This window comes from Terrabacter sp. 2RAF25 (assembly GCF_052115265.1).
Lineage (GTDB): Bacteria > Actinomycetota > Actinomycetes > Actinomycetales > Dermatophilaceae > Terrabacter.
Window position 1 is genome coordinate 342,396 of the sequence record NZ_JBFRGJ010000003.1, and the last position, 56,953, is coordinate 399,348.

The following is a 56,953-nucleotide window of genomic DNA, read 5'->3' on the forward strand; positions in this document are numbered from 1 at the left end:
CCGGTCGTGTACCTCGCGATGCGCACGCACCCACCCTAGCCACAGGGCCGACGCCGCCCGACGCCGCCCGACGCACGCCCGACGCATGCCCGACGCCCGCCCGGCGTCGTGCGCGTCCCGCCGGAACTGGTGTCAGAACGTGCGCCGCAACCGCAGTCCGAGCGGCCGGCCGTCCGGGTCGTAGACGAGCCGGTAGAGGGGGTCGGCCCACAGGCGGGTGAGCCGGCTCTGGTCCGGGTCGTCGAGCGGACGCAGCCGGCCGGGTGGCCGGGCCTCGAGGTCGCCGCCGGCAGCACGTCCCTGCCGCCAGCGCTCCAGGGCACGGGCACTCGCGGCGTACGCGTCGAAGTGGTCCTCGAGGGCCAGCTCTCCGTGGGCGCCGAGGTGCTCGCGGGCGAGTGCCTGGCGCAGGCTGCGGGCCAGGCCCCGGTGCGCGACGGCTGCGGACAGCTCGGAGTCGTGCGTCCACGAGCGTCGGTTGAAGTTGTCCGAGCCGACCGTGACCCACTCGTCGTCGACGACGCAGACCTTGGCGTGCACGTAGACCGGTGTGCCGGAAGGGTTCTCGATCCCGTAGACGGCGACGCGGCCGGGCGCGGCCGCCTTCAGGTCGTCGAGCAGGCGGGCGCGGCTCACGAGGTTGGGGGCGCGGGTCACGGCCCCGTCCTGGTCGGGCTGGTGCGGGAGCACGGCGACCAGGCGCAGGTTCGGCGCGCGGCGCAGGTTGTGGACGAGCAACGCGCACACCTCGCTCGACCACAGGTACTGGTCCTCGAGGTAGATGAGGTGCCGGGCGCGGGCAAACGCCTTGGTGTAGGCGCGGGCGACGCTCCGCTCGCCGCGGGGGGCGAACGGGTAGCCGCCCAGGCGACGGCCGTAGGTGCGCAGCAGCTGGACCGGGTGCTCGCCCGTCGGAGCGGGGTCGGCTGCCTGCTGTGGCAGGGGACGGCGGCGCGGACGGTCACCGCGCGAGGCGTCCAGCGCCAGTCGGACCGGTGAGCGGGTCAGCGCCTGCGGGTCGTCCCACCGCTCGCGGAAGACCGTCTCGACGTCGCCCACCACCGGCCCGGTCAGGGCCAGCTGGACGTCGTGCCACGGTGGCCTGGCCCCGTAGACCCGCGCCATCGACTGCGGCTGGGGGTCGCCGGCGTGGTCGGCGTCGTCGCGGCGACTGTGGCACAGGTCGATCCCGCCGAGGAACGCGACGTCGAGCTCGGGTCGGTCGGGGTGCCTCAGCACGACGAACTTCTGGTGGTGCGAGCCGCCGAGCCGCACGCGCATGTCGAGGTGGCACTCGCCGCCGGCCGCGTTGACGTCCTCCTCCAGGTGGCGGTTCTCGTCCGCGGAGAACGCCAGCCGGTCCCAGTGGGAGCGCCAGACGAGGCCGCGCACGTCGACCCCCCGCCGTGCGGCGTCGGCGAAGAGTCGGGCGACCTCGCTGCCTGGCTCACCCGTCAGCCGCTCGTCCGGGTCACCGCGCCAGTCGACGAAGAGCAGCAGGTCGCCCGCGCGCATCTCCGCCACCCGTCGGGTGAGCTCCGCGAAGTACGCCTTGCCGTGGATGAGCGGGGTGACCGTGTTGCCCTCGCTCCACGCACGCCCGTCAGGGTGTCGCGTGTCGAGGCGCGTCCACGGGTTGCCCCGTTCGGAGGCGTCGAGATACCAGTCGGCGGCGACCACGGACCGAGCGTATGCCGCCGCGTCCCCGGAGCAGGTCAGCGCGGCCAGACGATCGTGACGTCGGCCGGCGAGCCGGGCGTGCCGCTGCGGCGCGTGCGGTACTCCGGCACCCCGACGCACGTCCACAGCAGCCCCGCGACGTCCTCGCCGAGGAGGCTCTCGAGGTCGGAGTCACGGAAGGTCATCCCGGAGGCGGCCGCGCCCAACGCGTACGCCATCAGGTGCAGTCGGCCCTCCACGAGTCCGGCGAGCAGCTGGACGTCGCGGTAGTCGTGGTCGTCGAGGTCGGTCAACCGCGTGCCGCTCATCGCGACGAAGGAGGCGTCGCGTGCGAGCCCCTGCTCGAGAGCGGCGCCGAACAGCTCGTCGCGCACCACCTGCTGTTCGAGCGGTCGGACCGGGGCGTCGACGTCGGGCCAGCGCGCCACACCGGTCGGCACGCCCTCGACACCGCTCACGCCGACCCAGTGCGGGACGGTGATGCCGCGCAAGGCGGCATTCATCGCGTCGTGCAGCACGTCACGCGAGAGGGTGCGGTCGGCATGGAGTCGACGGATCGAACCCTTGCTGGCGACGACGGCGTCGATGGCCGCTCCCGCACCGGTTGCCGCGACGGCGACGGGGGCCCCACGCGCGATCTCGGCACCGAGGCCGGTGCGCTCCCCCGCCCGCTGGGCGGCCGTCACGAGCGGGAACTCGAGGCCGTCGGCATCGTGGTGGCCGCCGAGCGCGTCCCCTGTCGGCTGCACGGCCGGTGCGCCGGGGCCGAGGGCGACGAGCGCGACCGGGAACTCCCGGACGCCATCGGCCCCCACGAGGGCCGCGACCTCCCGGTCGGCGAACGTCGTGAAGAGGTGGGCCGGCACGCCGGCGCCGTCGGCGAGCGCGAGCAGCTGGGCCAGCATCGTGCCGGCGTCCCAGTAGATGTGGCGGAAGCCCCTCTCGCGGTAGCGCCAACCGGTGCGCCAGGGGATGCCCGTGACGACGACCGTCGGCGCGTGGCCGGACGGAGGCGCACCCACCGTCACGAGCGCGTGCGCCTCGGGGTCGTACCAGTAGACACCCGGCGCCACGTCGGCGGAGAGGACGTCGGGGTCGACGCCGCGCGGCACCGCGACGTAGAGCTCCAGCGGGAAGCGCGCACCGGCCGATCCCGCCGCCCGGAAGAGCATGACGCCGCCGTCGGGTCGCTGCGTGCGACGGGTGACACCCGACGACAGGTAGAGCAGGCGCGCCAGGCCGGCCAGGTCGAGCCCGCTGGTGGGAACGTCGGCGGTGCCGGCGAGCACGGCGGTGGCCGGAGCGGTGGCGGCGGGAAGCTCCTGCGGAAGGAGCGTGCGCCTCAGGTCGTCGCCGTAGCCCTTGTACCAGGCGGGGCGGCGGGTGAGGTCGTTCGGCACCAGCTCCTGGACGAGGCGATCGTCGTCGGGCACCTCGGTCCACTCCCGTTCGTGGGAGTAGCTCGTGAGGCGGTGGAGCAGGTGGGTGGGCCGTTCGGCGTCCGCTGCCATGGCCCCATCCTGCTCCGGACGGCTCGCGGATGGCGGGATGTCGGGCGCGATCGCCTACCCTCGTGGGGTGCAGGTGCTGGGCGAGCGGGAATGGCGGGAGCGCACCGCGGCCCACGAGACGCGGGTCACGGCGGCCACCGCGGCGCACCTCGAGCGCCGACGCGACCACCGGACGCACCCTGTCGAGGACTTCCTCTTCGCCTACTACTCCTACAAGCCCGCCCAGCTGCGGCGCTGGCACCCGGGCGCCGGGGTGGCCCTCGCCGGGGCCGTGAGGGCGCCGCACCGCGACTGGCGGTTCTACGTCGTCGACGGGCACCAGGCGCGTGTGGACGACGGCGCGTTCGTGGCAGCGCGCGGCGACACCCTGCGCTTCGTGCGCGAGCTGCTCGTGCGGACCGCGGACCGGCCGGCCCGTTTCGGCTGCTTCGGCCTGCACGAGTGGGCCATGGTCTACCGGCAGGGTTCCTCCGACGTGCGACACACGGGTTGGCCGCTGCGGCTCGGCGGGCAGGGCACCGACGCCGTCGTCGAGAGCCACCAGATCTCGTGCTCGCACTTTGACGCCTACCGCTTCTTCACCCCGGACGCCCTGCCGCGCAACGCTCTTCGCCCGACCCGTGACAGCCAGGTCGACCTCGAGCAGCCGGGGTGCCTGCACGCCGGCATGGACCTCTACAAGTGGGCCCACAAGCTGGTGCCGGTCGTGTCGAGCGAGCTCGTCATGGACTGCTTCGAGCTGGCCCGTGACATCCGGTCGCTCGACATGCGCGCCGCACCGTACGACCTCCGCGAGCTCGGTTACGAGCCGGTGCCGATCGAGACGAACGAGGGCAAGGCGCAGTACGCCGCCGAGCAGCGCGCCTTCTCGGTGCGGGGCCAGGCCCTGCGCGAGCGCCTCGTCGAGGCCGTCGACCGCGTCACGGCGGGTCAGCCGGCAGCATCGACGTAGAGGCAGAAGGGATGGCCGGCGGGGTCGAGCATCACCCTGACGTCGTCCTGCGGCTGGAAGGTCGCGACCTCGGCACCCGCACCCACAGCGAACGCGACGGCCTCCTCGAGGTCGTCGACCTCGATGTCGAGGTGCACCATCATGAGGGGCTCCCCCGGCCGACTCGGCCACACGGGCCGCACGAAGTTCGGCTCAGTCTGGAACCCCAGGTTGTAGCCCCTGGACTCCGAGGGCGCGAGCGTGGCCCAGTCAGGCTCGTCGGTGTAGAGCGTCCAGCCCAGCAGTCGCTGGTAGAAGTGCGCGAGGTCCGACGCCCGGGGCGCGTCGAGCACGACCCCGAACCAGGTCTTGGTCGTCCGTAGTGGCATGCGGCCAGTCTGCCGCCCGCTTCCCGCTGCAGGCGCCTCACAAGTTTTTCGATTCCGCGCGTATCACCGCCGGGATGCGCCACTCTGATGAGTGTCGGCGAAGGTCCACGGCACGCGCGCCGGCGATATCCACCCCTCGGGGGTGGTGCTGGGCGGGGCCTGGGCCGCCCAGCACTTTCGCGTCTCCGCTCAGTGAGCGGAGCCGAGCCCTCGCACGATGACGGCGAGACCGACCTCGAAGGCCTTGGCCTCGGAGGTGGCGTCAGGCGCCGGGAGGTCAGGCTCCACCTGTGATGCGAGCGCGCGGTTCTGCTGCGCCGCAACCGAACCCAAGATGTGGTGGACCACGAGGGCGGCGACGTCGTCGCGCTCGGAGGCTGTCGCCCCGGCCTCGTGCACGAGCCGCGCCAGGTCGCGCAGGGCGCGGGCGCCCGGCTCGACGGCATACGCGAGGCCGACGACGTCGGCAGCGTCGGGCACCTGCACCAGGGCGTCCCGCACGGCGACGGCGAGACCGGTCAGGGCCTCGGCCGCGGGCCGGTCGGTCGACGGCGGCGCGATCTCGGCCAGCAGCACGTCGGCCACCTCGACGAGCAGCTCCTGCTTGTTGGCGACGTGCCAGTACAGGGCGCCGGGTGCCACCCCGAGCTCGCGCGCCAGGCGTCGCATCGACAGGTCTCCGAGGCCATAGCGGCGCAGCAGGGCGACGGCCGTGCCGACGACCTGCTCCCGGCTCAGTGCCACGTGATCCCCCGTCCTCGGCGCGCGGGCCGGACCCGGCCCCGCGTTGACAGCCGAGCCTAGCGACTCGGCATACTGAACACCGTTCAAGTTGAACACCGTTCAACGACGCGCGCAAGGAGCCTGCATGACCCGCCGTTTCGACGACCTCGCCGACGCCGTCCTCGCCGGCACCCCCGCCGACACCGACGACGCGCTCGACGTGCTGCGCGCGAGCGACGACGAGCTCCTCGCCCTCGTCTCGGCGGCGGCACGGCTGCGGCGCAAGCACTTCGGCAACACGGTGAAGGTCAACTACCTCGTCAACCTCAAGTCGGGCCTCTGCCCCGAGGACTGCCACTACTGCTCTCAGCGCCTCGGCTCTCAGGCCGACATCCTCAAGTACACGTGGCTGAAGCCCGACGAGGCCGTCGAGCAGGCGGCCGCCGGCCTGCGCGGCGGGGCGACGCGCATCTGCATGGTCTCGAGCGGGCGCGGCCCGACCGACCGTGACGTCGACCGGGTGGCCGGCATGGTCGGCGCCCTCAAGCAGGAGCACCCCGACGTCGAAGTCTGCGCGTGCCTCGGGCTGCTCAAGGACGGCCAGGCCGAGCGCCTTCGGGCGGCCGGGGTCGACGCCTACAACCACAACATCAACACGGCCGAGTCGCACCACGACGACATCGTCACGAGCCACACGTACGCCGACCGCGTCGACACGGTGACCAAGGCCAAGGAGGCCGGCCTGTCGCCCTGCTCGGGCCTGATCGCCGGCCTGGGCGAGAGTGACGAACAGCTCGTCGAGGCGCTCTTCGCCCTGCGCGCCCTCGGCTCCGACTCCATCCCCGTCAACTTCCTCATGCCCTTCGACGGCACACCGCTCGAGGGCACGTGGGAGCTGACTCCCGGACGCTGCCTGCGCATCCTCACGATGGCCCGCTTCGTCTGCCCCGACAAGGAGATCCGCATCGCCGGCGGACGGGAGATGCACCTCCGGTCGCTCCAGGGCCTCGCCCTCCAGGTCGCCAACTCGATCTTCCTCGGCGACTACCTCACCTCCGAAGGGCAGTCGGCCGAGGCCGACCTCGAGATGATCCGGGACCACGGCTTCGTCGTCCTCGGGGCGGAGGCCGGGCGCGTCCCCACGGACACCGGAGGCACCCACGACCCCGCCAAGCGCCGCCGCGGTGCCGGCACCGACGTCCCGGCCAATGCCTGAGAGCGTCGGCACCTCCCTCGCGGCCCGCGACCGCGGGCTGGTCTGGCACCCGTACGCCCCGCTCGACGGACCCGAGCCGTATGCCGTCGAGCGGGCCTCGGGCGTGCGTCTGGGTCTGACCGCCGCCGACGGCGAGACCTTCGACGCGATCGACGCCATGGCCTCGTGGTGGTGCGCCGTGCACGGGTACCGCCACCCCACGCTCGACGCCGCAGCCCACGAGCAGCTCGACCGTTTCAGCCATGTCATGTTCGGCGGCCTCACCCACGAGCCGGCCGTCACCCTCGCCGAGCGGTTGACCGCCGTCGCGCCGGGGCCCATGGCCCACGTGTTCTACGCCGACTCCGGTTCGGTGTCGGTCGAGGTCGCCCTCAAGCTCGCGCTGCAGTTCCAGGCCGCGCAGGGCCGACCCGGCCGGCAGCGGTTCCTCACCGTGCGAGGCGGCTACCACGGGGACACGTTCGCCGCCATGAGCGTGTGCGACCCCGTGGACGGCATGCACTCGGCGTTCCCGGGCGCACTGGCCCGGCAGCTCTTCGCCCCCAGGCCACCAGCAGGCCGCCTCGTCGTGACCGCGGACGGTGAGGAACGTTGGGAGACGGACGAGTCCGCACTCGAGGCATGGGTCGCCGAGGTCAGGGAGCTGGCACGCGCCCACACCGACGAGCTGGCAGCGGTCATCGTCGAGCCGGTGCTGCAGGGGGCCGGCGGCATGCACGTCTACCACCCGGACTGCCTGCGCGCGCTACGCCGTGTGGCCGACGAGCACGGGCTGCTCCTCGTCGTCGACGAGATCGCGACGGGGTTCGGTCGCACCGGCCGGCTCTTCGCCTCCGAGTGGGCCGACGTCTCCCCGGACGTCATCTGCGTCGGCAAAGCCATGACGGGCGGATACCTCACTCTCGCAGCGGTGCTCACCACACGTCACGTCGGCGAGGCGATCACCCGCTCCGAGTTCAGGGCCCTGCTGCACGGCCCCACCTTCATGGCCAACCCGCTGGCGTGCGCGGTCGCCAACGCGTCGCTGTCCCTCGTGGAGCAGGGCTGGAAGGACGACGTGCCGCGGGTCGGGCGCCTGCTCCAGGAGCACCTCCTACCTGCCGCGGACCTTCCCGCCGTGGCGGACGTGCGCACCCTGGGCGCCGTCGGGGTCGTCCAGCTCGGCTCCCCTGTCGACGTCGCGGCCGTGACCCGTGCCGCGCTGAGACGCGGAGTGTGGGTGCGCCCCTTCCGCGACCTCGTCTACACGATGCCGCCGTACGTCTGCACCGACGACGACGTGCGCACCATCGCCGACGCGATCGTCGGCGCCGTCTGGGAGGTCCACGGGTGAGCGACGTCTGGGACACGTGGCTGCGGGAGCGCGCGACGCTGCGGGCCGAGCGCGGTGTCGAGCGGTTCGACCCCGTGCTGCGGCTCGGCGGCCGCCTGCCGGGCGGGCACGACGCCCTCGATCTCGCGTCCAACGACTACCTCGGGCTGTCGCAGGACGAGAGGGTCGTCGCCGCGGCCCACGACGCCCTACGGCGCTACGGCGCCTCGGCCACGGCGAGCCGCCTCGTGACCGGCACGTTGCCTGTTCACCGCGGCCTGGAGGCGGCGCTGTGCCGTCTCACCGGGCAGCCGAGCGCCCTCGCCTTCTCGACCGGGTATGCCGCCAACCTCGGCGTCCTCACGGCGATGAGCGGGCGGGGGGCCGAGATCCTGCTCGACGCCCACGCGCACGCCTCCCTGCACGACGCGGCGCGGATGTCACGCGTGCCCTACGCGACGTTCGCCCACAACGACCCGGCGGACCTCGACCGCGAGCTGGCTGCCCGCTCGGACCGGAGGCTGGTCGTCGCCGTGGAGTCGGTCTACTCGGTTCTCGGCGACGCCGCCCCGCTGGCCGCCATCGTCGAGGTGTGCCGCCGCCACGACGCGCTGCTCATCGTGGACGAGGCCCATGGCATCGGCGTTCGGGGCGGAGGCCACGGGCTCGTGCACGAGCTCGGCCTCCTCGGGGCGGGCGACGTCGTCGTCACGGTGACCCTGTCGAAAGCTCTCGGCTCGCAGGGCGGCGCCGCGCTGGGCTCCACCGCGGTGCGCAACCACCTGGTCAACGCCGCACGCCCGTTCATCTACGACACCGGCCTCGCGCCGGCGGCGGCCGGGGCGGCCACGGCGGCCGCCGACATCGTCGCGAACGAGCCGTCCCTCGCGGACGCCGTGCGCGACAACGCCCGGGTCATCGCGACCGTGTGCGGCATCGACCAGGCCGCCGGCGCGGTGCAGTCGCTGTCGATGCCCTCGCCAGACGCGGCCGTGGCGGCCTGCCTCGACCTGCGGGCCCAAGGCGTCCTCGTCGGCTGCTTCCGACCGCCGAGCGTCCCGGACGGCATCTCGCGGCTGCGTGTGACCGCGCGGGCCGACCTCACGGGTGAGGACCTGCTGCAGGCTGCACGGCTCGTCGCGCGCGCCGCGCGCGACCACGGACTGTCACCGGGCGGCGCGGCGGCCGTCGAGGGGCCACGGGCGGCGGACGCTCCCTCCACCGTCCGTGGCCTCCCGTCGGTCGCTGCGGTCGAGGGCGCGCAGGACCCCGCCTCGACGTCGCCGCTCTCCCAGATCCCGCCCCACGACACCCATGGGTGAGCCGAGCCTGCCGTCGGTCGTCGTCGTGACGGGCACCGACACCGATGTGGGCAAGACCGTCGTGACGGCCGCCGCCGTCGCCCTGCTCGTCGGGGCGGGGCTGCGCGTCACGGCGTACAAGCCGACCCAGACCGGTGTGGCCCCCGGCGAGCCCGGCGACATGGGGGAGGTCGAGCGGCTCACCGGTGCTGCGACCCGGGAGGGCGCCCGGCTGCGAGCGCCCATGGCACCGCGCCCGGCGGCTGCACTCGAGGGAGGCTCGCTGCCGACGCTCGCGCACCACCTCGACGTCATCGCGCACCTGTCCGCCCGCCACGACGTCGTGGTCGTCGAGGGAGCGGGCGGCCTGCTCGTCGAGCTGACCGACGGCGGTGAGACGCTCGCCGACCTCGCCGCGGCCCTGCCCGACAGCGGGACGGTGCTCGTGGCTCGCAGTGCGCTCGGCACCCTCAACCACACGATGTTGACGCGAGAGGCTCTCTCGCACAGGGCGATCCGCCTGCTCGGGGTCGTCATCGGCGCGTGGCCCCGCGAGCCGGATGTCATCGAGACGACGAACCGCGACTACCTCTCGGCGCTGCCCGAGGGCCTGCTCGGGGCGGTGCCGCAGGGCGCCCCCGCCCTCCCTCCGGACGTGTTCCGGGAAGAGGCGCGGGCGTGGTTGCCCGGGCTGGCAGCGCTGGCCGGACTGGCAGGGCCGGCCGCGCCGACGCGGCCCGCCTGACGCTCGCACCGGCCGGGACTCGACGCTCGTGCTCAGCGGCGCGGCACGCCCTGACGCAGCAGACCGTGGACGATGCCGTCGGTGAGGGCCCGCCACGACGCGGCGAGGATCGAGCCCGCGACGCCGATGGTGTCCCAGGACGTCTCTCCGTCGGAGGTCTCGATGAGCACACGGGTGACCGCGTCGGTGCCGTGCGACGCGTCGAGGATGCGCACCTTGAAGTCGATGAGCTCGATCTTCTCGATCTCGGGGTAGGCGCGGCTCAGGGCCTCGCGCAGCGCGTGGTCGAGGGCGTTGACCGGGCCGTTGCCCTCGCCGGTGGCGATCAGCCGTGAGCCGTCGGCGCGCAGCTTGACCGTCGCCTCGGACGTCGCGTCACCCTCGCCCGACGAGTCGGTGATGACGCGCCACGACTCGACCTCGAAGTAGTCGGTGCAGCCGGGCTCGAGCGCCTCGCGGAGCATCAGCTCGACGGTGGCGTCCGCGGCGTCGAAGGTCCACCCGCGCAGCTCGAGGTCCTTGACCTCAGCGAGCACCCTGGCCACGACGTCGGGCCGCTCGGACAGGTCGAGCCCGGCCTCGCGCGCCTTGAGCTCGATGCTCGCCCGTCCGGCCATGTCGGAGACGAGGGTGCGCATGCCGTTGCCGACGAGCGCCGGGTCCATGTGCTGGTAGAGGTCGGGGTCGACCTTGAGCGCACTCGCGTGGAGGCCCGCCTTGTGCGCGAACGCACTGGCACCGACGTACGGCTGGCGGCTGTAGGCGGGGACGTTCGTGACCTCGCTGATGGCGTGGGCGATGTGCATGGCCCGACGGAACGAGTCGACCTCCATCGCCTCGAGCCCGAGCTTGAACTGCAGGTTGGCGGCGACGGTCACCAGGTCGGCGTTGCCCGTGCGCTCGCCGTAGCCGTTGACGGTGCCCTGCACGTGGGTCGCGCCGGCCCGAACCGCGGCGACCGAGTTGGCGGCGGCGCAGCCGGTGTCGTTGTGGCAGTGGGCGCCGATGCGGGCGCCCGTGGCGCCGATGACGTCGGCCACGACCTGCTCCACCTGGTGGGGCAGCATGCCGCCGTTGGTGTCGCAGAGCACGACGACCTCGGCGCCGGCCTCGTGGGCGGTGCGCACGACGGACAACGCGTAGTCGCGGTCGAGGTGCCACCCGTCGAAGAAGTGCTCGCAGTCGAGGAAGACCCGACGGCCCTGTCCGACGAGGTACGACACGGTGTCGCGCACCATCTCGAGGTTCTCCTCGAGGGTCGTCTTCAGCGCGCGCTCGACGTGGCCGGTGTGCGACTTGGCGACCAGACACACGACCGTCGCACCCGAGTCGACGAGGGCCTGGACGAGCGGGTCCTGCGCGGCGGCCCCGCCGGCCTTGCGGGTGGCCCCGAAGGCGGCGAGGGTCGCGCGGCGGAGGTGGAGCTCCTGGCGGGCCCGCTCGAAGAACTCGGTGTCCTTCGGGTTCGCGCCCGGCCAGCCCCCCTCGATGAAGTCCACCCCGAGGTCGTCGAGCAGTCCGGCGATGGCCAGCTTGTCCGACACCGAGAGGTTGAGACCTTCCTGCTGGGCGCCGTCGCGCAGGGTGGTGTCGTAAACGTGCAGGGCATCCATGACCTTCATTGTCCTCGATCCAGGGGGCGGGTCCATGTGGCCGCTCGGTCCTCGGTCCCATTCATCTGTGCCGCTCGGCCCGGTGTGGCTCTGCAGCGGTCTCCGTGGCTCGTGGCCGGGAAACAAAAAGACCCCCCGGGAACGGGAGGTCTGCGCGACGAGAGGTGTTCTCGTCGCGCTAGCTGATAATGAGCGTGCTCGTGGCGAGCCGGGAAGCGGTCACGGGTTCAGGGTGGCAGGACTGCTCGCCCAGCGAAACCGCGGGTCCGCCATGTGGGACCACGTGGGCCGTCACGCTCAGGAGCAGCGACCGTCAGCCGCGCGCGTCCCCACGCCCGGCGGCATACGCCCTCGCGGCCGCGACGAGCGCGTGGAAGAGGCGTGGGTCGTCGCCGACCTCCGGGTGCCACTGGACGGCGACACGGAAGAAGGCCCCCGGGTCCTCCATCGCCTCCAGGGTGCCGTCGTCGGCCCATGCCGAGGGCGCGTACCCGGGGTGGGTCAGCACCGACTGGTGGTGGTAGCTCGGCACGTCGGCGCCGTCGCCGATGATGCCGGCCAGCCTGGTGCCCGGGACGGTGCGCACGTGGTGGCTCCCGTAGGTCGCGGGTGCGGGCGAGTGCAGGTCGTGCCCCACGCGGTCGGGCAGGTGCTGCTCGAGCACTCCCCCGGCTGCGACCGCCATCACCTGCATGCCCCGGCAGATGCCGAGCAGTGGCACGTCGAGCGCGGCGGTGGCCTCGGCGAGGGCGAGCTCGGTCGTGTCGCGGTCGGGCCGCGACGCCTGCACCGATGCATGACGCTCGTCGGCGTAGAGCTCGGGTGCCACGTCGACGCCGCCCGCCAGGATCACTCCGTCGAGCCGCGAGAGCAGCTCGTGGGCCACGCCGTCGTCCGCGTCGGGTCGCGGCGGGACGACGACCGCGATGCCGCCGGCGTCCTCGACGTGGCCGACGTAGCGGTAGGGAACCAGCGCTCCCGGCACGTCGACCCACCGGCCCCACGAGGCCCGTTCGACGTATGCCGTGATGCCGATGACCGGCCGCGCGTTCACCTCAGCCCCCTCAGAGCGGCGTGACGTACGCGCCGGAGATGCCGCCGTCGACGAGGAAGGTCGAGGCCGTGATGAAGCTCGACTCGTCGGACGCGAGGAAGAGGACGGCGTTGGCCATCTCCTCGGGCTCGCCGAACCGGCCCATGGGCACGTGAACGAGCCGACGCGCGGCGCGCTCCTCGTCCTTGGCGAAGAGCTCCTGGAGCAGCGGGGTGTTGACCGGGCCCGGGCAGAGCGCGTTGACACGCACCCCCTCCCGGGCGAACTGGACCCCGAGCTCGCGGCTCATCGACAGCACGCCACCCTTGCTCGCGCTGTAGGAGATCTGCGACGTGGCCGCGCCCATGACGGCGACGAAGGAGGCCGTGTTGATGATCGACCCTGATTGCTGCTCGAGCATGTAGGGCAGCGCCGCCTTGCAGCACAGGTAGACAGAGGTGAGGTTGACCTCCTGGACCTTGCGCCAGGCGTCGAGGTCGGTGTCGAGGATCGAGTCGTCCTCGGGTGGGCTGATGCCGGCGTTGTTGAAGGCGATGTCGACAGAGCCGTAGGTCTCCTTGGCCGTGCGGAAGAGGGAGTCGACGTCCTCCTTGCTCACGACGTCGACGCGCACGAACGTGCCCCCGACCTCGTCGGCGACGCGGGGCCCGTTGACCTCGTCGAGGTCACCGATGACGACCTTGGCACCCTCCTCGGCGAACCGTCGCGCCGTGGCGAGACCGATGCCGGAGCAGCCACCCGTGATGACCGCGACCTTGCCGTCGAGCCTGCCTGCCATGAGTCCTCTTTCCTTGCCGTTCAGACGATTTCGGTGGTTCGTGATCGTTTTGGACGGGCTTCAGTCGGTCGAGATGAAGACGTTCTTCACCTCGGTGAAGGCCTCGAGCGCATCAGGTCCGAGCTCGCGGCCGATGCCGCTCTGCTTGAAGCCGCCGAACGGCGTCGAGTAGCGCACGCTGCTGTGCGAGTTGACCGAGAGGTTGCCGGCCTCGACGCCGCGAGCGACCCGCAGGCCGCGCCCGAGGTCGCGGGTCCAGATGGACCCCGAGAGGCCGTATGCCGTGTCGTTGGCCTTGGCGACCGCGTCGGCCTCGTCGTCGAAGGGGAGGACGGCGACGACCGGCCCGAAGACCTCCTCCTGCCAGACGGCGTCCGTCGTCGAGCGCGGCAGGACGACGGTGGGGGCGTACCAGTGGCCGGCCCCCTCGGGAGCGGTGCCGCGGAACGCCACGTCGACGTCGTCAGCCGCTCCCTCCACGTAGGCGCTGACCCGGTCGTGCTGCTCGGCGCTGATGAGCGGGCCCATCTCGGCGGCCTCGTCGTGGGGGTCGGTGACGACGACGCCGCGCACCGCGGTCTCGAAGTGCTCCATGAAGGTGTCGAACGCGCTGCGCTCGACGAGGATGCGGCTGCGCGCGCAGCAGTCCTGGCCCGCGTTGTCGAAGACGGCATACGGCGCCCGGGCGGCGGCGAGCTCGAGGTCGGAGTCAGCGAAGACGATGTTGGCGCTCTTGCCACCCAGCTCGAGGGTGACCCGCTTGACCTGGTCGGCGGCACCTCGCATGATCCGCTGGCCGACCGCGGTCGACCCCGTGAAGCAGATCTTGCGGACGTCGGGGTGGGTGACGAAACGCTCCCCCACGACCGATCCCTTGCCGGGCACGACCGTGAAGACACCCTCGGGGATGCCTGCCTCGAGGGCCAGCTCACCCAGGCGCATGGCCGTGAGCGGCGTGAGCTCGGCCGGCTTGAGCACCACGGTGTTGCCCGCGGCGAGCGCCGGGGCGAAGCCCCAGCCCGCGATCGGCATCGGGAAGTTCCACGGCACGATGATCCCGACGACCCCGAGGGGCTCACGGAAGGTGATGTCGATGCCGCCGGCCACCGGGATCTGCCGGCCGAAGTTCCGCTCGGGCGCCCCGGAGTAGTAGGCCAGCACGTCGCGCACATTGCCCGCCTCCCACCGGGCGTTGCCGATCGTGTGCCCGGCGTTCTCGACCTCGAGCAGCGCGAGCTCCTCCTGGTGGTCGCCCACGAGGTCGGAGAAGCGGCGCAGCAGCAGGGCCCGGTCGGCGGGGGCGACGGCACGCCAGGCGGGGCCGGCCGTCGACGCCCGGGCGATCGCGGCGTCCGCCTCCTCCACGGTGGCGAGCTCGACGCTGCGGACGAGCTGCTCGGTGGCGGGGTTGATGACGTCGTGCGTGGTGGTCATCTCTCTCGTCTCCTCGTTCGATGTGGTGGCCGGTCACGGGTGACCGTCGAACACATCGATCCGGGTTGGTGGTGGGGAAGGCGGGGGGTCACAGTCGCTCGAATCCTCTCCTGCGCTCCCAGTCGGTGACCGCGGCGTTGAACGCTGTGATCTCGACGTCGGCCGCGTTGACGTAGTGGTCGACGACCGCGTCACCGAAGGCGGCTCGGGCGACGACCGAGCCGGCGAGCAGGTCGCGCGCCTCCTGCAGGGTCGAGGGCACGTGCGGCTTGTCCGAGGTGTAGGCGTTGCCCTCGAGGGCGGGCTCGAGCTCGAGCTGCTGCTCGATGCCGTGCAGGCCGCCGGCCAGCATGGCGGCCACCGCGAGGTAGGGGTTCAGGTCGCCGCCGCCCACCCTGTTCTCGACGCGCAGCCCCGGACCGTGGCCCACGACGCGTAGCGCACAGGTGCGGTTGTCACGCCCCCAGGCGACGGCGGTCGGCGCAAAGCTCGCCGATGCAAAACGCTTGTAGGAGTTGATGTTCGGTGCGTAGAAGTAGGTCAGCTCACGCTGGGTCGCCAGGATGCCCGCGAGGAAGTGCTCGAACATCTCGCTGTGGCCGTGCTCGCGGTCGTCGTCGACGAAAACCGTCTCACCGCCCTGCCCGCGCAACGAGAGGTGGATGTGGCACGAGCTGCCCTCACGCTGGTCGAACTTGGCCATGAACGTCAGGGACTGCCCGTGGTGCGCCGCGATCTCCTTGGCCGCGTTGCGGTAGATCACGTGGTTGTCGCAGGTGCGCACGGCGGTGTCGAAGAGGAAGCCGATCTCGTGCTGGCCGTAGTTGCACTCGCCCTTGGCGCTCTCGACGACCGCGCCGGCGGCGTACATCTCGTTGCGGATCTCGCGCAGCAGCGGCTCGACGCGGTCACCGCCGAGGATCGAGTAGTCGACGTTGTAGCGGTTGGCGGGGGTGAGGCCCGTGTAGCCGGCGTCCCAGGCCTGCTCGTAGGACTCCTGGAAGACGATGAACTCGAGCTCGGTGCCGCAGTGGGCCGCCATGCCGAGAGCCGCGGCCCGGTCGACCTGCGCCTTGAGCACCGACCGGGGCGACTGCACCACCGGACCGCTGCCGTCGAGCCAGGTGAGGTCGCACTGGACCGTCGCCGAGTGCGGCGTGCCCGGGGTGCGGCGGAGGGTGTCGAGGTCGAGGTCGAAGAACATGTCGCCGTAGCCGCGCTCCCACGAGGAGATCGCGTAGCCGTCGACGGTGTTCATGTCGACGTCGACGGCGAGCAGGTAGTTGCAGCCCTCCGTGCCGTCCTCGAGCACGTGGTCGAGGAAGTAGTGCCCGTGCAGGCGTTTGCCCTGCAGCCGGCCCTGCATGTCGGTGAAGGCCACGACGACCGTGTCGATCGTGCCTTTCTCGATCTCGGTCCGCAGCTGGTCGAGGGTCAGGGTGGGCGCGGGCGCCATGTCGTGCCTTCCTGTCGCTATCCGATGAGGCCGCGCAGCAGCGCGGAGGTGGCGTCGCAGTGCTCCTCCATGACCGCTCGGGCTCGTTCCGCCTTGCCGCCGAGGACGGCCCCGACGATCTGGTGGTGCTGGGCGTTGGAGTGCTCGATGTTGCGCCGCAGCACGGGGATCGCCATGAGCATGTCGTGCAGGGCCGACTGCGAGCGGGTGACGGCGTCGATGAGCATGGGCGACCCGGACAGGGTCGCGATGGCCAGGTGCAGCCGCGAGTCGGCCACGCGGTGGGCGGCCGAGTCTGCCGCCTCGTCGACCTCGACGAGGCAGTCCATGAGCCAGGCCCGCTGGTCGCCGGCCAGCGCCTGGGTGGCCGCGAGCCAGGCCGCGCCCGGTTCGACGACACGGCGGAAGGTCAGGGCGTCGAGCATCGCGGCACCGCTTCGCACGAACGCCCCGGGGGCCGGTGGCGGCAGCTCCACCGAGTCGGTGACCCACGTGCCGCCGCCGCGGCCGCGGCGGGTCGTCACCAGCCCCGAGTCCCGCAGGGCGGCGATGGCCTCACGGAGGGTGTTGCGGCTGACGCCGAGACGCTCGGCGAGCTCGCGCTCGGGCGGCAGCTGCTCGCCGCGCGCGAAGACGCCGAGACGGATGGCGGTCGCGAGCTGCTCGACGGTGCCCTCGAAGACGTTGCCCGTCGCGGGGCGCAGCACGACGTCCGGAAGGGACGGCTGTCGTACCGTGGCGCTCACGTGTCGATCCAATACCGTCACCTCCTCCGCGTCAATGGTCTGAGAAAGAACCATTATGGTGTGTCGTTACCGTCGCGCCGCAGTCGGCGCCCGTCGGGGTCCAGCGGCGGCCGCACCCCGACCGTCAGCGGGTGGCGACGTCCCGCGACGTCGATCTCCCACTCCCCCGACTGGATCCACGCCGACGTGGCCGCGCCTGACTCGCGCTCCCCGACCAGTGCGAGGCCGACGCCGGTGCCGAGCGTCGCGCCCCACGCCGCGCTCGTCACCTGGCCGACCGGGCGGCCGTCGCGCAGCACGAGCTCGCCGCCCCACGCGTATGCCGTCGGGTCACCGACGACGAACGACACGATCCGGCGCGGCGAGACGGCGGCCCGCGCCGCCTCGACGGCGGCCCGGCCGAGGAAGTCGTGGTCGGAACCGAGCTTGCACGCGAAGGCCAGCCCCGCGGTCACCGGTCCCGTCTCGGTCGTCAGCTCGCGGCCGAACGCCCGGTAGCCCTTCTCGAGCCGCATCGCCTCGATGGCGTAGTAGCCGGCCGGGCGCACGCCCAGGTCGGCGCCGCTGCGGAACAGGTCGTCGTACACCCCGGCTGCCAGGTCCGTCGGGACGTAGAGCTCCCACCCGAGCTCACCCACGTACGTGATGCGCGTGGCGCGGACGCGGGCGGAGCCGACCCTGACCTCGCGGCTGGTGCCGAAGGGGAAGGCGGCGTCGCCGAAGTCGTCGTCGGAGAGCGCGGCCAGCAGCTCGGCCGAGCGTGGCCCCATGACACCGAGGACGGCATACGCACTCGTCACGTCGACCACGCTCGCGTCCGCGCCCTCGGGCACGTTCCGGGCGATCCAGTCGAGGTCACGCACGGTCGTGGCCGCGCTGCTCACCACGAGGAACGTGCGCTCCCCCGTGCGGGTGACCGTCACGTCGGACTCGTAGGTGCCGCCCGCGTTGAGCAGTCCCGTGTAGACCGTGCGCCCGACCGGGACGGCGACGTCGGCGGTGCAGATCCACTGGAGCGCGCGCTCGGCGTCCCGACCGACGACGAGGTACTTGGAGAACGACGTCTGGTCGAAGACGGCCACGGCTTCGCGCGCGGCCCGCTGCTCGTCGACGCACCAGTCTACCCAGGCAGGACGATCCCAGGAGTAGTCGAGCACCGGCGAGCGGCCCCGTGGTGCAAAGACGTTCGGGCGCTCCCAGTGGTTGCGGCTGCCGAGGACCGCGCCCTGGCGCACGATGCGGTCGTGGACGGGCGAGAGCCGCTGCGGTCGACCTGTCTCGAGCTCCCGGTTGGGCCACGGCACCGCGTAGTGCAGACCCAGCACCTCGACGACGCGGTCGCGCAGCCAGACGTTGTCGTCCGAGAGCGGTGAGAAGCGCCGGATGTCGGCGCTGATCAGGTCGATGGTGGGCCGCCCCTCGACGACCCACTCGGCCAGCGCGCGCCCCGCCCCACCGGCACTCGCGATGCCGACGGAGTTGAAGCCGGCAGCGACGAAGAAGCCCGGCAGCTCGGGAGCCTCACCGACGACGAACTGGTTGTCGGGCGTGAAGCTCTCGGGGCCGTTGTAGAACTTGCGGATGCCCGTCTCGGCCAGCACCGGCAGCCGGTGGACCGCGCTGTCCATCAGGATCTCGAAGTGCTCCCAGTCCTCGTCGAGCAGCGCGAACTCGAAGGGATGGGGGATGCGGTCGGGTGACACCCACGGCTTGGCCTCGGGCTCGAAGCCGCCGACGAGCAGGCCGCCGACCTCCTCCTTGACGTAGGTGAAGCCGTCCGGGTCACGGAGCACGGGCAGGTCGCGGTGGACGCCGTCGATCGGCTCGGTGACCACGTAGAAGTGCTCCGCCGAGTGCAGCGGCACGTTGACGCCGGCCATCGCCCCCACGGCCCGGGCCCACTGGCCGGCGCAGTTGACGACGACGTCCGCCTCGACGTCGCCGTGCTCGGTGCGCACCCCCGCGGCGCGGCCTGCCCGCGTGATCACGCCGGTGACGCGCACCCGCTCCGCGACCCGGGCCCCGAGCTGGCGGGCGCCCTTCGCGAGCGCCTGGGTCAGGTCGGTCGGGTTCGCCTTGCCGTCGCCCGGAAGCCAGATCGCCCCGAGGAGGTCGTCGGACCGGATGAGCGGGTAGCGCTCCTGGGCCTGCTCGGCCGTGAGCAGCTCGCACTCGAGGTCGTAGGCGGCGGCGCTGGCCGTGGTCCGACGCAGCGCGACCATCCGCTCCGGTGTGCGGGCGACCGTCAGGCCCCCGCACACGCGGTAGCCCGTGCCGAGGCCGGTCTCGGCCTCCAGGCGCGAGTAGAGGTCGGTGGAGTACTGCACGAGACGGGTGCCGGCCTCGGTCGCGCGCAGCTGCCCGACGAGCCCGGCCGCGTGCCACGTCGTGCCGCACGACAGGCTGCCCTGCTCCAGCAGGAGCACGTCGGTGCGCCCGAGGTGGGCCAGGTGGTAGGCGACACTCGCGCCGACGACTCCCCCACCGATGACGACGATCTCTGCGCGAGAGGGGATCTCGACCATCAACTCGCCCTCGGATCTGCAGGGTCCTCACCGACGGCGGCGTCGATCAGGGTGTCGAGGCGTGCACCCGTCAGAAGCCGGGCGGCGGGCTCGAAACGCTCCATCGCGAAGGACCAGAAGTCTGCCTCGAGATCGGAGACGCCGTGCTGGATCGCGCCCCACAGGGTCCAGGCGTGCTGCCCCGCAAGACCCCACAGCTCGGCGCGCGCCAGGAGCCGGTCGCTGAGCCGCCCGTGGTACGCCTCCACGACCTCGGCCAGCCCGTCGGGCCCCAGCTGCGACTCGTTGACGAGGTTGCCGAGCTCGAATGCCGCCTCGTTCGTTCCGGAGTACTCGTAGTCGATGACCCGTACGTCGCCGCCGTCGTCGAGGAAGTTCGCCGCGAGCAGGTCGTTGTGGCAGGGCACCAGCGGGTCGGGATGCACTCGCAGCGCCAGCTCCACGCGGGCGATCGCGTCGTCGAGTGCCCAGTAGCCGTCGGGCACGGCGAGTCCCCTCTCGAGGACGAGGGCGGCATACGTCCTCTGGATCGCGAACATGTCGAAGCGCGAAGCGAACTCGGGTCCGGCGTGCAGCCGGCGCAGCGAGGCGGCAATGCGGCCGAGGTTCGCGCCGACGTCTGCCGCGGCATACGTGCGACCCGGGAGGAACTCGACGACGAGGATGCCCTCGCCGGGCACGTAGTCGACGACGGGGGCCCCGACACCCGCGGCGGCGGCGGCGCGCGAGTTGTGCCACTCGTGCTCACGGTCGACGGCGAGCATCGCACTGGAGGCTGACGAGATGCGGACGACCACGTCGATCCCGTCGGCCCGCACCCGGTAGTTGTGGTTGGTCAGGCCGCCCGGCAGCGCCGTCACCTCGCTCGGCCGTCCCGAGAGGGAGAGCCGAGCGAGGGCGGTGGCGAGCTGGTCGGTCGTGCCGGGAGCGTGGGCCGGCCGGGCCCGCGGTTCGTGGGTCACTCGCCGTAGACGGCCGCGACCTCGGGGTCGACGTTCTGCTTGGGACCGGCGAACCAGTGCCGCGCCGAGGCCTGCCACCAGATCGTCAGGGCCACCAGGGCGCCGATCGTGACGAGCGGCGCGTAGTTGACGAACTTCCACGCGAACGCGTCGTTGAACGGCACCGCACCGGGGACGAACGGCATCATCAGGTAGAGCGAGACGATGACGATCTCGGCCACGGCGATGGGGTTCATCCAGCGGTACTTCGCGCCGTTGTTCCACGAGCCCACCTGGAAGCTGTCACCCGCGCGCCAGCGCAGCCAGATCGGGATCGCAAACGACAGGTAGAGGCCGATCACGGCGATCGAGGTGACGGCGTAGAAGGCGACGGGAACCACGAGCGGCGCCTGCTCGGTGCCGAGGTTGACCCGGATCAGCGCAGGCAGCGTGACGACCGCGCTGACGACCGCCACGACCAGCACGGCGTTGGCCGGGACACGCTTGGGCGAGAGGGTCGACCACAGCCGCGAGAACGGCACGGCCCCGTCCCGGCTGAACGCGAAGAGCATCCGCGACGCCGACGTCATGCACGAGGTGGCGCAGAACACCTGCGCCGCCGCCGAGATGAAGAGGACGAGGCCGCCCCAGCTCGTGCCCAGCGCTGTCGTGAAGATGTAGCCGACACCGCCGGCGCCCACGCCCGCGTCATCGGGTGCGCCACCCTTGTTCGGAACCGCGAAGACGACGCAGAGCAGCAGGAGGTAGCCGCCGAGGGCGGAGTAGGCGATCGAGCGCCACATCCCTTGTGCGGCAGCCTTCGACGCCGACTGCGTCTCCTCGGAGAGGTGCGCGGACGCGTCGAAGCCGGTGATCGTGTACTGCGTGAGCAGGAAGCCGAACGGCACGATCGCGAACCAGTAGCCGAGGCCGCCGGTGTCGGCGTCGAAGAAGCCGGAGTTGTTGAAGCGGTGCGTGAAGACGTAGCTGAAGGACTGGTGCTGGTCGGGGATGACGAGCAGGATCACGATGATCGCCGCCGCCCCGAAGACGTGCCACCAGACCGAGACGTTGTTGAGGACCGCCATGAGGTGGCCGCTGAAGATGTTGAGCACGACCACCAGCGCCAGCACCGCGACGAAGACGAGGAAGACGCGCGTCAGCGAGTAGCTCGCGGCGTAGCCGGAGGACCAGGTGGAGATGGTCAGGTCGATGAAGGTCGCACAGCCGTAGGCGACACCGGCCGTGACGGCGATGAGACCGATGAGGTTGAGCCATCCGGTGTAGAAGCCGGCGCGAGGGCCGCCGAGCTTCGAGGCCCACCAGTAGATCCCGCCCGAGGTCGGGAAGGCCGACACGAGCTCGGACATCGTGAAGCCGATGATGAGGATGAAGACGGACAGGATCGGCCAGGACCAGGAGATCGAGATGGGCCCGCCGTTGTTCCAGCCCGCCCCGAAGTTCGTGAAGCAGCCGGCGAGGATGGAGATGATCGAGAACGAGATGGCGAAGTTCGAGAAGCCCGACCACGACCGGTGGAGCTCCTGCTTGTAGCCGAGTTCCGCGAGCCGGCGTTCGTCGTCGGAGAGTTCGGTCACGTCGGACATGAGTGCACTCCTTGCTTCGGTATGAAGTTGCGCCGATGCTACTGCTGCGAGAGTGCGGCGAACAGACCTCTTTTCCCTTCGGTTTCCGTAGGTGGAGGGGGCGTTTCAACGCCGTGGGCGTCATCGAGCTGCCCGTCAATGGCCCAGAAGGAGACCATTTGTGCCGGGTCAGCTCGAGAGCACCGATTCGATCGCCCGGGCGACGCCGTCCTCGTCGTTGGCCGCGCACCTGCGATCGGCCATGGCTGCGACGTCGGGATGGGCGTTGGCGACGGCCCACCCGACGCCCGCCCACTCGATCATCGGGAGGTCGTTGGGCATGTCGCCGAACGCCCAGACGTCGGCGGCGTCGATGCCGAGCCGGCCCGCCCACCGTTCGAGTGCAGACGCCTTGGTCACGCCGGGGGCGTTGATCTCGGCGAGTCCGAACGCTCCAGAGAAGTGCAGGTGTCCCCTGTCGCCGACCACCTCCTCCACCGTCGCGAGGAACTCCTCGAGCGGCACGCCGTCGGTGACGGCCAGCAGCTTGCCCACCGGCTCGGCCGCGATCCGGTCAACGGGACCGTGCGCGGCCCCCTCGGCGACCGAGTCCTTGTGCGGGTCGGGATAGCCGGGGCCGACGTAGGGTCCGCTCGCACGCTCGGCGAGAAAGGCGATCTGAGGGAGCGCCGAGGTGAGGTCGGAGACGATCGACTCGACGGCGCCCGGCTCGAAGCAGTGCGTCTCGAGCAGCCGCCGCCCGGCCACCTCGTAGACGAACGCTCCGTTGCCGCAGATCGCGACGCCGCGCGGGCCGACGACGTGCTCGAGGTCGTGGAGCCAACGCGGCGGGCGTGCGGTGACGAGAACCGTCTCGATGCCGGCCTCGTCGGCGGCCGCCCACACCGCGCGCGTTCGCTCCGACACCGAGCCGTCGGAGCGCAGCAGGGTGCCGTCGAGGTCGGTCGCGACGAGACGCGGCCGCCGCAGCGTCGGCTCCCCCGGTGCGGCCACCGGGTCAGACGAGACGGGTCAGCCAGCCGTGGGCGTCCTCGGTGCGGCCGTACTGGATGTCGAGCAGCTTGTTGCGAATCGCCTCGGCGTAGTGGTCCTCATGGCCCTCGCGGCGGTGGTCTACCGACCCCCCGTCCCAGCGCAGCTCACCCACAGGAGTCACGACCGCGGCGGTGCCGCAGGCGAAGATCTCGACGATGTCGCCACTGGCCGCACCCTCCTTCCACTCCTCGATGGGGATGCGGCGCTCCTCGGGCTCGAGGTCGAGCTCCTTGGCGATCTGCAGGATGGAGCTGCGCGTGACTCCCTCGAGGATCGTGCCCGTGAGCTCGGGGGTGATGATGCGCCCGTCCTTGGTCACGAGGAACAGGTTCATGCCGCCGAGCTCCTCGATGTACGTGTGCGTCGAGGAGTCGAGGAAGACGGCCTGGTCGCAGCCGTGGTCGATGCCCTCGAGCTGGCCTGCGAGAGAGCTGGCGTAGTTGCCGCCACACTTCGCCGAACCCGTTCCGCCCTCGCCCGCACGGGCGTAGTCGGTGGAGATCCAGAGGGTGACCGGCTTGAGGCCGCCCGAGAAGTAGGCACCCGCCGGGGAGGCGATCACGGAGTAGGTGACCTGCTGGGCCGGGCGCACGCCGAGGAAGGCCTCGGACGCGAACATGAACGGCCGCAGGTAGAGACTCTTCTCCCCCGCGTCACCGGCGGGCACCCACTCCTGGTCGACGGAGACGAGCTGGCGGAGCGACTCGATGAAGTCGGCCTCGGGCAGCACCGGCAGCGCCAGGCGCCGGGCCGAGCGCGCGAACCGAGCGGCGTTGGCCTCGGGACGGAACGTCCAGATGGAGCCGTCGGCGTGGCGGTAGGCCTTCATCCCCTCGAAGATCTCCTGGGCGTAGTGGAGCACCGCCGCCGCGGGGTCGAGCTGGAACGGGCCGTAGGGCTTGACCTGTGCGTCGGCCCACCCGCCGGCGGCGGTCCACGTCGCGACGACCATGTGGTCGGTGAAGGTCTTGCCGAAACCGGGGTTCTCGAGGATCTCGGCGATGCGCTCTGGCGGGGTGACGTCGTCGCGGCGCGTCACCTCGAAGGACAGCTGGGTCATGACAAAACCTCCATGGAGCGAAATCTGCGGTGATCCGATGTCAGGTTATCGCCCACATCGTGAGATGAGACAGCCGCCCCGGGCGCCGCAGCGGGGTCGCGTCCGCGGGCGTCCTGCCCCGGCATCCTCCGCGGGTTTCGGTCGCGTACGCCGCGTATGCCGCACGTGCGGCCCAGCCACCCGCGTACGGGGCAGTCGCGCGCGTACGCAACATGGACCCGCGTGCGAGCGGCGGGTCAGCCGGGCGTATGCCGTGTCGTGCGCGTCAGAGACGACCGACCACGGCGTCGCCGACGGCGGAGGTGCTGCGTACGGCGTCTCCGCGGTCGGCGAGGTCGGCAGCCACGGCGGTGTCGACGCGCTCGGCCTCGGCATCGAGCCCGAGGTGGGCGAGGAGCATCCCGACCGACAGGATCGCAGCCGTCGGGTCGGCCTTGGACTGGCCCGCGATGTCGGGGGCCGAGCCGTGTACGGGCTCGAACATGCTCGGGGTCGTGCGCGCCGGGTTGATGTTGCCCGAGGCGGCGAGCCCGATCCCGCCGGCGATGGCAGCGGCGATGTCGGTGAGGATGTCACCGAAGAGGTTGTCGGTGACGATGACGTCGAAGCGACCCGGGTCGGTCACCATGAAGATCGTGGCGGCGTCGACGTGCTGGTAGGCGGTCTCGACCTCGGGGAACTCGGCCCCGACCTCCTCGACCGTGCGTCGCCACAGATGGCCGGCGTGGGTCAGGACGTTGTGCTTGTGCACGAGCGTCAGGTGCTTGCGCGGGCGGCCCTGGGCGCGGGCGAACGCGTCGCGCACGACGCGCTCGACGCCGTAGCGGGTGTTGACGCTGACCTCGGTCGCGATCTCGGCCGGCGTGCCGACGCGAAGGGCGCCGCCGTTGCCGACGTACGGGCCCTCGGTTCCCTCACGCACGACGACGAAGTCGATCCCGTCGGGGGCGACGCGGGCCACGTCGAGGGGGCTGGCCACGCCGGGGAACAGCTTGGCCGGGCGCAGGTTGACGTAGTGGTCGAGCGCGAAGCGCAGCGGGAGGAGCACACCCCGCTCGAGCACGCCGCTGGGCACCGTCGGGTCGCCGATGGCACCGAGGAGGATCGCGTCGTGGCCGCGAAGCTCCTCGAGCACCGAGTCCGGCAGCGTCTCGCCGGTGGCGTGCCAGCGACGCGCGCCGAGGTCGTAGTCCGTGGTCGCGAACTTCGGACCGGCTGATCCGGTGACGGCGTCGAGCACCTTGAGGCCCTCGGCGACGACCTCGGGACCGATGCCGTCACCGCCGATCACGGCGATCGAGTAGGCGTCCTTGACCTGCGTCTCTCCCATGCGGCAAGCCTAGAACGCGTCTTGTGATGTGGAACGTGCGTCTCATTTGGTGAACGACGACGAAGGCCCCCGCCCAGCTGGGAGGGGGCCTTCGTCAGGCGTTCGGTGCGCCTGCGTCAGTCCTCGGTGTGGCCCTGGTCTCGCAGGTCCATCGACTCCTGCAGGGCCTGACGGGCGGCCTTGGCGTCTTCGCTCATGGTGATCACGTCTTTCGAGTTGCCGTGCTGTCGGTGGTCTCAGGTGGCTCAAGCCCGGGTGGGCGAACCTGTCAGCAGGAGGGTGCGCGGGATCTCCGCGGCGAGGTGCTGACTACCTGGACTCGCCGCGGCGGGGAATAAGTACGACCTGCCGCGTCATGCATTTCACGGTACGCGGGGCTACCCATGGGTAAAGGGGGTTTCCACAGGATGAGACGCGGCGTCCACCATTCGTTCGGTGCCGAGGACGTACGCGTGTCGCGGGTCACCGGTGGACTCGCGGGGTCCTCCACCCCCGTCGTAGGGCTCACCTGCCGCGCCGTCAGGCGCCTCTCGTCCGTGCGCGGCCTCCCGCACCGGGCGCACCCGGGACCGTAGGCTCGCCGCGTGAGCGCTCACCACCCCGACTCGCACGCCGACTCGCACGCCGACTCGCACGCCCACCGTGCCGATCCGCACACCGATCGGCCCGACCGGCACGACCGGCACATCCACCATGCCGTCCCCGGGGTGCCGTTCGACGACGAGGCCCGATGGATCGCCGTGACACCGGGCAACGCGCGACGCATCACGATCATCGTGCTGACGGGCGTCGTGCTGCTCTCGATCGCGACCTGGGCCTTCCACGCGCTCGCCAGCTTCCTCTTCCTGCTGCTGCTCGCCTGGCTCGTGTCCATCGCGATGGAGCCGGTGGTGCTCTTGCTCGCCTCGCGGGGCATGAAGCGGGGGCTCGCGACCGGCCTGACGATGCTCGGGCTCCTCCTGCTCTTCGCGGGTCTCGCCGAGCTCTTCGGGCAGGTCTTCATCTCGCAGGTGTCCGAGCTCGGTACGCAGCTGCCGGGCGCCGTCACCTCGGCGATCAACTGGGTCAACTCGACCTTCGGCACGACCTTCGACCTCGAGCAGGTGCGCTCGGCGCTGAGCCTCACCCCCGACAAGCTGGGCGAGCTCGCCGGTCGCTACGGCGGCGGCATCGTGGGCATCTTCGGCTCGCTGTTCACCTTCCTCTTCGACAGCCTGACGATCCTCGTCTTCGCCTACTACCTGTCCGCCGACAGCCCGCGCCTGCGCCAGACCATCGGCTCCTGGCTGCCGCAGCGCTACCAGCGGGTCTTCATCACGGTCTGGACGATCTCCGTCGAGAAGACCGGCGGATACGTCGTCTCCAAGCTGGTCCTCGCAGCACTGTCGGCCGTCTTCCACGCATCGTTCTTCTGGGTCATCGACGTCCCGTTCTGGCTCCCCCTCGGCGTCTTCGCGGGCATCGTCGGCCAGTTCATCCCCACGATCGGCACCTACATCGGCGTGGCCCTGCCGGCGCTCTTCGCGGTGCTCGACAAGCCGATCAACGCCGTGTGGATCGCGGTGTTCGCGACCATCTACCAGCAGCTCGAGAACTACGTCTTCACGCCGCGCATCAGCCGGCGCACCATGGACGTCCACCCGGCCGTGGCGCTCGGCTCGGTCATCGCCGGCGCGGCCCTCTTCGGGGCGATCGGTGCCCTCATCGGCATCCCGATCGCCGCGGTGGCTCTCGCGATCCTCGACACCTTCAGCAAGCGCCACGAGCTGGTGCCCGAGCTCGCCGAGCTGGACACGTCCGACGACGACGATGACGAGGACGACGAGGACGACGAGGACGACGAGGCGGCGAAGGACGCCACGGCCCGCTCCTGAGCGGACCTGTGCCCCGGATCAGTCCTGCAGGTCGACGACCGAGAAGTTCTCGGCCTCCACCACGTCGGACAGCTCGGCCGCCAGTGCGGGCGGGACGGCGCTGTCGACGTTGAGCACCCCGATCGCGCGGTCCTGCTGGCGCGAGACCTGCATGCCACCGATGTTGATGTCGGCGTCACCGAGGATGCGGCCGATGTTGCCGATCACGCCGGGCCGGTCTGAGTACTCGAAGACGAGCATGTGCTCGGTGAGCGGCACCTCGAGGTCGTAGCCGTTGACGCCGACGAGCTTCTCGACGAGCTTCGGGCCGGTCAGGGTGCCCGAGACCGAGACGACGGTGCCGTCGGCGAGCGTGCCGCGCAGCGTCGTGACGTTGCGGAAGTCACCCGAGTCGGGGTCGGTGACGAGGCGCACGACGCAGCCACGCTGCTCGGCGAACACCGGGGCGTTGACGTAGGTCACGGGGTCCTCGACCACGTCGGTGAACAGGCCCTTGAGCGCGACGAGCTTCCAGACGTTGACGTCGTGCTCGATGATCTCGCCCCGCACGTCGACGTCGAGCTGGGTCGGCACGCTGCCCGCGACGGCCGTGAACATCCGCCCGAGCTTCTCGACGAGCGGGATGCCGGGCCGGACCTCCTCGGCGATGAAGCCGCTGGAGACGTTGACGGCGTCGGGCACGAGCTCGCCGCCGAGGGCGAGGCGTACCGACTTCGCGACGGCGATGCCGGCCTTCTCCTGGGCCTCGTCGGTCGAGGCGCCGAGGTGCGGCGTCACGACGACCGACTCGTGGTCGAAGAGCGGGGACTCCGTCGTCGGCTCGGTCGCGAACACGTCGATGCCGGCGCCGGCGACGCGGCCCTCGGCGATGGCGCGCGCCAGGGCGGCCTCGTCGACGATGCCCCCGCGTGCGGCGTTGACGATACGCACCGAGGGCTTGACCTTCGCCAGCGCCTCGTCGCCGATGAGACCGAGCGTCTCGGGCGTCTTCGGCAGGTGGATGGTGATGAAGTCGGACTGGGCGAGCAGCTCGTCGAGGCCGACGAGCTGGGCGCCGAGCTGACCGGCCTTGGCGGGCGACGCGTACGGGTCGTAGGCGACGATCTTCATGCCGAAGCCCTTGAGCCGCTCGGCGACGAGGGCGCCGATGCGCCCGAGGCCGACCACGCCGACGGTCTTGTCGAGCAGCTCGACCCCGGTGTACTTGCTCCGCTTCCACGCGCCGGCCTTGAGGGCCTGGTTGGCGGGGGCGATGTTGCGCGCGGTCGCGAGGAGCAGCCCGACGGCCAGCTCGGCGGCCGAGGTGATGTTGGACGTCGGCGCGTTGACGACCATCACACCGGCCTGCGTCGCTGCCTGGACGTCGACGTTGTCGAGCCCGACGCCCGCGCGGGCGATGACCTTGAGGCGCTTCGCTGCGGCGATCGCCTCGGCGTCCATCTTCGTGGCCGAGCGGATGAGGACGGCGTCGACGTCGGCAAGAGCCGGGAGCAGCACGTCACGGTCGGCCCCGTCGACCGAGCGGACCTCGAAGTCCGGTCCCAGAGCCTCGATCGTTGCGGGCGACAGCTCTTCGGCGATCAGGACAACGGGCTTGCTCACAAGGGTTCCCTTTCCGAGACGGAGCGGCGGGGAGGCCGTGGAGGGCAAGGGCCAGGTCCATCGCGGACGCGGGCCGTCGGCGGCACCGCGGCGTGCCGTCGGCGAGTCTAGGGGCTGCGGTGCCGAGAATCACGGACCGTGACCAATCCGTGAACCGCCCCCACATCCCACCCGTGTCTTGGTCGCTGGACGCCCGGTCCCGTATGCCGGGACGGCGGAACCGCGGTCGGGCTACGGTGGGTGACGTGCGAGTGGTCGTGACGGGTGGCGCGGGAGACCTGGGCTCCCGAGTGGTGGCGCAGCTCCGCGAGCGAGGCCACGAGGCCGTGCCCGCGAGCCGCCGCACCGGGGTCGACCTCAGCACCGGGTCCGGGCTCGATGCGGCCCTCCGGGGAGCCGACGCCGTCGTGCACTGCGCAGACGACACGTCCGCCGGCGACGCCGTGACGGTCTACGGCACACGGCGGCTCGCCGACGTCGCGGCCGCCCAGGACGTGCACCTCGTGCACATCTCGATCGTCGGCATCGACGGCCATCCCCTGCCCTACTACAAGCGCAAGCTCCGGGCAGAGCAGGGCATCGCTGCCGCCGGCGGCGCGGCAACCGTCTTGCGCGCGACCCAGTTCCACTCTCTCGCAGCGTACTTCGCGCGGGTGCTGACGAAGGGTCCGGTTGCCTTCGCCATCGGCGACATGGTGATCCAGCCCGTCGACACCGACCACGTGGCCGCCCGCCTCGCCGACCTGGCGCTGGGTGCCCGCCCGGCGGCATACGCCAGGGCGACGGACCTTGCCGGCCCTGACGTGCTCGCGCTCGTCGACATCGCGACTCTCGTCCGCTCCCACCGTGGCGCACCGGCGCCCCGCGTCGTGCACCTGCCCGCGGTCGGGGCCGTGCTGAAAGCGTTCGCCCGCGGCGCCAACGTGCCGCCGGCAGGAACCGCCGACACGGGTGGCCGAACATTCGCGGCCTGGCTCGCCGAGCAGCCGTCGCGGCTGTCGGGACGCTGACGCCGACCGCCGTCCCGGGAACGACGACGGCCGGCCACCCCACGAACGGGTGACCGGCCGCCAGGCAGAGACGGTCAGCGCGCGGCCGAGCCCTCGGTGTAGTCCGAGTCGGTCTGCTTGACCCAGGCCATCAGCTTGCGCAGCTCGCGGCCCGTGCCCTCGATCGGGTGCTGGGCGCCCTTCTCGCGCAAGGCCTTGAACTCCGGGGCGCCGGCGTCCTGGTCGTCGATGAAGCGCTTGGCGAAGGCACCGTTCTGGATGTCGCCCAGGACGGCCTTCATGTTCTCCTTGACGTGCGGGTCGATGACACGGGGACCCGAGACGTAGTCGCCGTACTCAGCGGTGTCGGAGACCGACCAGCGCTGCTTGGCGATGCCGCCCTCGATCATGAGGTCCACGATGAGCTTGAGCTCGTGCAGGCACTCGAAGTAGGCGACCTCGGGCTGGTAGCCGGCCTCGACGAGGGTCTCGAAGCCGTACTGCACCAGCTGGCTCGCACCGCCACAGAGCACCGCCTGCTCGCCGAAGAGGTCGGTCTCGGTCTCCTCGGTGAACGTGGTCTTGATGCCGCCGGCGCGCAGGCCGCCGATCGCCTTGCCGTAGGCCTTGGCGAGGTCCCAGGCCGTGCCCGACGCGTCCTGCTCGACAGCGAGGAGCACGGGCACCCCACGGCCGTCGGCGAACTCGCGGCGCACGATGTGGCCGGGGCCCTTGGGGGCCACCATGAGCACGTCGGCGTCGGACTCCGGCTTGATGTAGCCGAAGCGGATGTTGAAGCCGTGCCCGAAGAGGAGGGCGGCGCCGTCCTTGAGGTTGGGCTGGATGTCGTTGGCGTAGACGGTGCGCTGCACCTGGTCGGGCGTCAGGATCACGACGAGGTCGGCCTCCTTGACGGCGTCGGCGACCGAGGTCACGGAGAGGCCCTCGGCCTCGGCCTTGGCCCGGCTCTTGCTGCCCTCGGCGAGGCCGACGCGCACGTCGACGCCGGAGTCGCGCAGGTTCAGCGCGTGGGCGTGGCCCTGGCTGCCGTAGCCGATGACGGCGACCTTCTTGCCCTGGATGATCGACAGGTCGGCGTCGTCGTCGTAGAACATCTCGGCCATGGTGGCCTTCTCCTTCGGTTGCGGTGTGCTGTTGGTCTGGGGGTGGGTGGAGTCGCTCAGGCGCTGCGCAGGCTGCGGTCGGTGATCGAGCGCGACCCGCGGCCGACGGCGACCATGCCCGACTGGACGAGCTCCTTGATGCCGAACGGCTCGAGGACGTCGAGCAGCGCGCGGAGCTTGTCGGAGTTGCCTGTCGCCTCGATGACGACGGCGTCGGTCGTCACGTCGACGACCTTGGCCTTGAAGAGCTGGATCGTGTCGATGACCTGGCTGCGCGTCGCCGCGTCGGCCCGGACCTTGACGAGGACGATCTCGCGCTGGACCGAGGCGTGGGCGTCGAGCTCGACCACCTTGAGCACCTCGATGAGCTTGTTGAGCTGCTTGGTCACCTGCTCGAGGGCAGCGCCCTCGACCTCGACGACGACGGTGATGCGCGAGATCTCGGGCAGCTCGGTCGGACCGACCGCGAGCGAGTTGATGTTGAAGCCCCGGCGCGAGAAGAGCGCTGCGACGCGGGTCAGCACGCCGGGCTTGTCCTCGACGAGCACCGACAGGGTGTGCTTGCTCATGCTCAGTCCTCCCGCTCCCAGACCGGTGCCTCGTGGCGGGCCGCCTGGATCATGTCGTTGCTGACGCCCGCCGGGACCATGGGCCACACCATGGCGTCGCGGTGGACGATGAAGTCGATGACGACCGGCCGGTCGTTCGTCTCGAGCGCCTGCTTGATGACGGCGTCGACCTCGTCGGGCGTCTCCGCGCGGAGGCCCAGGCAGCCGTACGCGTCGGCGAGCTTGACGAAGTCGGGCACGCGCTGGCTCATCGGCTGGAGGTCGGTGTTGGAGTAGCGCTCGTTGTAGAAGAGCGTCTGCCACTGGCGCACCATGCCCAGCGAGCTGTTGTTGATGATGGCGACCTTGATCGGGATGTTGTTGATGACACAGGTCGCGAGCTCCTGGTTGGTCATCTGGAAGCAGCCGTCACCGTCGATGGCCCAGACCGTGCGCTCGGGCTCGGCGACCTTGGCGCCCATCGCCGCCGGCACCGAGAAGCCCATGGTGCCGAGGCCGCCCGAGTTGATCCACGCGTTGGGGCGTTCGTACTGGACGAACTGCGCCGCCCACATCTGGTGCTGCCCCACACCCGCGACGTAGGTCGCCTCGGGCCCGGACAGCGCCCCGATGCGCTCGATGACGTACTGCGGCGACAGGGTGCCGTCCTCGCTCTCGGTCCACCCGAGGGGGAAGGTCGACTTCCACTCGGCGACACGCTCACGCCAGGCCGTGTAGTCCCAGGCCCCGCCCTCGGCGGTCGCGCGGTCGAGGGTCACCTGCTCGATGAGGTCCTTGATGACCTCACCCGCGTCGCCCACGATCGGCACGTCGGCGACCCGGTTCTTCGAGATCTCGGCAGGGTCGATGTCGGCGTGGATCACCTTGGCGTCAGGGGCGAACGTCGACAGCTGACCCGTCACGCGGTCGTCGAATCGGGCACCCAGGGCGATGATCAGGTCGGCCTTCTGCAGGCCCGTCACGGCGGCGACGGTGCCGTGCATCCCGGGCATGCCGAGGTTGAGTGGATTGCTGTCGGGCACGGTGCCGCGCGCCATGAGGGTCGTGACGACCGGGATCTGCGTCAGCTCGACGAGCCGGCGCAGCGCGTCGCTGGCGCGGGAGCGCACGACGCCGCCACCGACGTACAGGACGGGTCGCTCGGCGGCTGCCATGAGGCGCGCAGCCTCGCGGATCTGCTTGCCGTGCGGGCGCAGCACCGGGCGGTAGCCGGGAAGGTCGATCTTCGGCGGCCAGCTGAAGGTCGTGCGCGCCTGCAGGGCGTCCTTGCTGATGTCGACCAGCACCGGCCCCGGACGCCCGGTGCTCGCCACGTGGAAGGCCTCGGCGATCGCCTGCGGGATCTTGGCCGGGTCGGTGACGAGGTAGTTGTGCTTCGTGATCGGCATCGTGATGCCGCGGATGTCCGCCTCCTGGAAGGCGTCGGTGCCGATCGCCGCGCTCGCGACCTGGCCCGTGATCGCGACGACCGGGACGGAGTCCATGTGGGCGTCGGCCAGGGGCGTGACGAGGTTGGTGGCACCGGGTCCGGACGTCGCCATGCAGACGCCGACCTTGCCGGTGGCCGAGGCGTACCCCTCGGCCGCGTGGCCGGCGCCCTGCTCGTGGCGGACCAGGATGTGCCGCACCTTCTTCGAGTCGAGCATCGGGTCGTAGGCCGGCAGGATGGCACCGCCCGGGATGCCGAAGACGGTGTCGCAGCCGATGGCCTCGAGCGAGAGTACGAGCGCCTGCGCCCCGGTGACCTCGAGGGCCGGGACGGCCGCCGGGACCGTCTCGACGGGCTTGCCCTCAGCGGGTCGGGGACGGGCCAGAGAGGCCACGTCAGCCGGCGATGGCGCCTGCTTGGTCGTGTCGCTCACGATCTCTTCCTTGTCTCGAGCACTCGTGGTCCTACGGGACGTCCTGCGGGAAGCCCCGCAGATGGACTGCGGTTCTGGCTGACTCCAGCCACAAAAAAACCCTTCGGTCCCGCGGTGGGACGGAAGGGAGCGCGCTGACCGGTGGGGCTGGTCGGCGCGCTAGGGAAGTACGAGGAGTCGGGCCACGTGACAACCGTCCTACGCGGCCCCAGTGGTGTCAATCGAGCGTCACCGGCGTCTCAGGATGTGGCATCGTGATCTCACCCACTGTCAGCCCCGCACGAGCGACGCCGCCGGGCTGCCTCGCCTGCGCCCAGGCGCCGAAAGTCGCTTGTCGCACCCGGACCGCGCTCGCGACACTGGCCCGCATGACCAGCACCGTCGCCGACCTGCTGCCCGCGCCCGGCCTCCGAGTCATCGGCGGCTCGTTGGAGCTGCGGGGCACCGGCCGCGACACACGCGAGCAGGAGCAGCCATGACAACCCCGCACCCCTCGGCTCCCACGAGCGACGCCGACCCGGTCGCCCTCGTCCTGCCGGCCGGCTCACAGGCGCTGACCGTGCGTCCGTTGGCACGTGCCGACGCCCCAGCCGTCGCCGCGTTGATGGCAGCGTGCGAGCAGCACGACGTCGGCGAGGTCCTCATCGAGGAGGCCGACATCGTGGGCGACTGGCAGCGCCCCGCCTTCGACCTCGCCAGCCAGACCGTCGGCGTCCTCGACGGCGAGCGACTCGTCGCGTACGCCGAGGTCTACAAGGCGCGCTGGGCCGACGGTGCGGTCGAGCCGGCATACAGGGGTCGCGGCATCGGCACCGCGCTGTCGCGCTGGACCCGAGCCGTCGGGGCGCGTGACGGCGGCACCATCGTCGGGCAGCCGGTGCCTGGTGACTCTGCAGGCGAGCGGCTCTTCACCGCGCTCGGCTACCGCAACCTCTGGACGTCGTGGGTCCTCCAGCTGCCTGCCGGTCAGACGATCGTGCCGCAGCCCACCCCCGACGGGTACGCCATCCGCGAGCCGCGCGACCACGCCGACCTCGAGGCGGCGTGGAGCGTCAACGAGGACGCCTTCCTCGAGTGGTCGGAGCGCGAGCGCGCGACCTTTGCCGAGTGGGCGGCCACCGTGGTCTACCGCCCCGGCTACGAGCCGTGGCAGCTGCGCCTCATGGTCGACCCGGTCGGCGAGGTCGTGGGCATGGCGTTCGTCATCGTCTCGAGCGGCTGCGCGTACGTCGACAAGCTGGCGGTCCGCCGCGACCAGCGCGGGCGTGGACTCGCCCGAGCCCTGCTCGTCGACGCGTTCGAGGTCGGGCGCGCGCACGGGGGCGACCGGTCAGAGCTGTCCACCGACTCGCGCACCGGGGCGCTCGGGCTGTACGAGAAGGTCGGGATGCAGGTGACCTCCGTGTGGCGGCACTGGGCCGCTGACGTCGTCGGCAACCCGTCGGCCGCTGCCGTCGGACCCGCCGCACCCGCCACACCCGTCGCCGTCGAGGCCTGAGGAGGCATGGTGGAGCAGCACACGAGCATCGAGATCGACGCCCCGGCGAGCCGCGTCTGGGCCATCCTGGCCGACGCCGAGCGCTGGCCCGAGTGGACGCGGTCGGTGCGCAGGGTGACCCTCCACGACGGGGTGCTCGAGGTCGGCGCGACCGCCACGATCGACCAGCCGCGCATCCCGACCGTGAGGTGGACGGTGACGGCCCTGACCCAGGGGCAGTCGTTCACGTGGGAGTCCGGCGGTGCCGGCGCCCGGACCATCGCGCACCACAGGGTCGAGACGATGGGCGAGAACCGCTGCCGGGTGACGCTCTCGGTGAGCCAGCAGGGGCCCGTCGGCTCCGTCGTCGGGCGGCTCTACCGCGGGCTGACCGACCGCTACCTCGCGATGGAGGCGGCGGGCCTCAAGGGACGGGCCGAGTCCGACTGGACTCCCCCACCGGGGACCTAGCTCCGCGCCGTGGTGAGCGACGGGAACGTGTCGGTGGGCACGTGCGTCAGCCGCAGACGGCGCCGCCGCTCGCGCTGCCGACGAGCTTGCGGTACTTGGCGAGGACGCCGCGGGTGTACTTCGGCTCGGGGTGCGTGACGCCCTCGGACCGGCGACGCTGCATCTCCTCGTCGTCGACGAGCACGTCCAGCGTGCCGCTCGCGACGTCGAGGCGGATCGTGTCGCCGTCGCGGACGAAGGCGATCGGACCCTCGTCGACGGCCTCGGGCGCCACGTGGCCGACGCACAGACCTGTGGTGCCGCCGGAGAAGCGGCCGTCGGTGAGGAGCAGGACGTCCTTGCCGAGACCGGCACCCTTGATGGCGCCGGTGACGGCGAGCATCTCGCGCATGCCGGGGCCACCCTTGGGGCCCTCGTAGCGGATGACGACGACGTCGTTCTTCTGAAGCGACCCGGCCTCGACGGCGTCCATCGCGGCCCGCTCGCCGTCGAAGACCCGGGCCGTGCCCTCGAAGACCGACTCGTCGAAGCCGGCCGACTTCACCACGGCGCCCTCGGGGGCGAGCGAGCCCTTCAGGATCGTCAGGCCACCCGTCTTGTGGATCGGGGTCGCCATCTCGCGGATGACTCGGCCGTCGATGTGCGGCGGGTTGAGCTCGTCGAGGTTCTCGGCCATGGTCTTGCCCGTCACGGTGAGACAGTCCCCGTCGAGCAGGCCGGCATCGAGGAGCGTCTTCATGACGACGGGGATGCCGCCGATGTGGTCGATGTCCTTCATCACGAAGCTGCCGAACGGCTTGACGTCGGCCAGGTGCGGCACCTTGGCGCCGATGCGACGGAAGTCGTCGATGGTCAGGTCGACGTCGGCCTCGTGGGCGATCGCGAGCAGGTGCAGCACGGCGTTGGTCGAGCCGCCGAAGGCCATGACGACCGCGATGGCGTTCTCGAAGGCGGGCTTCGTCATGATGTCGCGCGCCGTGATGCCGCGGCGGAGCAGCTCGACGACGGCCTCACCCGACTTGCGGGCGTACATGTCGCGGCGGCGGTCGGTCGCCGGCGGGGCGGCCGAGCCCGGGATCGACATGCCGATCGCCTCGGCGACCGCGGCCATCGTGTTGGCGGTGTAGAAGCCACCGCAGGCGCCCTCGCCCGGGCAGATGGCCCGCTCGATCGCGTCGACGTCCTCGCGCGACATGAGTCCGGCGTTGCACGCCCCGACGGCCTCGAAGGCGTCGATGATCGTGACCTCCTTCTCGGTGCCGTCGGAGAGCTTGGCGACACCCGGGAGGATCGTGCCGGCATACAGGAACACGGAGGCGAGGTCGAGGCGCGCTGCTGCCATGAGCATGCCCGGAAGCGACTTGTCGCAACCCGCGAGAAGGACTGAGCCGTCGAGTCGTTCGGCGTTCATGACGGTCTCGACGGAGTCGGCGATGATCTCGCGGCTCACGAGCGAGAAGTGCATGCCCTCGTGGCCCATCGAGATGCCGTCGGAGACCGAGATGGTGCCGAACTCGAGCGGGTAGCCGCCGCCGGCATGGACACCGTCCTTGACCGCCTTGGCGAGCCGGTCGAGCGACAGGTTGCACGGCGTGATCTCGTTCCACGAGCTCGCGACGCCGATCTGCGGCTTCGCGAAGTCGTCGTCACCGAGGCCTACCGCCCGAAGCATCCCCCGTGCCGCGGTCTTCTCGAGACCGTCGGTGACGTCGCGGCTGCGGGGCTTGATGTCAGGCGTCTGCGTCATGCCTGCAGCATAAGACCGTGTCCGCTGGGTGGACACCGCATCTCACAGCCTGATCGCGGGGCCAGCGGGCTCAGTCGTCGTGGCCGCGGCTCACGTGGAAGCGCGCCAGGGCGCACGAGCCGAAGTCGATGTCGGCCCACTCGCCGGCATACCTCAGGACCGCGAGCCCGCTGGTCACGAAGCCCGCGCCGAGGGCGTCATGGGCCTCGCGCGAGCCCTCACCGTCGGTGAGCAGGCTGGTCAGCTGCGCCATCGTCGGGTTGTGACCGAGCACCAGCACCGTCGAGGTCTCACCGGCGTCCTCGCGCACCGTCTCGAGGGTCTGCTCCGACCCACCGAGGTAGACGCTGCGCCGGTACTCGACGAACTCGGTGTGGGCGCCGCCGTGGCACGCCTCCTCCCACGTCTGGCGGGTGCGCTGCGCGGTCGAGCAGATCACCAGGTCGGGCACGAGGCCCTGCTCGTGCAGCCACGTGCCGGCGGCCTTGGCATCTCGACGGCCCCGCGCCGCGAGCTCTCGCTCGTGGTCGGCCTTGCCGAGACCCTCCTCGGCCTTGGCATGTCGCATCAGGATGAGGGTCTTCTCTCTCGAAGCACTGCTCATAGGTCTAGAGCATGCTCCGCAGCGGCCCGCTTGTCAGCCCGGAACCCCGGCCGGCGCGGCGACCGGCGCGACGACCGGCCCGGTGACCGGACACGTGCCGGCGCGGTCGTGTCAGAGCGCGAGCTCGGGCTTGATCCGCTTGGGCGTCCACATGCGCGACCGTCGCGCCGCGACCGTCGACACGACGAGCGCGCCGAGGAGGTATGCCGTGAGCACCCCCACCGCGCCGAGCACCGGAGCGAGGTCGGCGCCGTAGAGCAACCGGCGCAGGCCGTCGACGGCGTAGCTCATCGGGACGACGTGGTGAACGGCCTGGAGCGGCGCCGGGAGCGTCTGCCACGGGAACGTGCCGCCGGCGCTGACCAGCTGGACGACCATGAAGACGAGACCGAGGAACTTGCCGACCGCCCCGAACCGGGAGGCGAGCGCGTGCAGGATCGCCACGAACGTCATCGAGGTGAAGCAGAGGAACAGGAACGCGAGCACCGGGTGGGCGATCTGGATGTCGACACCACGCCCCACCACCAGCACGAGCGCCGCGGCCTGGACGATGCCCACCGCCGCCGGTGCCAGCCAGCCACCGAGGGCCGTGCGGAACGAGCGCTGGCTGGTGGCGAGTGCGCGCTGCGACAGAGGGCGCACGAACAGGAAGAGGACGTAGGCGCCGATCCAGAGAGCGAGGCTCATGAACAGCGGCGCCAGGCCGGCGCCGTACGAGCCGGCCGACGACAGCGAGTCGTTCTGCACGCCGACGGGGTTGCCGATCGTCTGGGCCATGGCCTTGCGCTGTGCGGCGGTCGGGTCGGGCACGGCGTCGCGGCCCTTGACGAGACCCGCGTGCAGGTCGGTGGTGCCCTTGGCGAGCGAGTCGAGCCCGGTGGCCAGCGATGTCGAGCCGGAGGCGAGCGAGCCTGCACCGGTGGCGGCGGACGAGGCTCCGTCGACGAGTCGGTCGGCCCCACCCTCGAGCCGGTCGAGGCCCGTCGCCAGCGTGCCCGCGCCGTCCCGCACCCGGACGGCGCCCGAGTGCGCCCGGGCGATGGCGTCGGTGAGGGCCGGGGTGGCGTTCGCGAGCGCCCGCGCACCGGTGGCCACCTGGTCGGCGCCCTTCGACAGCCTCGTCAGACCGCCCGACGCGGACTGGATCGTCGCGTCGGCGCTGTCGACGTAGCCGTCGACGACGTCGAGCCGTGACTCGACGACGGCCAGCTGGGCGTCGGTGAGCCCCTGCGCCCGAAGGGTCGAGAGCAGTCCCGCCCGGTCGGCAGCGATGCGGGACCTGAGCCGCGTCGACGCCTGGGCCGCCTGGGTGCCGTAGCCGGCGATCTGGCGGTTGCCCGCCGCCACCTGGGCGGCACCGTCGGCGAGGCGGTCGGTCTGTGCAGGCAGGTCCGCGGTCCGCGACTGCAGCGTGGAGAGGCCGGACGCGAGCCGGGCAGCGCCCGCCCGCAGGTCGTCGGCGCCGGAGGCTGCACGGGCGATGCCGGCGTCCAGTGTCCTTGCGCCGGAAGCGAGCTCGCCCAGCCCGGTTGCGAGGGAGTGCGCACCCGTGGCCAGCCGGTGCGCCCCGTCGTCGGCCTTCACCGCCCCTGCACGCAGCTTCTCCGAGCCGTCCACGGCCTTGGCGAGCTGGTCGTGCACGTCGCTGAAGCCGAGCAGCAGCCGGCTGGCGGCGGTCTGGCTCACCTCGCCTGCGACGGTCGCCGTCACCTGCTTGATCACCTGGTTGCCGATCATCGAGGTCATGTAGTTGTTGGCGTCGTTGGTCTCGAGCAGCAAGGTGGCCTGTCGCGGGGTGAACTCCGCCGTCGAGGCGAGGTCGGCCGAGAAGGTCTTGGGCAGGATCACGGCGAACGCGTACGTCCCGTCGTCGACCCCGTGCATCGCGTCATCTCGCGAGACGCGGTGCCAGTCGAACGTCTTCGACTCGACGAGGTGGTCGGCCACCTGCCCCCCGACCTGGAGCCTCTCCCCCGTGCTCAGTGCGGTGCCGGCGTCGTCGCTGACGACCGCGGCGGGCACCTGGGGGAACGCGCCGTACGGGTCGTGGTTCGCGTAGAGGTAGAGCCCGCCGTACAGGGTCGGCACGAGGACGAGGGCCGCGAGGGCGAGACGGGCCAGGCGCGACGCGGTGAGGCGGCGCAGCTCGGCAACGGCGAGACGGACGGGGTTCATGCGGGCTCTCCCTCGGTGGTGAGGTCGACGGCTTCGGGGTCGCAGGCGTCCGGATCGGACGTGAGGTGGGTCAGCGCCGAAGCCGTGGCCGGGGCGCACAGCACGACGACGGTGAGGCCGCGGTCGGCGATCGACCGCGCGGCCTCGAACCACTCGAGGGGGTCGCCACCGTGCCGGTCCGGGCCGGTGAGGACGATACCCGGACCTGGGGGTGCCAGGCGCCGAGCTCGAGCAGCAGCGACGTGCGCAGGCCCGCCGACAGGCTCTCCCACCGCCGACCACCCAGCTCGGCGAGGCCGCGCTCCCGGAGGAAGGCTGCGACGTCCTTGCGCGACGAAGGTCGCTCGGCCAGGGCCAGCTCCTCCGCCACGACGGCGCGGAGCGGGAGCGCGTCCTCCGGAGCGGTCACGTCGGGCACGTCGACGAGGCGGGTGCGCAGCTGGAGGTGCGCACGGTCGGTCGAACCACCGATCGACACCGAGCCGGTGAGCAGGTCGACGCGTCCCCCGATCGCGAGGGCCAGCGCGACCTGGCCGGCGCCGGGGTCCGCCCCGACGACGGTGACCGACGCGGCGGGAGCCGTGAACCTGATGCCCGACACGAACGGCTCGTGCGTGCCGCTGACCGACACGTCTCGCGCCACCACGTTGCGCTCGTTCACTTGACCCATCCTCCAGGCGGGCACTTCCCGCCTTTCGATATAAGTATGCATCCAATACACTGTTGTATTCAATTCGAGGGCGTATCGTTGGCGTATGCCGTCCCTCACGTCCCACGAACCGGGTGCCCGTCGCATCACTGCACGCCGTCAGGCGACCCGCGACCGCGTGCTCGAGGCTGCCAGCGAGGTCTTCGCCGAGCGGGGCTTCCACGGGGCGAGCGTCGAGGACATCTGCGACCGCGCTGGCTTCACGCGCGGGGCGTTCTACTCGAACTTCTCGTCGAAGGACGACCTCGTCCTCGAGCTCTCCCGCCGGCACTCCGAGGCTCTCGTCGAGCGCATCCGCGCAGCCAGCAGGCAGGAGCACGCCCGAGCCGAGGACGTGCTGCAGGCGGTCTTCGCGGCTCTCGCCGACGACACCCGCGGCAAGGAGCAGTGGCTCGTGCTGACGACCGAGTTCACCCTCCATGCGATACGCGACGCAGGGGCCCGACGTGCGTGGGCCGCCCAGCAACGTCGGGTGCGCGACGAGCTGGTGGCCGTCGTCGACGAGGCCGTGGCCCGGCAGGGCCTCAGCCTGCCCATGCCGACCGACACCTTCGTGCGTGCAGCCATCGCACTGGCACAGGGCTCGATGACGCAGCGGCTGGTCGAGCCGCGCTCCCTGGCGACCGGCGAGCTCGAGCGCACGGTGCTCCCGGTGCTGCTGGGCGTCGACGCCTGACCCGAGCCAACCGCCACCGGCCGCGTGGCACACCAGTGGCGGGCGCCCGCTGGGGACGCCCGCCTCTCCTGGGGGATCAGGTCACAGGGTTTCTCATCACCACCGAGGTGGAGATCCCGCCGAGGACGGTCCACGACACACGGGGTCCGGCGCAGCCCGCTTGAACGACGTCTCCACACCCTGATCGGGTGCAGTCCCAGTCTCGGCCCGCGCCCTTGCGGAAACCTTGGGAGGGACACTTGCCCCAAAGACCCCAGATGTCCGAAATGCATTGGCGTTCGGCCGGATTCATCCAAGGTATCAACAAGGTCGCTGGGTTCCTCTTGAGGCGGAAAGGACATGACCAAGGGAGGAACCATGTCTTTGTCTCGCCGAGACCTCATGAAGCTGGGCGTCGTCGGGGGCGCCGCCCTGGCCTTGCCCCTGGAGCGCACGGTGAGTGCGAAGTCCGGCGCGCAGGGTCGACTCGCAAGCAGCCGACTACCCCGACCGTTCACCCTGCCGTTCCGGACGCCGCCGGTCCTGCAGCCGTACCGCACCGATGCCACGACCGACTTCTACAAGGTCTACATGAAGCCCCTCCAGGCAGAGGTGCTGCCGGGACTGCAGACGCCGCTGTGGGGCTACAACGGGCTCGTGCCGGGCCCGACAGTCAGGGTCGCCCAAGGCCGGCGCACCGTGATGCGTCAGGTCAACAACCTGCCGGGCAAGCACCCGGTGCTGAACTACACGCCGTGGACCTCGGTGCACCTGCACGGGTCGCCGTCGCTGCCGCAGTACGACGGCTACGCGAGCGACATCACCAACCCGGGCCAGTACAAGGACTACGTCTACCCGAACACCCAGACCGCCCGCACCCTCTGGTACCACGACCACGGGCTCCACCACACGGCGGAGAACGTGCTCATGGGACTCGCCGCCCAGTACCAGCTCGTCGACCCGCTGGAGCGCTCGCTCCCTATCCCCAAGGGCGAGTTCGACGTGCCGCTCCTCATCAGCGACGCGATGTTCGCGAGCGACGGGTCCCTCTTCTTCGACAACCACAGCGAGTCCGGGATGTACGGCGACGTCGTGCTGGTCAACGGCGTGCCGTGGCCCGTCATGAAGGTCAAGCGCCGCCGCTACCGCTTCCGCATCCTCAACGCGTCCATCTCGCGGTCGTACCAGTGGTCGCTCGACTCGGGCGACCCCATGACCGTCATCGCGACGGATGCAGGGCTGATGCCGCATCCGCAGACCGTGCAGCGCTTCCGGCACGGCGCGGCGGAGCGATACGAGGTGGTCATCGACTTCAGCAAGCTGCCGGTCGGGCGCCGCGTCGTGCTGCGCAACACGAGCCCGAAGAACAACATCGACTACGCCGACACCAACAAGGTGATGGCCTTCGACGTCGTCGCCGACGACTTCGACCGGACGAACAACTCCGTCCCCGACGCCCTCAACCCGACCAACCCGGCCATGCTGCTCACGGCGGCCGACGCGGTGCGGACCCGTCGCCTCGACCTGGTGCGCAAGCACGGCATGTGGACGATCAACGGTCACACGTGGGACGACGTCGTGAAGAGCAAGTTCTCGCTCGTCGAGGCGGACCCGCGCGAGGGCGACGTCGAGATCTGGGAGATCCGCAACTCCTCGGGCGGTTGGTTCCACCCGGTCCACATCCACCTCATCGACTTCCGCATCCTCGACCGCAACGGCAAGCCGCCCATGCCGCACGAGCTCGGCCCCAAGGACGTGGTCTACGTCGGCGAGAACGAGACCGTGCGCGTCGTCGCGCGCTTCGAGGGTCGGGGCAAGTACATGATCCACTGCCACAACCTCGTGCACGAGGACCACGACATGATGAGCCAGTTCGAGGTGCGCGCGGACAACGACGTCAGCGACCCGCTCAGCGACCCGTGCACGTCGCTGCCCGAGATCTCCGACCTCTGAGGCGGGGACGACCATGTCGACCACGGCCTCGCACTCGAGCACCCCTTCGGACATCGGGTCGGTTCCGTCTGCGGGACGGGTGCTTGCCACTCCGGCACGGGCAGCCGCGGCGCTCAGCTGCGTCGCCGGTCTCGTCCACCTCGTCGTGGCACCGGAGCACTTCGAGGAGTGGGCACCGGCCGGCGTCTTCTTCATCGTCGTCGCGGCAGGTCAGCTCTGGCTCGCCCAGGCGCTGTGGCGAGGCCTGAGTGCCCGGCTCGTACCCGCCGCGGTGCTGCTCACCTCCGCACTGGTGGCGCTCTACGTCGTGTCCCGCACCATCGGGCTGCCGTTCCACACAGACGGTGCGGACCGGGGCGTCGGGCTCGGCGGCAGCCACCACGGCGGGTCGCAGGTGCCCGGTGGCCACGGCAACGGGATGCCGATCATCCCGGGCTCGGGCGCCGGAGCGGCGGTCGAGACCGTGGGCGCGCTCGACCTCGTCTGCGTCGTCGCCGAGCTGGGTGGCCTCGCGCTGCTCATCGGCATGCTGCCGGTCGGACAGCGCCGGTCCGTCGGCAACCTCCTCCTCGCCGTGGGTGTCTGCGGCTGGGTCGTCTGGGCGCTGGTGCGCTTCACGTGAACCGCGAGGCGCCGGACCGTGTCGGTCTCGAGGGCGGCTCGTCTGCGCTCGAGACCAGCTCCGGTCGATCGCGTGCCGTCGTGCGGCGGGGACCCGGCGTGAGGCTCGCACGGCACCGCCGGGCAGTGTCGGTGGGGGTCGTGGCCGCAGGCCTGGCGGCCACCCTGACATGGGTCGTGCAGCCCGTGCGGGTCAGCTCCGACTCGATGACCCCCACCCTGCAACCCGGCGAGCAGGTGCTGCTGCTCAAGAAGCCCTGGGCCGGCCACGTCGCCCGCGGTGACGTCGTCGTGCTCGACGGGACCCGGTGGGTCGAGACCGCCACGGCAGCCACGGCCGCCGGCGGGGTCGTCGGGCTGTCCCCCGACCGCGTCCGCGCTGCAGCCCACGACGTCAGCGGCACGTCGCTGGTCAAGCGCGTGGTCGGCGTCGGCGGTGACACCGTCGAGCTCGACGACGGAGCGCTCGTCGTCAACGGCGCTCCTGTGGTCGAGCCGTTCGTGGACCTGGAGTCGGTCGACGGGGTGTGGTTCGGGCCGATCACGGTGCCGACAGGCGCGGTCTTCGTGCTAGGTGATGCCCGGGCGAGCTCGGTCGACTCCCGCGACCTCGGCGCCGCCGACCTCGACACGGTCGAGGGCCGCGTCCTCAGTCCGTAGTCGAGGCGACCGTCACCTGCTCCATCCGGCGCACCACGATGACGGCGGAAGACCTCCCGTGCGCGGGGTGGGACGAGCTCGGCATTTGGGTCCGTTTTCCGTCGCGCCCATTCGACTGCCGTGATACTGGGAGGCCAGGGGGAGCGCCGGGGGGCGCCGGCCCCGTGAGGGGGTACGCGATGTCGTCCGATGTCCTGCGAGTCCTGGTGGTGGACGACCACAGGACCCTCGCCGACGCGCTCTGCCTCGCCATCTCGGCCGAACCCCGCATGCAGTGCGTCGGCACGGCCCACGGCGCGCGCGAGGCGACGGCCCTCGTGGCCACGGCCTCGCCCGACGTCGTCGTCATGGACGTCCGACTCGACGACGGCGACGGCGTCGACGTGACCCGCACCATCACCAGCGACCGGCCCGAGACCCGGGTCGTGGTCCTCACCGCTCACGTCGACGAGTCGCTGCTGACCCGGGCCGCCGAGGCCGGAGCCTGTGCGGTGCTGCCCAAGGGTGGTCCACTGACGGAGCTGATGGAGTCCCTGCGCACCGCCCCGCGCGACGGTTTCGCCGTGCACCCGCTCCTGCTGCGCACGCTCGTCGGCACGTCCGCGGCGTCGCGACCCACCCCCGACCTCCTCACGGCCCGCGAGCGTGAGGTGCTCACCCTCCTGGCCGAGGGACGCGACCCGACGACCATCGCTCGTGCGCTCGGGATCTCGGTCCTGACGTGTCGGGGCTACATCAAGAGCCTCCTGGTGAAGCTCGACGCCCACAGCCAGCTCGAAGCCGTCATGATCGCCCTGCGCCGCAGGCTGATCCAGCTCCCCAACGAGGACTGAAGCCATGGCCGTCACACACCCGCCGTCGACGTCGGAGACCACCGCGCGGAACCCTGTCAGGTCGCGCGCGCAGCTCGACGTCCCCCAGCGGGGCCGTTCCAAGGTGGTCCGTGGCGCCGTCCTCCGCTTCGTGCTCTGGAGTCTGGCGGTGCTCGCCCTCGTCGCGACGGGCACGCTGCTGCTGTCTACGCCGTTGGCCGAGCGACTGTCAGTCCGCGAGGCGACCACCCGGAGCGTCGCGTACGCCAACTCTGTCGTCGCACCGCTCATCGACGACAAGGTGCTCGCCGGCGACCGTGCCGCCACGGACGCCCTCGTCCGGCTCATGCGCACGCGCATGGCGGACGGGTCGATCAAGCACATGAAGATCTGGACGGCGAGCGGCCGCGTGCTGTGGAGCGACGAGACCGGCGTGACCGGGCAGACGTTCGAGCTCGAGCCAGACGTCGCAGAGCTCTTCGGCACCACCGAGGCGACCGGCCAGGTGTCCGACCTCGACAAGCCGGAGAACGCCCAGGAGCGGTCGGAGGAGGAGCTGATCGAGGTGTACGTCGGCTTCAGGGCCGACAAGGGCACGCCACTCGTCTTCGAGGCGTACTGGCCGACCGAACGCATCCGCCAGGACGTCAGCGACATCCGCTGGCAGTTCACCCTGCTCGGTCTCGTGGCGCTCCTGCTGCTGGCCCTCGCCCTGCTCCCCCTCGCCCTGTCCCTCGCCAGACGGGTCGACCGCGGCCTGGCCGAACGGGAGGCGGTGATGGCGCAGGCACTGTCCGCCTCCGACCTCGAGAGGCGCCGCCTGTCGCAGGACCTCCACGACGGCATCGTCCAGGACATCATCGCTCTCGGCTACGCCCTACCGACGGTGGCGGCAGCGCTGCCGCGCGAAGCCACGGCCGCGCGGGGCCTGCTGGAGCAGGTCCACACCGACGTCGCCCGCGGCGTGGCCGGCGTGCGCGAGCTGCTCACCGACGTCTACCCGGCGGACCTCGAGCACGGTGGGCTGGAACCCGCGGTCCAGGACCTCGCCGAACGACAGCGGCGCCATGGCACCGAGGTCGCCGTGGCCGTCGACTCACGACTGGGCGAGCCGCTGGCCGTCGCCCAGCTGACCTACCGCATCGTGCGCGAGGCACTGAGGAACGTGGCCAAGCACGCCCACGCCACAACGGTGGAGGTGACGGCAGCCGTCGAGGACGACCGGGCCACGGTCGAGGTGTGTGACGACGGCGTCGGTCTGCCGCCCGAGTCCGACGGCTCCGTCGGGTCCGTGGGCGCCGTCCGGAGCGACGGCCTCCCGGGCGGTCAGGGGCATCTGGGACTGCGACTGCTGCGCGACACGTTGCGGACCTTCGGAGGGGACGTCACGATCAGCGACCGACCCGAGGGTGGCACCGTGCTGCGCGGCACCTTCCCGCTGGAGCTTCGGCCTGTCGCGTCGCGCTGACCGGACGGCCTCTCGCGTCAGCCCCCTGACACGGCGTTGATGATGTGCACCCGCGCCCCGGCCGGCACCAGGGCCCCGGTGCCCTCGCCCCGCGTGGCGTCCTCGCCGTTGACGAACACCTTGACGTGACGACGGATCTGCCCGCGTTCGTCGCGCACCTTGCCGTCGAGGATGCGGTGCTGCGAGAAGGCACGGTCGAGCAGCTCGGCGACGGTCTGGGTGTCGTCGGGCGACTCCACCTCGATCTCGGCGACGCCTCCCACCAGGTCGCGGAGCATGCCCGGCAGGATGACGCGAACGGGAGCTGACGGCATACGGAATCCCTTGAGAGTCAGGCGAGCTGGGCGGCGCGGACGACGAGGACGTCGGGCAGCTGGGTGGCGATGCGCTGGAACGACTCGCCCTCGTCAGCGGACGCGAAGACATCGCCGTTGCGGGTGCCGAGGTAGACCCCGACGGGGTCGGAGGCGTCGAGGGAGGCGGCGTCTCGCAGCACGCACGTGTAGCTGGCACCGGGCAGACCGCTCGACTGCTGGTGCCACGTGGCGCCGGCGTCGTCGGTTCGCTGCACCTGCAGCTGCGCACCGGGCGGAATGCGCTCCCCCGCGTCGGCGACGGGCACGACCCACGCCACGCCGGGGCGAGTCGGGTGCGCGAGCACGGTGAAGCCGAAGTCGGTCGGCAGTCCGTCGGCGATGGAGTCCCACGTCGCGCCGTTGTCGCCCGAGCGGTAGACGCCGTTGTGGTTCTGCGCGAAGAGCTCGCCCTCGCCCTGCCCGCGGGCGACCTTGTGCACGCACTGGCCGTACTCGGGGTACTCGTCGTCGGGCATGAAGCCCGCCTTGATGCCGGGGTTGCTCGGCGCCCACGTCTCGCCGCCGTCGCTCGAGCGGTAGACACCCCCAGCGCTCATGGCGACGAGCATCGACTCCGGCCGACCGGGCTCGGGAACGATGGTGTGGACGGCGCCACCCCCGAACCCGGGCTCCCACGTCGGGCGGTGCGGGTGGTTCCACAGGCCGCGGACGAGGTCGTAGTGCTCGCCCCGGTCGGTGCTCTTGAAGAGGGCGTGCGGCTCGACGCCGGCCCAGACCACGTCGGCGTCGTTGGGGTCGGGCGTCAGCTGCCACACGCGCTCCAGCGCGGTGTCGGTGTCGCTCGGGAACGCGAGCGCGCGCTCGGCGCTCTCGGTCCACGTGCGGCCGCCGTCTGTCGAGGCCTGGACGGTCGGGCCCCAGTGCCACGACTTCACGCCGGCGAGGACGGTGGAACGGCCCTGCCTCGTGTCGATGGCGACGGACGCCACCTCGCTCATGAGGAAGTGCGGGCCTTCGAGGGTCCACTCGGTGCGGTCGCTGCTGCGTGCGATCCACAGGCCCTTGCGCGTGCCGATGGCGACGATGGTCTCGGTCATGTTGACAGTGTCCACTATGGGTCGGACAGCGACAAGGTCCGGCGAGCAGCCGCGCCGCCGCCGGCTCACCTCGCCGAGGGCCCATCCGTCGCGGAGCGGCCCGTCGCGACCGCGTTCACCGGGGCGCTCCCGGCGAGCATCGCCTGCACCTGGCGACGAACGAGCGCCTTGGCCCGCGGGCGCATCGCCCGCGTCGCGCCGCCGACATGGGGAGTGATGAGCACGCCGGGGGTCGTCCAGAGGGGATGCCCGGCCGGCAGCGGCTCCGGGTCGGTCACGTCGAGCGCGGCCCGCAGACGGCCGGAGGTGCACTCGGCCACCAGCGCGTCCGTGTCGACCACGGGGCCACGCGCCACGTTGACGAGAAGCGCGCCGTCCGGCATACGGCCCAGGGTGTCGGCGTCGAACAGCCCCGTCGTCGAGTCGGTCAACGGAACGATGACCACCACCACGTCGTGCCGGGGCAGCAGCTCGGGCAGCTCGTCGATGCCGTGCACGTGCGGAACGAGGTCGTCGCCGTCCCTGGCTCGCGAGGCGACCGCGGTGAGCGTGACCTCGAAGGGGGCGAACCGACGCGCCACCGCCCGGCCGATCTGGCCGTAGCCGACGACGAGCACCCTGCTGTCAGCGAGCGCACAACGCAGGACGAGTGGCTCCCAGGTCGAGTTCGCCTGCGACACGACAAACTTCGGCATGTCCCGAATGGACGCGAGAGTCAGCGCCAGCGCCAGCTCTGCCGTCGACGCGTCGTGCACACCCGCGGCATTGCACAGCGTGACGCCCTTGGGCACGTCGGCGAGGAACTGCTCGAAGCCGGCGCTCTGCAGCTGCACGACCTCGAGGGAGTCCAGCCCGACCACGACGTCGGCAAGGCTCAGGCGCGTCATGTAGGGCAGCACGGCGAGCTGGATGTCGCCGCCCCGGGGGTGCGGCTCGGCCATGTCCCAGACGAGGGCGTCGACGCCTTCGAGGTCGACGAGCGCCTCGGCGTAGTCGGCATCGGGCACGGACACGACGAGCGGTTCGGCAGGCATGCGGCCACGCTAGGTGACCGGCCCCGCCGCCGCACCCGTCCGCGCGGCAAGCCGCCGGCGCGGCAGCCACGCCGTCGAGCGACATCCGCGCCGCACTAGGCTCGCGCAGGTGAAGGCCGCCCACGTCCTGTCCCTCAACGCAGGGCGTCGCACCCGGCCGCCGGGTGGTGGCGCTGCGACGGCCATCGACAAGAAGCCCGTCGAGTCGTTCGAGGTGCGCGACCCCGGCCCCAAGCACGGTGGGCTCGGCAGCGGGGTCGTCGGTGACGAGATCGGCAAGCCGCAGCACCACGGCGGGGCCCTCCAGGCCGTCTACGCGTACGCCCGCGAGGACCTCGACCGCTGGCAGCGTGAGCTCGGGCGCCCCATCGCCCCAGGCGGTTTCGGCGAGAACGTCACCACGGTCGGTGTCGACACGACGCGCGCGCGCGTCGGCGAGCTGTGGCGGATCAACGACGTCGTGCTGCGCGTCGAGGTGCCTCGGATCCCCTGCGTCACCTTCGCCGCGCACATGGGCGTGCCCCGCTGGGTGCGCCGCTTCACGGACGAGGGGCGCACCGGCGCGTACCTGTCGGTGGTCACGCCCGGGGTCGTGCGGGCGGGAGCCGACATCACGGTCGAGCGCCCCGACCACGATGTCGACCTGCTGCTGCTGTTCCGCGGTCTGATGGGAGACCTCGACGCCGCGCACCGAGTCATCGACGCGGGCGTCGTGCACCCCGAGGTGCGCGCGAGCCTCGCCGAGACCGTGGCGCGACGCGGCGGTTGACCATCCTCGCCAACGGCCGCCGTTGGGACACAATGAGGTATGCCGCATCGTTCCCGTTGGATCAGCCGTGCCCTCGCGGGGGGTGTCGTCCTGGTGCTCGGTGCCGCGGCATGCACGAGCCCCACCCCGAACGCGTCGTCGACGAGCCCCGGCTCGACGCCCGTCACGAGCGCGCCGCCGGCCTCGAGCACGCCGGTCGAGACGAGCACGGCGGTCCCGCCCAGCACGACGCTTGCGCCCAGCAGTCCGACCTCGACGAGCAGACCACCCACGAGCACCGCGGCCCGCACGCCGCAGCCCCCCAGCCCGTCACCGAGCAGGCCTCCCAGCCAGCCGACGGGCCCGGTGACGCTCGTCGGCGGCCTCGACATCGCCTGGTCGGTGGCCGTGCTGCCTGACGGCAGCGCACTGGTCAGCGAGCGCAACACCGGCCGGGTCCACCACGTGCCGAAGCCGGGGACCGGCGGCAAGGCCACCGTCGTCGGGCGGCTTCCGATCTTCCGCGCGGAGGGCGAGGGCGGGCTCCTGGGGCTGGCGGTGGCACCGGACTTCGACACCGACCCGGTGCTCTACGCGTACTACACGACGGAGAGCGACAACCGCATCGCCGCCGTGCCCTGGAGCGACGGCCGGCTGGGAGACCCGGAGGTCATCTTCTCGGGCATCCCCAGCGGGCGTCGCCACGACGGTGGCCGCATCGCCTTCGGACCTGATGGCTATCTCTACGTCGGCACGGGCGAGGCGGGCGACACCGGTCTGTCGCAGAACCTCGACTCCCTCGGCGGCAAGATCCTGCGCATCACCAAGGACGGCGACCCTGCGCCCGGCAACCCGTTCGGCGGCTCCCCCGTCTGGTCCTACGGCCACCGCAACGTTCAGGGGCTCGCGTGGGACAGCCGGAAACGCTTGTGGGCCAGTGAGTTCGGCCAGAACACCTGGGACGAGCTGAACCTCATCGAGGCGGGCAGGAACTACGGGTGGCCCGAGGTCGAGGGCCGGCAGGGCAACCCCGACTTCGTCGACCCGGTCGCGCAGTGGTCGACCGAGGAGATGTCGCCGAGCGGCATCGCCGTCGGTCCGGACGGCGCCGTCTACCTGGCGGCCCTGCGAGGCGAGTCGGTGTGGCGCGTGCCGGTCAACGCCGACGGTTCGGCCGGAAGGGCGACCCGTCACCTGCGCGGCACCTACGGCCGCATCCGCGACATCCACTTCGTCGGCGACCGCGTCTGGATCACGACGAGCAACAACGACCGGGCCGACCGGCTGATCTCGTTGCCCCTCTCCGCCGTCGGTGCCGGCTGACCGCGGCGACATCAGTCACCTCGCTGACTGCCGAGGACCGCTGTGCGTGACTAGCCTGACGACCAGGGCTCGCATCGGCGCGTGCCCGCGACGAGGAGGGCCGCTACATGGGTTCGTACGACGAGATCCTTGACCAGGTCCCGGTCGACCAGCTGGCCAGTCAGCTGGGGGTCGGGAGCGACGAGGTACGCCAGGCAGCAGAGAGTGCCCTGCCCGCCCTGCTCGGCGGGCTGCACGCCAACTCCTCCGATCCGGCAGCGGCCGACTCCCTGATGGCGGCGCTCTCGGACCACCAGGCCCCGGTCGCGGGGCTCGACGACGTCGACGAGCAGGACGGCCGTGCCATCGTCGGCAACATCTTCGGCGACAACACCGACCAGGTCGTCAGCCAGCTCGGAGGGCTCGGCGGCGCGTCGGGTGGCATCGCGCAGAAGCTCCTGCCGATCCTGGCCCCGATCGTGCTCTCGTGGCTGGCCAAAAAGGTGGGCCAGGGCGGCGGGCTCGGTGGCATGTTCGGCGGCAGCGACCCGTCCACCTCCTCCGGCGGCGGCGCGACCGGCGGCGGCGCGACCGGCGGCGGCGCCCTCTTCCCGGGCGGCGCCGGAGCCGACAGCGCACCCGTGCAGACCCCGGGCGCGGCCACGCCGACCGGAAGCGCCTCCGCGAGCGACTCGGCAGCCTCCTCGAACCCGCTCCAGGACATCCTCGGTCAGGTGCTCGGTGGCGCATCGGGCGGCGGTGGGGCCTCCGGTGGCGCCGGCGACATCCTCGGCGGTCTGCTCGGCGGCCTCCTCGGCGCCGGCAAACGCTGACCTCAACCGTCGAGGGGCCCCACGTGGCCTCTCGACGGTTACTGGAGCTTGGCGAGGATGAGCTCGCGGGCCTTGCCGGCGTCGGCCTGGCCCTTCATCTCCTTCATCACCTGACCGATGAGCGCACCCGCGGCCTGGACCTTGCCGTCGCGGATCTTCGCCGCGACCTCGGGGTTGGCCTCGATCACCGTGTCGACGGCGGCCTCGAGGGCTCCGTCGTCCTGGACGAGCTCGAGCCCGCGCGCGTCGGCGACAGCCGTCGGCGCGCCCTCGCCGGCGAGCACGCCGTCGAGCACCTGGCGCGCCATCGAGTCGTTGAGCCGGCCCGACGTGACGAGCCCGTCGAGCTCGGCGACGTGGGCGGGAGTGAGGCCAAGCCGGGCGGCATACGTGACGATGTCCTGGCCCTCGGCGTTCGCGCGGCGGGACGGCTCACCGAGCCACCACTTCTTCGCCGCACCAGCACTCGCGCCGGCGGCCACGGTCTGCTCGATGAGCTCGACGGCTCCGGCGTTCATGACGTCGCGCATCTCGAGATCGCTGTAGCCCCAGTCGGACTGGAGCCGCTTGCGACGAGCCGCAGGATTCTCGGGCAGCGTGCCGCGCAGCGCCTCGACCGTCTCGCGGGGAGGCGCAACCGGAACGAGGTCGGGCTCGGGGAAGTAGCGGTAGTCCTCGGCGTCGGACTTCACGCGGCCCGAGGTCGTGATGCCGGTGTCCTCGTGCCAGTGCCGCGTCTCCTGCAGGATCGAGCCGCCGCCGTCGAGGATCGCCGCGTGCCGCGAGATCTCGTAGCGCACGGCGCGCTCGACCGAGCGCAGCGAGTTGACGTTCTTCGTCTCGGTGCGGGTGCCGAGCGGCACGGCGAGCTGCTCGGCCGAGGTCGGGTCGCCGACCTTGGCACGCAGCGACACGTTGGCGTCGCAGCGCATCGAGCCCTGCTCCATCTTCACGTCGCTGACGTCGAGGGCGCGCAGCAGGTCGCGCAGCGCCGAGACGTACGCCTTGGCGACCTCGGGCGCGCGCTCCCCGGCCCCCACCATCGGCTTGGTGACGATCTCGATGAGCGGGATGCCGGCGCGGTTGTAGTCGACGAGCGAGTGGTCGGCGCCGTGGATGCGGCCCGTCGCGCCCCCGATGTGCAGCGACTTGCCGGTGTCCTCCTCCATGTGCGCGCGCTCGATCTCGACCCGGTAGACGCTGCCGTCGTCGAGCTCGACGTCGAGGTGGCCGCCGTAGGCGATCGGCTCGTCGTACTGCGACGTCTGGAAGTTCTTCGGCATGTCCGGGTAGAAGTAGTTCTTCCGCGCGAAGCGGCACCACTCGGCGATCTCGCAGTTGAGCGCGAGGCCGATCCGGATCGCGGACTCGACGGCCTTCTCGTTGACGACCGGCAGTGCGCCGGGCAGGCCGAGGCAGACCGGGCACACCTGCGAGTTCGGCTCGGCGCCGAACTCGGTCGGGCAGCCGCAGAACATCTTGGTGGCCGTGTGCAGCTCGACGTGGACCTCGAGGCCCATGACGGGGTCGAAGCGCGTCATGGCCTCGTCGTAGTCGACGACGGCGTCGGCGGTGGCCGTGCTCATGGTCAGGCTCCCTTCACAGCAGCGGCGTCACCCAGCAGGGGCGCGCGGTCGAGGATCGGACCGCCCCATCGGTCGACTAGCGCCGCCTCGAGGGCAGCGCCCACCGAGTACAGCCGCTCGTCCTTCGTGGCGGGCGCGAGGATCTGGATGCCGGCGGGGAGGCCGTCCTCGTCGGCGAGGCCCGACGGGATCGACATGCCGGGCACGCCGGCGAGGTTGGCCGGAATCGTGGCGATGTCGTTGAGGTACATGGCCATCGGGTCCTCGAGCTTGTCACCGAGCTTGAACGCCGTGGTCGGCGCTGTCGGGCTGACGAGCACGTCGACGAGTCCGTACGCGTTGTCGAAGTCCTGCGCGATGAGCGCGCGCACCTTCTGCGCCGAGCCGTAGTAGGCGTCGTAGTAGCCGGAGCTCAGGGCATACGTGCCGAGGATGATGCGGCGCTTGACCTCGGGGCCGAAGCCGGCGTCGCGCGTGGCGGCCATGACCTGCTCGGCGCTCGGCGCGTCGACACCCTCGGGCAGCACGCGCATGCCGTAGCGCATCGCGTCGAACTTCGCGAGGTTGCTCGAGGCCTCGCTCGGCAGGATGAGGTAGTAAGCGGCGAGGGCGTAGTCGAAGTTCGGGCAGCTCACCTCGACGACCTCGGCGCCGAGCTCCTCGAGCAGTGCCACGGACTCGTCGAACCGGGCGCGCACGCCGGGCTGGTAGCCCTCGCCGCCGAGCTCCTTGACGACGCCGACGCGCATGCCCTTGACGTCCGCCGCGCGGGCCGCCTCGACGACCGGCGGCACGGGTGCGTCGATGGAGGTCGAGTCCATCGGGTCGTGGCCACCCATGACGGCGTGGAGCAGGGCGGTGTCGAGCACGGTGCGTCCGCACGGGCCGGCCTGGTCGAGCGAGCTCGCGAGGGCGACGAGGCCGTAGCGCGAGACGCCACCGTAGGTCGGTTTGGTGCCGACCGTCGCCGTGACGGCGGCCGGCTGGCGGATCGAGCCGCCGGTGTCGGTGCCGGTCGCGAGGGGCGCCTGGAAGGAGGCGAGCACCGAGCTCGAGCCACCGCCCGAGCCGCCCGGGATGCGCTCGAGGTCCCACGGGTTGTGCGACGGTCCGTACGCGGAGTGCTCGGTCGAGCTGCCCATGGCGAACTCGTCCATGTTCGTCTTGCCGAGGATCGGGAGGCCGGCCTCACGCAGCCTCGTCACGACGGTCGCGTCGTAGGGCGGCACCCATCCCTCGAGCATCCTGCTGCCGCACGTGGTCGGCACGCCCTTCGTCGTCATGACGTCCTTGACGGCGATCGGCACGCCGGCAAGGGCACCGAGGCTCTCGCCCGCCCTGCGACGCTCGTCGATCGCCCGGGCCTGTGCCAGCGCCCCGTCACCGTCGACGTGGAGGTAGGAGTGCACCTGCCCGTCGACGGCCGCGATCCGGTCAAGGTGCGCCTGGGTCACCTCGACGGAGCTGACGGCTCCGCTCGCGAGGGCGTCAGCCAGGTCGGCGGCGGTGGCTCTCGTCAGGTCAGTTGGCAGGTCGGTCACGTCAGTGCCTTCGGTTCGTAGCTGCGACAGGAGTTTTCGTGGTGCCCGTCACGGGCGGGGCGTATGCCGGGTGCTCGGCAGGGCGGCATACGCGGGCTTCAGGGGTGGCTCAGTCCTCGTCGAGGATGCGCGGCACCGAGAAGCGCTGCTGCTCGGCCTCAGGGGCGCCGGCCAGGACGGCCTCGGCGCCCAGGCTGGGACGCACGACGTCGGGGCGGGTCACGTTGGTCAGTGGCATCGGGTGCGACATCGGGGCGACACCGTCGGTGGGCGCCTGCTGGACCTTGGCCACGGACTCGAGGATGACCCCGAGCTCACCCACCATGCGGTCGAGCTCGGCGTCGGAGAGCTCGATGCGGGCGAGGCCGGCCAGGTGGGCTACGTCGTCGCGGGACAGGGATGACATGCGGGCCAGTCTATGGGGCACCGGAGCCGGCCCCGAACCGGTGCCCGGGTGCCCGTCGAGCACGAAAACCCGACGCGGGCCGTGTCCTGTGGGGCCCCTGCCTCGTTGAGTCGTCAGAGCCACGTACGACAAGGAGAACCCCTCGATGACGAGCACCGCCAGCACGACCTCCTCGACGCCCTCCCCGAGCCCGGCCTCGGGCACCTCGACGTCGGAGGAGCACGACCCGGGCGACGCCACGGTCACCGAGCAGCCGGGTGCTCCTGCAGGCCGCGCGGCAGCCAAGGCGTCGCAGGCCGAGTCCGCCGCGCCCACGGCGCCCGAGCCGGTCGCGGCCACGGGAGCCGAGCGCGCCGCACCCGCCGAGCCGACCCAGCGCACCGCACGCGTACGCCGCTCCCCCGACCTGCGAGCCGGCGCCAAGCGCGCCGCCACGCTGACGAAGTCGGGCGTGAACCGCGTGCGCACGCTGCTCGGCGAGATCGCGTGGATCGTCTGCCTGCTCGCCGCGGCGGCGCTGCTGCTCGGCACGGCAGTCGTGGTGCTCGAGGCCAACACGCACAACGCCCTCGTCGAGGGAGTGCTCAAGGCGGCCGACGTGGCCGACCTCGGCGTCTTCAGCCGCACCGGGGGCGTCAAGCAGTTCACCGGCGAGAACGCGGTCATCAAGAACGCCTTCGTCAACTGGGGTCTCGGCGCCGTCGCCTGGCTCGTCGTCGGGCGCATCGCGCGCCGCGTCCTCACCCCCTGAGCCACCCCGCGTTCGATGTGTCCGCGTCGTGGTCCAGCTGACGCGAACACATCGATCGCGGGCGACGCCTGGTCAGTCGCGGGGCTTCTTGCGGCGGTCGAGGACGTACCTGCGCAGCACGTTGCGGCCGGTTCCCCAGATGCCGTGGCGGAACAGCAGCACGATGAGCACGAAGATCGAGCCGGTGATCAGGCCGATGCCCTCGAAGCCCGAGCTGGCGAGGAAGTCCTCGAGAGTCACGACGACGCCGGCGCCGACGAGGCCACCCCAGATGGTGCCGATGCCGCCGAGCACCGTGACGAGCACGACCTTGCCCGACGTCGTCCACATCAGCTCCTGGAGCGACGCGAACTGGTGGCTGATCGCGAAGACGCCTCCGGCCAGCCCGGCGAGGCCCGCCGAGATGACGAAGGCCTTGATCTTGAAGCGCTCGACGTCGTAGCCGAGCGCGCGAGCGCGAGCGGGGTTGTCGCGTACGGCCGTGAGCACGCGGCCGAACGGTGAGTTGACGACCCGCCAGGCGACGAGGACACCGACGAGGATCATCGCGGCACCGACGTAGTAGAAGTAGAAGGAGTC

Annotated in this window: 53 protein-coding genes (2 of these 53 only partly in view); 20 read left to right on the forward strand and 33 right to left on the reverse strand. The window is 71.4% G+C overall.

Annotated features, from left to right (window positions below):
* The 3 genes from AB4091_RS10565 to AB4091_RS10575 all read right to left on the reverse strand — a co-directional run.
* On the reverse strand, positions 1-26 hold the start of the coding sequence (locus tag AB4091_RS10565; RefSeq protein WP_442291701.1) for a fumarylacetoacetate hydrolase family protein. 754 nt of this gene lie to the left of the window's left edge; 26 of the gene's 780 nt are visible here — the first part of the coding sequence; the start codon lies at positions 24-26; its stop codon lies beyond the left edge, outside the window.
* 106 nt (positions 27-132) lie between these two features.
* Positions 133-1,680 carry a phospholipase D family protein gene (locus AB4091_RS10570; RefSeq protein WP_442291702.1) on the reverse strand — a complete coding sequence of 516 codons (1,548 nt, stop codon included), beginning with the start codon at positions 1,678-1,680 and terminating at the stop codon, positions 133-135.
* A 35-nt stretch (positions 1,681-1,715) separates the two neighbouring features.
* Entirely contained in the window at positions 1,716-3,191 is a 1,476-nt protein-coding gene (locus tag AB4091_RS10575) for a SagB/ThcOx family dehydrogenase (protein WP_442291703.1), read from the reverse strand.
* Between the two features lie 67 nt (positions 3,192-3,258).
* Here AB4091_RS10575 and AB4091_RS10580 point away from each other — a divergent pair, with 67 nt between their 5' ends.
* On the forward strand, positions 3,259-4,143 hold the full coding sequence (locus AB4091_RS10580) for a 3-methyladenine DNA glycosylase (RefSeq protein ID WP_442291704.1): 885 nt from the start codon (positions 3,259-3,261) through the stop codon (positions 4,141-4,143).
* Here AB4091_RS10580 and AB4091_RS10585 read toward each other — a convergent pair.
* Positions 4,122-4,511 (reverse strand): VOC family protein, encoded by a 390-nt coding sequence (locus AB4091_RS10585; RefSeq protein ID WP_442291705.1) that lies wholly within the window; start codon positions 4,509-4,511, stop codon positions 4,122-4,124. The genes AB4091_RS10580 and AB4091_RS10585 overlap by 22 nt on opposite strands.
* A 189-nt stretch (positions 4,512-4,700) precedes the next feature.
* Positions 4,701-5,255 carry a TetR family transcriptional regulator gene (locus tag AB4091_RS10590; protein WP_442291706.1) on the reverse strand — a complete coding sequence of 185 codons (555 nt, stop codon included), beginning with the start codon at positions 5,253-5,255 and terminating at the stop codon, positions 4,701-4,703.
* Positions 5,256-5,379: 124 nt separating this feature from the next.
* On the opposite strand from AB4091_RS10590, the gene bioB reads away from it, so the two are divergent.
* Genes bioB through bioD form a run of 4 tightly spaced genes read left to right on the forward strand, consistent with a single transcriptional unit; the run spans position 5,380 to position 9,808 of the window.
* Positions 5,380-6,450, forward strand: a complete 1,071-nt coding sequence (gene bioB, locus AB4091_RS10595) for a biotin synthase BioB (RefSeq protein ID WP_442291707.1) — start codon at positions 5,380-5,382, stop codon at positions 6,448-6,450.
* Positions 6,443-7,783: an adenosylmethionine--8-amino-7-oxononanoate transaminase gene (gene bioA, locus AB4091_RS10600; protein WP_442291708.1), complete on the forward strand. Its 1,341-nt coding sequence runs from the start codon at positions 6,443-6,445 to the stop codon at positions 7,781-7,783. Before bioB ends, bioA begins: the two co-directional genes overlap by 8 nt.
* Positions 7,780-9,084: an 8-amino-7-oxononanoate synthase gene (locus AB4091_RS10605; RefSeq protein ID WP_442291709.1), complete on the forward strand. Its 1,305-nt coding sequence runs from the start codon at positions 7,780-7,782 to the stop codon at positions 9,082-9,084. The genes bioA and AB4091_RS10605 overlap by 4 nt, the downstream gene beginning before the upstream one ends.
* Positions 9,077-9,808: a dethiobiotin synthase gene (gene bioD, locus AB4091_RS10610; RefSeq protein ID WP_442291710.1), complete on the forward strand. Its 732-nt coding sequence runs from the start codon at positions 9,077-9,079 to the stop codon at positions 9,806-9,808. Before AB4091_RS10605 ends, bioD begins: the two co-directional genes overlap by 8 nt.
* A gap of 32 nt (positions 9,809-9,840) precedes the next feature.
* Here the strand turns inward: bioD and cimA are convergent, their stop codons facing one another.
* The 13 genes from cimA to AB4091_RS10675 all read right to left on the reverse strand — a co-directional run bounded on the left by cimA (position 9,841) and on the right by AB4091_RS10675 (position 25,584).
* Positions 9,841-11,421, reverse strand: coding sequence for a citramalate synthase (gene cimA, locus AB4091_RS10615; RefSeq protein WP_442291711.1), 1,581 nt, complete (start codon positions 11,419-11,421; stop codon positions 9,841-9,843).
* 313 nt (positions 11,422-11,734) lie between these two features.
* Positions 11,735-12,475, reverse strand: a complete 741-nt coding sequence (locus tag AB4091_RS10620; RefSeq protein ID WP_442291712.1) for a gamma-glutamyl-gamma-aminobutyrate hydrolase family protein — start codon at positions 12,473-12,475, stop codon at positions 11,735-11,737.
* A gap of 10 nt (positions 12,476-12,485) precedes the next feature.
* Complete coding sequence (locus AB4091_RS10625) at positions 12,486-13,253, reverse strand: 3-oxoacyl-ACP reductase (protein ID WP_442291713.1); 768 nt, start codon at positions 13,251-13,253, stop codon at positions 12,486-12,488.
* Positions 13,254-13,313: 60 nt separating this feature from the next.
* A complete protein-coding gene (locus AB4091_RS10630) occupies positions 13,314-14,687 on the reverse strand; it encodes an aldehyde dehydrogenase family protein (protein ID WP_442291714.1) in 1,374 nt (457 codons plus the stop codon).
* An 88-nt stretch (positions 14,688-14,775) separates the two neighbouring features.
* Positions 14,776-16,143, reverse strand: a complete 1,368-nt coding sequence (locus AB4091_RS10635) for a glutamine synthetase family protein (RefSeq protein ID WP_442291715.1) — start codon at positions 16,141-16,143, stop codon at positions 14,776-14,778.
* A 17-nt stretch (positions 16,144-16,160) separates the two neighbouring features.
* A complete protein-coding gene (locus AB4091_RS10640; protein WP_442291716.1) occupies positions 16,161-16,889 on the reverse strand; it encodes a FadR/GntR family transcriptional regulator in 729 nt (242 codons plus the stop codon).
* A gap of 53 nt (positions 16,890-16,942) precedes the next feature.
* Positions 16,943-19,414, reverse strand: coding sequence for a GcvT family protein (locus tag AB4091_RS10645; RefSeq protein WP_442291717.1), 2,472 nt, complete (start codon positions 19,412-19,414; stop codon positions 16,943-16,945).
* A complete protein-coding gene (locus AB4091_RS10650; RefSeq protein WP_442291718.1) occupies positions 19,414-20,376 on the reverse strand; it encodes a phosphotransferase in 963 nt (320 codons plus the stop codon). Before AB4091_RS10650 ends, AB4091_RS10645 begins: the two co-directional genes overlap by 1 nt.
* Positions 20,373-21,962, reverse strand: a complete 1,590-nt coding sequence (locus tag AB4091_RS10655) for an amino acid permease (protein WP_442291719.1) — start codon at positions 21,960-21,962, stop codon at positions 20,373-20,375. The genes AB4091_RS10650 and AB4091_RS10655 overlap by 4 nt, the downstream gene beginning before the upstream one ends.
* Before the next feature lie 168 nt (positions 21,963-22,130).
* A complete protein-coding gene (locus AB4091_RS10660; protein ID WP_442291720.1) occupies positions 22,131-22,955 on the reverse strand; it encodes a Cof-type HAD-IIB family hydrolase in 825 nt (274 codons plus the stop codon).
* Between the two features lie 4 nt (positions 22,956-22,959).
* Positions 22,960-24,057, reverse strand: a complete 1,098-nt coding sequence (locus tag AB4091_RS10665; protein WP_442291721.1) for a branched-chain amino acid aminotransferase — start codon at positions 24,055-24,057, stop codon at positions 22,960-22,962.
* 265 nt (positions 24,058-24,322) lie between these two features.
* Complete coding sequence (locus AB4091_RS10670; RefSeq protein WP_442291722.1) at positions 24,323-25,387, reverse strand: 3-isopropylmalate dehydrogenase; 1,065 nt, start codon at positions 25,385-25,387, stop codon at positions 24,323-24,325.
* Positions 25,388-25,503: 116 nt separating this feature from the next.
* Complete coding sequence (locus AB4091_RS10675) at positions 25,504-25,584, reverse strand: 3-isopropylmalate dehydrogenase (protein WP_081633825.1); 81 nt, start codon at positions 25,582-25,584, stop codon at positions 25,504-25,506.
* A 387-nt stretch (positions 25,585-25,971) separates the two neighbouring features.
* Between AB4091_RS10675 and AB4091_RS10680 the strand changes: the two genes are divergently transcribed.
* Positions 25,972-27,261, forward strand: coding sequence for an AI-2E family transporter (locus AB4091_RS10680; protein WP_442291723.1), 1,290 nt, complete (start codon positions 25,972-25,974; stop codon positions 27,259-27,261).
* 18 nt (positions 27,262-27,279) lie between these two features.
* On the opposite strand, the gene serA is transcribed toward AB4091_RS10680, so the two are convergent.
* Entirely contained in the window at positions 27,280-28,863 is a 1,584-nt protein-coding gene (serA, locus tag AB4091_RS10685; RefSeq protein WP_442291724.1) for a phosphoglycerate dehydrogenase, read from the reverse strand.
* A 245-nt stretch (positions 28,864-29,108) separates the two neighbouring features.
* Here serA and AB4091_RS10690 point away from each other — a divergent pair, with 245 nt between their 5' ends.
* A complete protein-coding gene (locus AB4091_RS10690; RefSeq protein WP_442291725.1) occupies positions 29,109-29,873 on the forward strand; it encodes an SDR family oxidoreductase in 765 nt (254 codons plus the stop codon).
* A gap of 74 nt (positions 29,874-29,947) precedes the next feature.
* On the opposite strand, the gene ilvC is transcribed toward AB4091_RS10690, so the two are convergent.
* The 3 genes from ilvC to AB4091_RS10705 are packed head-to-tail and all read right to left on the reverse strand — an operon-like array spanning position 29,948 to position 33,407.
* Positions 29,948-30,976 (reverse strand): ketol-acid reductoisomerase, encoded by a 1,029-nt coding sequence (gene ilvC / locus AB4091_RS10695; protein WP_442291726.1) that lies wholly within the window; start codon positions 30,974-30,976, stop codon positions 29,948-29,950.
* A gap of 56 nt (positions 30,977-31,032) precedes the next feature.
* Entirely contained in the window at positions 31,033-31,545 is a 513-nt protein-coding gene (gene ilvN, locus AB4091_RS10700) for an acetolactate synthase small subunit (RefSeq protein ID WP_442291727.1), read from the reverse strand.
* 2 nt (positions 31,546-31,547) lie between these two features.
* Positions 31,548-33,407 (reverse strand): acetolactate synthase large subunit, encoded by a 1,860-nt coding sequence (locus AB4091_RS10705; RefSeq protein WP_442291728.1) that lies wholly within the window; start codon positions 33,405-33,407, stop codon positions 31,548-31,550.
* A 475-nt stretch (positions 33,408-33,882) separates the two neighbouring features.
* Between AB4091_RS10705 and AB4091_RS10710 the strand changes: the two genes are divergently transcribed.
* Positions 33,883-34,905, forward strand: a complete 1,023-nt coding sequence (locus tag AB4091_RS10710) for a GNAT family N-acetyltransferase (protein ID WP_442291729.1) — start codon at positions 33,883-33,885, stop codon at positions 34,903-34,905.
* 9 nt (positions 34,906-34,914) lie between these two features.
* Positions 34,915-35,355, forward strand: a complete 441-nt coding sequence (locus tag AB4091_RS10715; protein WP_442291730.1) for an SRPBCC family protein — start codon at positions 34,915-34,917, stop codon at positions 35,353-35,355.
* A 46-nt stretch (positions 35,356-35,401) separates the two neighbouring features.
* Here AB4091_RS10715 and ilvD read toward each other — a convergent pair whose 3' ends face one another.
* The 4 genes from ilvD to AB4091_RS10735 form a co-directional block, all read right to left on the reverse strand.
* Positions 35,402-37,102 (reverse strand): dihydroxy-acid dehydratase, encoded by a 1,701-nt coding sequence (gene ilvD / locus AB4091_RS10720; protein ID WP_442291731.1) that lies wholly within the window; start codon positions 37,100-37,102, stop codon positions 35,402-35,404.
* Positions 37,103-37,172: 70 nt separating this feature from the next.
* On the reverse strand, positions 37,173-37,670 hold the full coding sequence (locus AB4091_RS10725; protein WP_442291732.1) for a SixA phosphatase family protein: 498 nt from the start codon (positions 37,668-37,670) through the stop codon (positions 37,173-37,175).
* A 147-nt stretch (positions 37,671-37,817) separates the two neighbouring features.
* Positions 37,818-39,881, reverse strand: coding sequence for a YhgE/Pip domain-containing protein (locus AB4091_RS10730; protein ID WP_442291733.1), 2,064 nt, complete (start codon positions 39,879-39,881; stop codon positions 37,818-37,820).
* A 70-nt stretch (positions 39,882-39,951) separates the two neighbouring features.
* Entirely contained in the window at positions 39,952-40,542 is a 591-nt protein-coding gene (locus AB4091_RS10735; protein WP_442291734.1) for a hypothetical protein, read from the reverse strand.
* A gap of 94 nt (positions 40,543-40,636) precedes the next feature.
* Here AB4091_RS10735 and AB4091_RS10740 point away from each other — a divergent pair, with 94 nt between their 5' ends.
* The 6 genes from AB4091_RS10740 (at position 40,637) to AB4091_RS10765 (ending at position 46,759) form a co-directional block, all read left to right on the forward strand.
* Positions 40,637-41,266: a TetR/AcrR family transcriptional regulator gene (locus AB4091_RS10740; RefSeq protein WP_442291735.1), complete on the forward strand. Its 630-nt coding sequence runs from the start codon at positions 40,637-40,639 to the stop codon at positions 41,264-41,266.
* 357 nt (positions 41,267-41,623) lie between these two features.
* Positions 41,624-43,198, forward strand: coding sequence for a multicopper oxidase family protein (locus AB4091_RS10745; RefSeq protein WP_442291736.1), 1,575 nt, complete (start codon positions 41,624-41,626; stop codon positions 43,196-43,198).
* A 13-nt stretch (positions 43,199-43,211) separates the two neighbouring features.
* Positions 43,212-43,820, forward strand: a complete 609-nt coding sequence (locus AB4091_RS10750) for a hypothetical protein (protein ID WP_442291737.1) — start codon at positions 43,212-43,214, stop codon at positions 43,818-43,820.
* Between the two features lie 140 nt (positions 43,821-43,960).
* Positions 43,961-44,479: a signal peptidase I gene (gene lepB, locus AB4091_RS10755; RefSeq protein WP_442291738.1), complete on the forward strand. Its 519-nt coding sequence runs from the start codon at positions 43,961-43,963 to the stop codon at positions 44,477-44,479.
* Between the two features lie 179 nt (positions 44,480-44,658).
* Complete coding sequence (locus AB4091_RS10760) at positions 44,659-45,312, forward strand: response regulator (RefSeq protein WP_442291739.1); 654 nt, start codon at positions 44,659-44,661, stop codon at positions 45,310-45,312.
* Between the two features lie 4 nt (positions 45,313-45,316).
* Positions 45,317-46,759 (forward strand): sensor histidine kinase, encoded by a 1,443-nt coding sequence (locus tag AB4091_RS10765; RefSeq protein WP_442291740.1) that lies wholly within the window; start codon positions 45,317-45,319, stop codon positions 46,757-46,759.
* Positions 46,760-46,776: 17 nt separating this feature from the next.
* On the opposite strand, the gene AB4091_RS10770 is transcribed toward AB4091_RS10765, so the two are convergent.
* From AB4091_RS10770 to AB4091_RS10780, 3 genes are all read right to left on the reverse strand, one after another.
* Positions 46,777-47,073, reverse strand: coding sequence for a MoaD/ThiS family protein (locus AB4091_RS10770; protein WP_442291741.1), 297 nt, complete (start codon positions 47,071-47,073; stop codon positions 46,777-46,779).
* A gap of 17 nt (positions 47,074-47,090) precedes the next feature.
* On the reverse strand, positions 47,091-48,173 hold the full coding sequence (locus AB4091_RS10775) for a WD40/YVTN/BNR-like repeat-containing protein (protein WP_442291742.1): 1,083 nt from the start codon (positions 48,171-48,173) through the stop codon (positions 47,091-47,093).
* Between the two features lie 65 nt (positions 48,174-48,238).
* Positions 48,239-49,207, reverse strand: a complete 969-nt coding sequence (locus AB4091_RS10780) for a 2-hydroxyacid dehydrogenase (RefSeq protein WP_442291743.1) — start codon at positions 49,205-49,207, stop codon at positions 48,239-48,241.
* A 109-nt stretch (positions 49,208-49,316) separates the two neighbouring features.
* On the opposite strand from AB4091_RS10780, the gene AB4091_RS10785 reads away from it, so the two are divergent.
* From AB4091_RS10785 to AB4091_RS10800, 4 genes are all read left to right on the forward strand, one after another.
* Positions 49,317-49,976: an MOSC domain-containing protein gene (locus AB4091_RS10785; RefSeq protein WP_442291744.1), complete on the forward strand. Its 660-nt coding sequence runs from the start codon at positions 49,317-49,319 to the stop codon at positions 49,974-49,976.
* Positions 49,977-50,086: 110 nt separating this feature from the next.
* On the forward strand, positions 50,087-50,374 hold the full coding sequence (locus tag AB4091_RS10790) for a hypothetical protein (RefSeq protein ID WP_442291745.1): 288 nt from the start codon (positions 50,087-50,089) through the stop codon (positions 50,372-50,374).
* The gene (locus tag AB4091_RS10795; RefSeq protein WP_442291746.1) at positions 50,322-51,278 is read left to right on the forward strand and encodes a PQQ-dependent sugar dehydrogenase; all 957 of its coding nucleotides are present in this window, start codon (positions 50,322-50,324) and stop codon (positions 51,276-51,278) included. The genes AB4091_RS10790 and AB4091_RS10795 overlap by 53 nt, the downstream gene beginning before the upstream one ends.
* 107 nt (positions 51,279-51,385) lie before the next feature.
* Positions 51,386-52,090, forward strand: coding sequence for a DUF937 domain-containing protein (locus tag AB4091_RS10800; protein ID WP_442291747.1), 705 nt, complete (start codon positions 51,386-51,388; stop codon positions 52,088-52,090).
* 38 nt (positions 52,091-52,128) lie between these two features.
* Here AB4091_RS10800 and gatB read toward each other — a convergent pair whose 3' ends face one another.
* The 3 genes from gatB to gatC form a co-directional block, all read right to left on the reverse strand.
* A complete protein-coding gene (gene gatB, locus AB4091_RS10805) occupies positions 52,129-53,676 on the reverse strand; it encodes an Asp-tRNA(Asn)/Glu-tRNA(Gln) amidotransferase subunit GatB (RefSeq protein ID WP_442291748.1) in 1,548 nt (515 codons plus the stop codon).
* Positions 53,677-53,678: 2 nt separating this feature from the next.
* On the reverse strand, positions 53,679-55,208 hold the full coding sequence (gene gatA / locus AB4091_RS10810; RefSeq protein WP_442291943.1) for an Asp-tRNA(Asn)/Glu-tRNA(Gln) amidotransferase subunit GatA: 1,530 nt from the start codon (positions 55,206-55,208) through the stop codon (positions 53,679-53,681).
* 118 nt (positions 55,209-55,326) lie between these two features.
* A complete protein-coding gene (gene gatC, locus AB4091_RS10815) occupies positions 55,327-55,623 on the reverse strand; it encodes an Asp-tRNA(Asn)/Glu-tRNA(Gln) amidotransferase subunit GatC (protein WP_256792555.1) in 297 nt (98 codons plus the stop codon).
* A 145-nt stretch (positions 55,624-55,768) separates the two neighbouring features.
* On the opposite strand from gatC, the gene AB4091_RS10820 reads away from it, so the two are divergent.
* Entirely contained in the window at positions 55,769-56,374 is a 606-nt protein-coding gene (locus tag AB4091_RS10820; RefSeq protein WP_442291749.1) for a hypothetical protein, read from the forward strand.
* A gap of 72 nt (positions 56,375-56,446) precedes the next feature.
* On the opposite strand, the gene AB4091_RS10825 is transcribed toward AB4091_RS10820, so the two are convergent.
* A protein-coding gene (locus tag AB4091_RS10825; RefSeq protein WP_442291750.1) for a branched-chain amino acid ABC transporter permease crosses the window boundary here: on the reverse strand, positions 56,447-56,953 show its 3' portion. The gene runs 513 nt beyond the window's last position; the window shows 507 of its 1,020 coding nt (coding positions 514-1,020); its start codon lies off the right edge, out of view — the gene reads right to left on this strand; it ends in the stop codon at positions 56,447-56,449.

What these genes read in the sequence shown, in the direction of transcription:
- AB4091_RS10575 (WP_442291703.1), bottom strand. Translation starts at nt 3,191, where the DNA reads ATGGCAGCGGACGCCGAACGGCCCACCCACCTGCTCCACCGCCTCACG.
- AB4091_RS10585 (WP_442291705.1), bottom strand. Translation starts at nt 4,511, where the DNA reads ATGCCACTACGGACGACCAAGACCTGGTTCGGGGTCGTGCTCGACGCG.
- bioB (WP_442291707.1), top strand. Translation starts at nt 5,380, where the DNA reads ATGACCCGCCGTTTCGACGACCTCGCCGACGCCGTCCTCGCCGGCACC.
- bioA (WP_442291708.1), top strand. Translation starts at nt 6,443, where the DNA reads ATGCCTGAGAGCGTCGGCACCTCCCTCGCGGCCCGCGACCGCGGGCTG.
- bioD (WP_442291710.1), top strand. Translation starts at nt 9,077, where the DNA reads ATGGGTGAGCCGAGCCTGCCGTCGGTCGTCGTCGTGACGGGCACCGAC.
- cimA (WP_442291711.1), bottom strand. Translation starts at nt 11,421, where the DNA reads ATGGATGCCCTGCACGTTTACGACACCACCCTGCGCGACGGCGCCCAG.
- AB4091_RS10625 (WP_442291713.1), bottom strand. Translation starts at nt 13,253, where the DNA reads ATGGCAGGCAGGCTCGACGGCAAGGTCGCGGTCATCACGGGTGGCTGC.
- AB4091_RS10630 (WP_442291714.1), bottom strand. Translation starts at nt 14,687, where the DNA reads ATGACCACCACGCACGACGTCATCAACCCCGCCACCGAGCAGCTCGTC.
- AB4091_RS10635 (WP_442291715.1), bottom strand. Translation starts at nt 16,143, where the DNA reads ATGGCGCCCGCGCCCACCCTGACCCTCGACCAGCTGCGGACCGAGATC.
- AB4091_RS10645 (WP_442291717.1), bottom strand. Translation starts at nt 19,414, where the DNA reads ATGGTCGAGATCCCCTCTCGCGCAGAGATCGTCGTCATCGGTGGGGGA.
- AB4091_RS10655 (WP_442291719.1), bottom strand. Translation starts at nt 21,962, where the DNA reads ATGTCCGACGTGACCGAACTCTCCGACGACGAACGCCGGCTCGCGGAA.
- AB4091_RS10665 (WP_442291721.1), bottom strand. Translation starts at nt 24,057, where the DNA reads ATGACCCAGCTGTCCTTCGAGGTGACGCGCCGCGACGACGTCACCCCG.
- AB4091_RS10670 (WP_442291722.1), bottom strand. Translation starts at nt 25,387, where the DNA reads ATGGGAGAGACGCAGGTCAAGGACGCCTACTCGATCGCCGTGATCGGC.
- AB4091_RS10675 (WP_081633825.1), bottom strand. Translation starts at nt 25,584, where the DNA reads ATGAGCGAAGACGCCAAGGCCGCCCGTCAGGCCCTGCAGGAGTCGATG.
- ilvC (WP_442291726.1), bottom strand. Translation starts at nt 30,976, where the DNA reads ATGGCCGAGATGTTCTACGACGACGACGCCGACCTGTCGATCATCCAG.
- ilvN (WP_442291727.1), bottom strand. Translation starts at nt 31,545, where the DNA reads ATGAGCAAGCACACCCTGTCGGTGCTCGTCGAGGACAAGCCCGGCGTG.
- AB4091_RS10710 (WP_442291729.1), top strand. Translation starts at nt 33,883, where the DNA reads ATGACAACCCCGCACCCCTCGGCTCCCACGAGCGACGCCGACCCGGTC.
- ilvD (WP_442291731.1), bottom strand. Translation starts at nt 37,102, where the DNA reads ATGACGCAGACGCCTGACATCAAGCCCCGCAGCCGCGACGTCACCGAC.
- AB4091_RS10725 (WP_442291732.1), bottom strand. Translation starts at nt 37,670, where the DNA reads ATGCGACATGCCAAGGCCGAGGAGGGTCTCGGCAAGGCCGACCACGAG.
- AB4091_RS10730 (WP_442291733.1), bottom strand. Translation starts at nt 39,881, where the DNA reads ATGAACCCCGTCCGTCTCGCCGTTGCCGAGCTGCGCCGCCTCACCGCG.
- AB4091_RS10740 (WP_442291735.1), top strand. Translation starts at nt 40,637, where the DNA reads ATGCCGTCCCTCACGTCCCACGAACCGGGTGCCCGTCGCATCACTGCA.
- AB4091_RS10745 (WP_442291736.1), top strand. Translation starts at nt 41,624, where the DNA reads ATGTCTTTGTCTCGCCGAGACCTCATGAAGCTGGGCGTCGTCGGGGGC.
- AB4091_RS10750 (WP_442291737.1), top strand. Translation starts at nt 43,212, where the DNA reads ATGTCGACCACGGCCTCGCACTCGAGCACCCCTTCGGACATCGGGTCG.
- AB4091_RS10760 (WP_442291739.1), top strand. Translation starts at nt 44,659, where the DNA reads ATGTCGTCCGATGTCCTGCGAGTCCTGGTGGTGGACGACCACAGGACC.
- AB4091_RS10765 (WP_442291740.1), top strand. Translation starts at nt 45,317, where the DNA reads ATGGCCGTCACACACCCGCCGTCGACGTCGGAGACCACCGCGCGGAAC.
- AB4091_RS10770 (WP_442291741.1), bottom strand. Translation starts at nt 47,073, where the DNA reads ATGCCGTCAGCTCCCGTTCGCGTCATCCTGCCGGGCATGCTCCGCGAC.
- AB4091_RS10775 (WP_442291742.1), bottom strand. Translation starts at nt 48,173, where the DNA reads ATGACCGAGACCATCGTCGCCATCGGCACGCGCAAGGGCCTGTGGATC.
- AB4091_RS10780 (WP_442291743.1), bottom strand. Translation starts at nt 49,207, where the DNA reads ATGCCTGCCGAACCGCTCGTCGTGTCCGTGCCCGATGCCGACTACGCC.
- AB4091_RS10790 (WP_442291745.1), top strand. Translation starts at nt 50,087, where the DNA reads ATGCACGAGCCCCACCCCGAACGCGTCGTCGACGAGCCCCGGCTCGAC.
- AB4091_RS10800 (WP_442291747.1), top strand. Translation starts at nt 51,386, where the DNA reads ATGGGTTCGTACGACGAGATCCTTGACCAGGTCCCGGTCGACCAGCTG.
- gatB (WP_442291748.1), bottom strand. Translation starts at nt 53,676, where the DNA reads ATGAGCACGGCCACCGCCGACGCCGTCGTCGACTACGACGAGGCCATG.
- gatC (WP_256792555.1), bottom strand. Translation starts at nt 55,623, where the DNA reads ATGTCATCCCTGTCCCGCGACGACGTAGCCCACCTGGCCGGCCTCGCC.
- AB4091_RS10820 (WP_442291749.1), top strand. Translation starts at nt 55,769, where the DNA reads ATGACGAGCACCGCCAGCACGACCTCCTCGACGCCCTCCCCGAGCCCG.